The 56926-nt window shown below is 41.1% G+C and carries 59 protein-coding genes (2 of these 59 running past the window's edge); 28 read left to right on the plus strand and 31 right to left on the minus strand.

Annotated elements, in window-relative coordinates; genetic code table 11:
* From DCK90_RS08510 to DCK90_RS08540, 7 genes are all read right to left on the minus strand, one after another.
* A protein-coding gene (locus DCK90_RS08510; protein ID WP_108245750.1) for a BatD family protein crosses the window boundary here: on the minus strand, nucleotides 1-1758 show its 5' portion. It extends 30 nt beyond the left edge of the window; only the first 1758 of its 1788 coding nucleotides appear in the window; its start codon is at nucleotides 1756-1758; the stop codon falls past the left edge of the window.
* On the minus strand, nucleotides 1758-2633 hold the full coding sequence (locus DCK90_RS08515; protein WP_394339700.1) for a tetratricopeptide repeat protein: 876 nt from the start codon (nucleotides 2631-2633) through the stop codon (nucleotides 1758-1760). The genes DCK90_RS08510 and DCK90_RS08515 overlap by 1 nt, the downstream gene beginning before the upstream one ends.
* 4 nt (nucleotides 2634-2637) lie before the next feature.
* On the minus strand, nucleotides 2638-3690 hold the full coding sequence (locus tag DCK90_RS08520; RefSeq protein WP_108245752.1) for a VWA domain-containing protein: 1053 nt from the start codon (nucleotides 3688-3690) through the stop codon (nucleotides 2638-2640).
* A gap of 3 nt (nucleotides 3691-3693) precedes the next feature.
* Complete coding sequence (locus tag DCK90_RS08525; protein ID WP_108245753.1) at nucleotides 3694-4692, minus strand: vWA domain-containing protein; 999 nt, start codon at nucleotides 4690-4692, stop codon at nucleotides 3694-3696.
* Complete coding sequence (locus DCK90_RS08530; protein WP_108245754.1) at nucleotides 4693-6354, minus strand: BatD family protein; 1662 nt, start codon at nucleotides 6352-6354, stop codon at nucleotides 4693-4695.
* Nucleotides 6354-7220 (minus strand): DUF58 domain-containing protein, encoded by an 867-nt coding sequence (locus DCK90_RS08535; protein WP_108245755.1) that lies wholly within the window; start codon nucleotides 7218-7220, stop codon nucleotides 6354-6356. The genes DCK90_RS08530 and DCK90_RS08535 overlap by 1 nt, the downstream gene beginning before the upstream one ends.
* Before the next feature lie 69 nt (nucleotides 7221-7289).
* Nucleotides 7290-8291: an AAA family ATPase gene (locus tag DCK90_RS08540; RefSeq protein ID WP_108245756.1), complete on the minus strand. Its 1002-nt coding sequence runs from the start codon at nucleotides 8289-8291 to the stop codon at nucleotides 7290-7292.
* A gap of 159 nt (nucleotides 8292-8450) precedes the next feature.
* Here DCK90_RS08540 and DCK90_RS08545 point away from each other — a divergent pair, with 159 nt between their 5' ends.
* Genes DCK90_RS08545 through DCK90_RS08560 form a run of 4 tightly spaced genes read left to right on the plus strand, consistent with a single transcriptional unit; the run spans nucleotide 8451 to nucleotide 11688 of the window.
* A complete protein-coding gene (locus DCK90_RS08545; protein WP_108245757.1) occupies nucleotides 8451-9323 on the plus strand; it encodes an aldo/keto reductase in 873 nt (290 codons plus the stop codon).
* 12 nt (nucleotides 9324-9335) lie between these two features.
* The gene (locus DCK90_RS08550; RefSeq protein WP_108245758.1) at nucleotides 9336-10091 is read left to right on the plus strand and encodes an SDR family NAD(P)-dependent oxidoreductase; all 756 of its coding nucleotides are present in this window, start codon (nucleotides 9336-9338) and stop codon (nucleotides 10089-10091) included.
* A gap of 40 nt (nucleotides 10092-10131) precedes the next feature.
* A complete protein-coding gene (locus DCK90_RS08555; RefSeq protein WP_108245759.1) occupies nucleotides 10132-10512 on the plus strand; it encodes a four helix bundle protein in 381 nt (126 codons plus the stop codon).
* A gap of 39 nt (nucleotides 10513-10551) precedes the next feature.
* Complete coding sequence (locus DCK90_RS08560; RefSeq protein ID WP_108245760.1) at nucleotides 10552-11688, plus strand: ATP-binding protein; 1137 nt, start codon at nucleotides 10552-10554, stop codon at nucleotides 11686-11688.
* Here DCK90_RS08560 and DCK90_RS08565 read toward each other — a convergent pair.
* Both DCK90_RS08565 and DCK90_RS08570 read right to left on the minus strand, forming a co-directional pair.
* Nucleotides 11685-13604 (minus strand): amylosucrase, encoded by a 1920-nt coding sequence (locus DCK90_RS08565; RefSeq protein WP_108245761.1) that lies wholly within the window; start codon nucleotides 13602-13604, stop codon nucleotides 11685-11687. The two genes, DCK90_RS08560 and DCK90_RS08565, sit on opposite strands and share 4 nt — an antisense overlap.
* Nucleotides 13605-14549: a carbohydrate kinase family protein gene (locus tag DCK90_RS08570; RefSeq protein ID WP_108245762.1), complete on the minus strand. Its 945-nt coding sequence runs from the start codon at nucleotides 14547-14549 to the stop codon at nucleotides 13605-13607.
* A gap of 152 nt (nucleotides 14550-14701) precedes the next feature.
* Here DCK90_RS08570 and DCK90_RS08575 point away from each other — a divergent pair, with 152 nt between their 5' ends.
* Nucleotides 14702-15433 (plus strand): metallophosphoesterase family protein, encoded by a 732-nt coding sequence (locus DCK90_RS08575; RefSeq protein WP_108245763.1) that lies wholly within the window; start codon nucleotides 14702-14704, stop codon nucleotides 15431-15433.
* A gap of 40 nt (nucleotides 15434-15473) precedes the next feature.
* Entirely contained in the window at nucleotides 15474-16469 is a 996-nt protein-coding gene (locus DCK90_RS08580; protein ID WP_108245764.1) for an acyl-ACP desaturase, read from the plus strand.
* A 21-nt stretch (nucleotides 16470-16490) separates the two neighbouring features.
* On the opposite strand, the gene DCK90_RS08585 is transcribed toward DCK90_RS08580, so the two are convergent.
* The 6 genes from DCK90_RS08585 to DCK90_RS08610 form a co-directional block, all read right to left on the minus strand.
* The gene (locus tag DCK90_RS08585; RefSeq protein ID WP_234414682.1) at nucleotides 16491-17054 is read right to left on the minus strand and encodes a hypothetical protein; all 564 of its coding nucleotides are present in this window, start codon (nucleotides 17052-17054) and stop codon (nucleotides 16491-16493) included.
* A gap of 360 nt (nucleotides 17055-17414) precedes the next feature.
* Nucleotides 17415-18968 carry an L-piperidine-6-carboxylate dehydrogenase gene (gene amaB / locus DCK90_RS08590; protein ID WP_108245766.1) on the minus strand — a complete coding sequence of 518 codons (1554 nt, stop codon included), beginning with the start codon at nucleotides 18966-18968 and terminating at the stop codon, nucleotides 17415-17417.
* A 70-nt stretch (nucleotides 18969-19038) separates the two neighbouring features.
* On the minus strand, nucleotides 19039-19413 hold the full coding sequence (locus DCK90_RS08595; protein WP_108245767.1) for a DUF1304 domain-containing protein: 375 nt from the start codon (nucleotides 19411-19413) through the stop codon (nucleotides 19039-19041).
* Nucleotides 19410-19952, minus strand: a complete 543-nt coding sequence (locus DCK90_RS08600) for a 3-hydroxyanthranilate 3,4-dioxygenase (protein WP_108245946.1) — start codon at nucleotides 19950-19952, stop codon at nucleotides 19410-19412. Before DCK90_RS08600 ends, DCK90_RS08595 begins: the two co-directional genes overlap by 4 nt.
* 107 nt (nucleotides 19953-20059) lie before the next feature.
* Nucleotides 20060-20572 carry a CAP domain-containing protein gene (locus tag DCK90_RS08605; RefSeq protein ID WP_108245768.1) on the minus strand — a complete coding sequence of 171 codons (513 nt, stop codon included), beginning with the start codon at nucleotides 20570-20572 and terminating at the stop codon, nucleotides 20060-20062.
* A gap of 185 nt (nucleotides 20573-20757) precedes the next feature.
* Nucleotides 20758-21288 (minus strand): CvpA family protein, encoded by a 531-nt coding sequence (locus DCK90_RS08610; RefSeq protein WP_108245769.1) that lies wholly within the window; start codon nucleotides 21286-21288, stop codon nucleotides 20758-20760.
* 60 nt (nucleotides 21289-21348) lie between these two features.
* Here DCK90_RS08610 and DCK90_RS08615 point away from each other — a divergent pair, with 60 nt between their 5' ends.
* The 9 genes from DCK90_RS08615 to DCK90_RS08655 all read left to right on the plus strand — a co-directional run bounded on the left by DCK90_RS08615 (nucleotide 21349) and on the right by DCK90_RS08655 (nucleotide 29446).
* Nucleotides 21349-21705, plus strand: a complete 357-nt coding sequence (locus DCK90_RS08615) for a hypothetical protein (RefSeq protein WP_108245770.1) — start codon at nucleotides 21349-21351, stop codon at nucleotides 21703-21705.
* Complete coding sequence (locus DCK90_RS08620) at nucleotides 21706-22014, plus strand: antibiotic biosynthesis monooxygenase family protein (RefSeq protein ID WP_108245771.1); 309 nt, start codon at nucleotides 21706-21708, stop codon at nucleotides 22012-22014.
* Nucleotides 22015-22018: 4 nt separating this feature from the next.
* Nucleotides 22019-23695 carry a glycerol-3-phosphate dehydrogenase/oxidase gene (locus tag DCK90_RS08625; protein ID WP_108245772.1) on the plus strand — a complete coding sequence of 559 codons (1677 nt, stop codon included), beginning with the start codon at nucleotides 22019-22021 and terminating at the stop codon, nucleotides 23693-23695.
* A gap of 77 nt (nucleotides 23696-23772) precedes the next feature.
* Nucleotides 23773-24486, plus strand: a complete 714-nt coding sequence (locus DCK90_RS08630; protein ID WP_108245773.1) for a DNA-binding response regulator — start codon at nucleotides 23773-23775, stop codon at nucleotides 24484-24486.
* A 155-nt stretch (nucleotides 24487-24641) separates the two neighbouring features.
* Complete coding sequence (locus DCK90_RS08635; RefSeq protein ID WP_108245774.1) at nucleotides 24642-24854, plus strand: hypothetical protein; 213 nt, start codon at nucleotides 24642-24644, stop codon at nucleotides 24852-24854.
* A 38-nt stretch (nucleotides 24855-24892) separates the two neighbouring features.
* Nucleotides 24893-25132 carry a hypothetical protein gene (locus tag DCK90_RS08640; protein ID WP_108245775.1) on the plus strand — a complete coding sequence of 80 codons (240 nt, stop codon included), beginning with the start codon at nucleotides 24893-24895 and terminating at the stop codon, nucleotides 25130-25132.
* A gap of 105 nt (nucleotides 25133-25237) precedes the next feature.
* Nucleotides 25238-25975, plus strand: coding sequence for a GLPGLI family protein (locus DCK90_RS08645; protein WP_108245776.1), 738 nt, complete (start codon nucleotides 25238-25240; stop codon nucleotides 25973-25975).
* Nucleotides 25976-26010: 35 nt separating this feature from the next.
* A complete protein-coding gene (locus DCK90_RS08650; RefSeq protein WP_108245777.1) occupies nucleotides 26011-28704 on the plus strand; it encodes a carboxypeptidase-like regulatory domain-containing protein in 2694 nt (897 codons plus the stop codon).
* Nucleotides 28705-28792: 88 nt separating this feature from the next.
* A complete protein-coding gene (locus tag DCK90_RS08655) occupies nucleotides 28793-29446 on the plus strand; it encodes a hypothetical protein (RefSeq protein ID WP_108245778.1) in 654 nt (217 codons plus the stop codon).
* Here the strand turns inward: DCK90_RS08655 and DCK90_RS08660 are convergent.
* Nucleotides 29443-30444, minus strand: coding sequence for an NAD(P)H-dependent glycerol-3-phosphate dehydrogenase (locus DCK90_RS08660; protein WP_108245779.1), 1002 nt, complete (start codon nucleotides 30442-30444; stop codon nucleotides 29443-29445). The two genes, DCK90_RS08655 and DCK90_RS08660, sit on opposite strands and share 4 nt — an antisense overlap.
* Before the next feature lie 124 nt (nucleotides 30445-30568).
* Between DCK90_RS08660 and DCK90_RS08665 the strand changes: the two genes are divergently transcribed.
* Entirely contained in the window at nucleotides 30569-31489 is a 921-nt protein-coding gene (locus tag DCK90_RS08665) for a nicotinic acid mononucleotide adenyltransferase (RefSeq protein ID WP_199912666.1), read from the plus strand.
* Nucleotides 31490-31757: 268 nt separating this feature from the next.
* Nucleotides 31758-33284: a SulP family inorganic anion transporter gene (locus tag DCK90_RS08670; protein WP_108245780.1), complete on the plus strand. Its 1527-nt coding sequence runs from the start codon at nucleotides 31758-31760 to the stop codon at nucleotides 33282-33284.
* 3 nt (nucleotides 33285-33287) lie between these two features.
* Here DCK90_RS08670 and DCK90_RS08675 read toward each other — a convergent pair whose 3' ends face one another.
* The 9 genes from DCK90_RS08675 to DCK90_RS08715 form a co-directional block, all read right to left on the minus strand.
* Nucleotides 33288-33884, minus strand: a complete 597-nt coding sequence (locus DCK90_RS08675) for a DinB family protein (RefSeq protein WP_199912667.1) — start codon at nucleotides 33882-33884, stop codon at nucleotides 33288-33290.
* 9 nt (nucleotides 33885-33893) lie between these two features.
* Complete coding sequence (locus DCK90_RS08680) at nucleotides 33894-34763, minus strand: YciI family protein (RefSeq protein ID WP_199912668.1); 870 nt, start codon at nucleotides 34761-34763, stop codon at nucleotides 33894-33896.
* A gap of 40 nt (nucleotides 34764-34803) precedes the next feature.
* A complete protein-coding gene (locus DCK90_RS08685; RefSeq protein ID WP_108245782.1) occupies nucleotides 34804-35283 on the minus strand; it encodes a hypothetical protein in 480 nt (159 codons plus the stop codon).
* A 2-nt stretch (nucleotides 35284-35285) separates the two neighbouring features.
* Nucleotides 35286-36101 (minus strand): META domain-containing protein, encoded by an 816-nt coding sequence (locus DCK90_RS08690; protein ID WP_108245783.1) that lies wholly within the window; start codon nucleotides 36099-36101, stop codon nucleotides 35286-35288.
* A complete protein-coding gene (locus DCK90_RS08695) occupies nucleotides 36101-36517 on the minus strand; it encodes an META domain-containing protein (RefSeq protein ID WP_108245784.1) in 417 nt (138 codons plus the stop codon). Before DCK90_RS08695 ends, DCK90_RS08690 begins: the two co-directional genes overlap by 1 nt.
* Before the next feature lie 93 nt (nucleotides 36518-36610).
* Nucleotides 36611-37318, minus strand: a complete 708-nt coding sequence (locus DCK90_RS08700; protein ID WP_108245785.1) for a membrane or secreted protein — start codon at nucleotides 37316-37318, stop codon at nucleotides 36611-36613.
* A gap of 83 nt (nucleotides 37319-37401) precedes the next feature.
* On the minus strand, nucleotides 37402-37881 hold the full coding sequence (locus DCK90_RS08705; RefSeq protein WP_108245786.1) for a c-type cytochrome: 480 nt from the start codon (nucleotides 37879-37881) through the stop codon (nucleotides 37402-37404).
* 117 nt (nucleotides 37882-37998) lie between these two features.
* Complete coding sequence (locus DCK90_RS08710) at nucleotides 37999-38958, minus strand: YheT family hydrolase (RefSeq protein WP_108245787.1); 960 nt, start codon at nucleotides 38956-38958, stop codon at nucleotides 37999-38001.
* Between the two features lie 4 nt (nucleotides 38959-38962).
* Nucleotides 38963-39940: an NAD(P)H-dependent flavin oxidoreductase gene (locus DCK90_RS08715; RefSeq protein WP_108245788.1), complete on the minus strand. Its 978-nt coding sequence runs from the start codon at nucleotides 39938-39940 to the stop codon at nucleotides 38963-38965.
* Nucleotides 39941-40058: 118 nt separating this feature from the next.
* Between DCK90_RS08715 and DCK90_RS08720 the strand changes: the two genes are divergently transcribed.
* Nucleotides 40059-40541 (plus strand): acyl-CoA thioesterase, encoded by a 483-nt coding sequence (locus tag DCK90_RS08720; RefSeq protein WP_108245789.1) that lies wholly within the window; start codon nucleotides 40059-40061, stop codon nucleotides 40539-40541.
* A gap of 9 nt (nucleotides 40542-40550) precedes the next feature.
* On the opposite strand, the gene DCK90_RS08725 is transcribed toward DCK90_RS08720, so the two are convergent.
* The 3 genes from DCK90_RS08725 to DCK90_RS08740 form a co-directional block, all read right to left on the minus strand.
* On the minus strand, nucleotides 40551-41228 hold the full coding sequence (locus DCK90_RS08725) for an SMI1/KNR4 family protein (protein WP_159075797.1): 678 nt from the start codon (nucleotides 41226-41228) through the stop codon (nucleotides 40551-40553).
* Between the two features lie 515 nt (nucleotides 41229-41743).
* A complete protein-coding gene (locus DCK90_RS08735) occupies nucleotides 41744-42634 on the minus strand; it encodes a DMT family transporter (protein ID WP_108245792.1) in 891 nt (296 codons plus the stop codon).
* Nucleotides 42634-42984 (minus strand): arsenate reductase family protein, encoded by a 351-nt coding sequence (locus DCK90_RS08740; protein ID WP_108245793.1) that lies wholly within the window; start codon nucleotides 42982-42984, stop codon nucleotides 42634-42636. The genes DCK90_RS08735 and DCK90_RS08740 overlap by 1 nt, the downstream gene beginning before the upstream one ends.
* Nucleotides 42985-43163: 179 nt before the next feature.
* On the opposite strand from DCK90_RS08740, the gene DCK90_RS08745 reads away from it, so the two are divergent.
* Together DCK90_RS08745 and DCK90_RS08750 are read left to right on the plus strand one after the other, a co-directional pair.
* A complete protein-coding gene (locus tag DCK90_RS08745; RefSeq protein WP_108245794.1) occupies nucleotides 43164-43628 on the plus strand; it encodes a DinB family protein in 465 nt (154 codons plus the stop codon).
* A 105-nt stretch (nucleotides 43629-43733) separates the two neighbouring features.
* Complete coding sequence (locus DCK90_RS08750; protein WP_108245795.1) at nucleotides 43734-44285, plus strand: conjugal transfer protein TraO; 552 nt, start codon at nucleotides 43734-43736, stop codon at nucleotides 44283-44285.
* Nucleotides 44286-44292: 7 nt separating this feature from the next.
* Here the strand turns inward: DCK90_RS08750 and DCK90_RS08755 are convergent, their stop codons facing one another.
* On the minus strand, nucleotides 44293-45033 hold the full coding sequence (locus DCK90_RS08755) for a DUF3298 and DUF4163 domain-containing protein (protein ID WP_108245796.1): 741 nt from the start codon (nucleotides 45031-45033) through the stop codon (nucleotides 44293-44295).
* A gap of 74 nt (nucleotides 45034-45107) precedes the next feature.
* On the opposite strand from DCK90_RS08755, the gene DCK90_RS08760 reads away from it, so the two are divergent.
* The 4 genes from DCK90_RS08760 (at nucleotide 45108) to DCK90_RS08775 (ending at nucleotide 50974) form a co-directional block, all read left to right on the plus strand.
* On the plus strand, nucleotides 45108-46262 hold the full coding sequence (locus DCK90_RS08760) for a cystathionine gamma-synthase (protein ID WP_108245797.1): 1155 nt from the start codon (nucleotides 45108-45110) through the stop codon (nucleotides 46260-46262).
* 139 nt (nucleotides 46263-46401) lie between these two features.
* Complete coding sequence (gene gdhA, locus DCK90_RS08765; protein ID WP_108245949.1) at nucleotides 46402-47742, plus strand: NADP-specific glutamate dehydrogenase; 1341 nt, start codon at nucleotides 46402-46404, stop codon at nucleotides 47740-47742.
* A gap of 90 nt (nucleotides 47743-47832) precedes the next feature.
* Entirely contained in the window at nucleotides 47833-48552 is a 720-nt protein-coding gene (gene recO, locus DCK90_RS08770) for a DNA repair protein RecO (RefSeq protein WP_108245798.1), read from the plus strand.
* Between the two features lies 1 nt (nucleotide 48553).
* Nucleotides 48554-50974, plus strand: coding sequence for a TonB-dependent receptor (locus DCK90_RS08775; protein WP_108245799.1), 2421 nt, complete (start codon nucleotides 48554-48556; stop codon nucleotides 50972-50974).
* Between the two features lie 50 nt (nucleotides 50975-51024).
* Here the strand turns inward: DCK90_RS08775 and DCK90_RS08780 are convergent, their stop codons facing one another.
* The gene (locus DCK90_RS08780; RefSeq protein WP_108245800.1) at nucleotides 51025-51306 is read right to left on the minus strand and encodes an ATP synthase subunit B family protein; all 282 of its coding nucleotides are present in this window, start codon (nucleotides 51304-51306) and stop codon (nucleotides 51025-51027) included.
* 179 nt (nucleotides 51307-51485) lie between these two features.
* On the opposite strand from DCK90_RS08780, the gene ileS reads away from it, so the two are divergent.
* From ileS to DCK90_RS08800, 4 genes are read left to right on the plus strand one after another with little or no spacing between them, the layout of a single operon-like run.
* Nucleotides 51486-54887 (plus strand): isoleucine--tRNA ligase, encoded by a 3402-nt coding sequence (ileS, locus tag DCK90_RS08785; RefSeq protein WP_108245801.1) that lies wholly within the window; start codon nucleotides 51486-51488, stop codon nucleotides 54885-54887.
* A gap of 4 nt (nucleotides 54888-54891) precedes the next feature.
* The gene (locus DCK90_RS08790; RefSeq protein WP_108245802.1) at nucleotides 54892-55275 is read left to right on the plus strand and encodes a TraR/DksA family transcriptional regulator; all 384 of its coding nucleotides are present in this window, start codon (nucleotides 54892-54894) and stop codon (nucleotides 55273-55275) included.
* A 30-nt stretch (nucleotides 55276-55305) separates the two neighbouring features.
* A complete protein-coding gene (locus DCK90_RS08795) occupies nucleotides 55306-55926 on the plus strand; it encodes a DUF4097 family beta strand repeat-containing protein (RefSeq protein ID WP_108245803.1) in 621 nt (206 codons plus the stop codon).
* A gap of 33 nt (nucleotides 55927-55959) precedes the next feature.
* The gene (locus tag DCK90_RS08800) at nucleotides 55960-56610 is read left to right on the plus strand and encodes a lipoprotein signal peptidase (RefSeq protein WP_108245804.1); all 651 of its coding nucleotides are present in this window, start codon (nucleotides 55960-55962) and stop codon (nucleotides 56608-56610) included.
* On the opposite strand, the gene DCK90_RS08805 is transcribed toward DCK90_RS08800, so the two are convergent.
* Nucleotides 56598-56926 carry the 3' portion of a 5-formyltetrahydrofolate cyclo-ligase gene (locus DCK90_RS08805; protein WP_108245805.1) on the minus strand. It continues 235 nt past the right edge of the window, so the window shows 329 of its 564 coding nt (coding positions 236-564); the start codon falls outside the window, past its right edge; the stop codon is at nucleotides 56598-56600. The two genes, DCK90_RS08800 and DCK90_RS08805, sit on opposite strands and share 13 nt — an antisense overlap.

The following is a 56926-nucleotide window of genomic DNA, read 5'->3' on the forward strand; positions in this document are numbered from 1 at the left end:
CTCACTCGCCTTTTCATAATCCTGTTGCATCTGTACATTGGAGAAAGGACTGTAACGTGCCATTTCACAACTGGTCAATAAACTTATAAAGCCTTGGATGTCCGAATTGTTTACATTTTTTTCAGAAAGGATGCTCGTAATTTTATCCTTGCTGAACTCAGAGGTCTCAATATGCAATTTGGCTTTCAAATAATTATGAAGCCCCTTTTCCAAGGCCACATAAAAGGCTTCTTTGTTACCGAGTTCTTTTTTGGCCGTTGAAAGATATTTTCTGGCCAATCTGTTTGCTCTTTTGATTTTATTGCCCACAACATCGCTAGCTATTGCTTCTCGTTTTTTAAACGTAAAAATGGCAATGGGAATCAATACTAATGGTGCAAACAATAAAATGAAGAACAGGTTGGAGCCAAAGAATCGTTCCGACGTTATGGCACTTAGATTTGGATTTATATTGATAAAGTGGAATTGATCTCCCGTAGGAACAACCACTTGTTTGTTGGATGATGGACCGGCCAAAGTTCCTGAACTGGCTGTTGGTCCCTCTACCACCTCGATATTTATTTCTTCCGAACTTATAGTCTCGTATTTGCCTGTACCCGGATTAAAAAAGCTGAAAGATATGCTGGGTATAGGGTATTTTCCCCTAAATGATGGTACAATAGTATAATTGTTGGACACTTTGCCTTCCATACCAGAGCTGTACGTATTTATGGATTCCTCATACTCTGGATCGTAGACCTCCAATGAACTGGGAAGTTCGGGTTCCGGGAGTTGGAATAATTTTAGGTTGCCCTTTCCAGAAACCTCCACCTTTGCCTGTAGCGATTCCGAGGCGTTCAACTGTGTTTTGCTAGTGGTTACCGAAAAGTCGAAATCACCAACAGCACCACTAAAACCTGCTGGTTTTCCTGCTTCAGGCAATGGTTTGACATTGATGGTTCTGCTTCCTGCGGATACCGTCTTGCTGGTTGAGGTATAAATCCTTCCGCCGAAAAAGTCACGACGGTTCGTTGGAACGTCCACAAATATTTCCAAGGAAAGCGGTTCAATGTTCAATTGACCGGATTTTTGAGGATATAGCACAACACGCTTTAAGACCACGTAGCGGTATGGTTTGCCTTGATAGGTGCCATTTTGTGCAGTATGCTTGGTCACAGGAATGTCCTGGCTCCAAAAATTGTTATACGTAGGGTTGTCCAATGGTCGATAGTTGGTGACGCTTACGTTAGGACTCACATACAGTTTATATATGACCGTAACGGCTTCGTTCATGTACGGGTTGCCTTTGGATACTTCTGCCACCAGATGAAGGTTTTCGTCGGCAACATCGTCTACGGTTTTCTGAGAATTGGGTTTGTCCACCGCTGCGGTCACCTCAACTTTTTGTGGTGTGGTCTTGTAGGTCTGCCCTTCGATTTCTATGGTCGCTTGATTGATCGTAAAGCTGCCTCTTGCAGTGGGGACCAAAATATAGGTATAGGTCTTGGAAAAGCTTCTTTTGCCATTTATCCAAGATGAGCTGATAGATTGTGATGGCCCCATAACCACATTGAATCCTTCAAATTGTGGTGGCTTAAAGTTGTCTCCATCCTTGTTCATGGTAAAATCTACCCTCAGACGCTCATTGACTCCCAATTCCTGTTTGCTCAAGTTCATTGTGAACTCTACCCCTTCGGTTTCATCTTGGGCATGCGAATGAACCCCCACAAGGAGGAACATTCCCAAAAAAAGCAATATGTTGCTCTTCAACAGTTTCATTACCAGTCCTTCTCGTTTTTGACCTTTTTTCCTCGTACTTTACGGGCCTCCATTTTTTCCTGAACTTTTTTCTCTTCGTTCTGCATGGCCTCTAGTAAATTCTGGATTTGCTGTTCAGAAAGTTGGTTGGGCCTTGGCTGTTGTTGTTTGTCATTGGGTTGGTCACCTTCATTAGGTTTCTTCTCTTGCTCTTTTTTCTTATCGCCTTCGCCCTCTTTATTTTCTTCGGGCTTGTTTTCACCATTATCACCTTGGTCACCTTTATCCTTGTTTTCGTCTTCTTTTTGTTCGCCCTCGTCCTTTTTCTCGTTATCTCCCCCTTCGTTGTTCTGATCCTTGTTTTTGTCCTTGTCCTCGTTTTCTTCGTCTTTTTTGTCTTCGTTGTCCTGATTTTGGTCGTTCTTTTGCTCGTCCTGTTGTTTTTCCAGCATTTTTTTGGCCAAAGCAAGATTATAACGGGTCTCGTCGTCGTTGGGATTTTTTCGCAATGCCTGTTTGTATGCCTCAACAGCTTGTTTATAGTCTTTTTGTTTCATGAACACATTGCCCATGTTGTGGAATGCCTTGTGCTTTTCTCCTTTTTCTTCGGCAGTATCACTGGCTTCCTTGTAACGTCCAAAGGCTTCGCCAAAACTTTCCCTGTTATAATAAGCATTACCTAGGTTAAATCTTGCCACGGCATTTTTATTGCTTTTGGATATGGCTTTCCTGTAGTCGGCCTCTGCCGTTACAAAATCATTTGAGGTAAGCTCTTCATTGGCCTCAAAGGTGAGGTTTTTAGAAGCTTGCAATGCTTTTTCTGCTTCTCTGTTGGCTTTTTCGGTAATGTCATCTTGGGCTTGGACCGCGCCAAAACATAGCAATAGTCCAAACATCAACTTAATCTTGTTCATCATCATGCTCATTAAAAAGATTCAGTTTTTTCAACCATTGTGTTTTTCTATCCAAAACGAAGATGTCCAAAAATAGAAATAAAAAACCGGCGGCAAGAAACCATTGAAACTGGTCTTTGTACTCGGCAAACTGTTTGGCTTCAAATTCCGTTTTGTCCATTCGGTTTAGTTCTTCTTTGATGTATTCCACGGCATTTTCCGTATTGGAACCATCAATATATTCGCCATTGCCCTGACTGGCAATCTCTGTCAATACGTTTTCGTTCAGTTTGGTGATGACCACTTCTCCATTGTTGTCCTTTTTCAAGCTTTCCACGATTCCGTTTCGCTTGATGGGAATCGGAGCTCCCTTGGTGCTACCTACCCCAATGGTATAGACGCGGATTCCATTTTGTGTAGCTTTTTCAACAGCATTTATGGTAGAACTTTCGGAATGGTCCTCTCCGTCAGAAACAATAAAAAGTACTCTGTTCGTTTGCTGGGAATCGTCATAGTAGGTGCTGGCCAAATCTATAGCTGCGTTGATGGCGGTTCCTTGTGATGACAACATATCGGTGTTCATGCTCTGTAAGAACATTTTTGCCGCTCCGTAGTCCGTAGTGATGGGGAGTTGGGGATAGGCCTGACCGGCATAGGCAATGATACCGATTCGGTCGCTGGCCAATTGGTTGATGATTTCCGAGACAATGCGTTTGGATTTTTCCAATCGGTTGGGCGCAATGTCCTCTGCCAGCATACTTTTGGAAACGTCTAGTGCGAATACAATATCTACTCCTTCACGTTTTACGGTTTCCAATTTTGTGCCGATTTTTGGATTCACCAGTCCCAAAACCAAAAACGAAATACCCATCAATAAGAGCACCAATTTAAGTGTGGATTTAAAGTTTGACTTATTTGGCGCCAAGCGTCTCAATAGCTTTAAATCAGCAAAACGCTTCTGTGTTTTTTTCTTCCAAATTTGAAGAAAAAAGAACGCCAGGGCCATAACCGGGATTATGGCCAAGAGGTAGAAATATATTTTTTCGTCAAACTGAATCATCTTCTAAATAAAACTTTTAAAGATCGAGTTTCGCAATCCCCATTCCAACAACAGTAAAATTCCGGCCAAGAAAATCAATGGCCTGAATTTTTCCTCGTATTTGTAATACTTGAACTCTTCTATTTCTGTTTTTTCCAATTTGTTGATCTCGTCGTAAATAGCTTCCAAAGACTCATTGTCGGTAGCACGGAAATATTTTCCACCGGTTACATCGGCAATCTCTTCAAGCAACTCCTCATCGATTTCTACTTGTCGCATTCCGTACCTGTAAGACCCGTCTCTGTTATATGCGATTGGGGATAAAGCATTTCCGTTGGTGCCAATACCAATAGTGTATGTCTTAATCCCAAATTCGATTGCAAGATCGGCTGCGGTTCTAGGCTCAATAAAGCCAGAATTATTGACACCGTCCGTTAAAAGAATGATAACTTTACTGATGGCCTTGCTTTCTTTTAGGCGGTTAACCGATGTGGCCAGTCCCATTCCTATGGCCGTACCGTCTTCCAATACCCCATAAGTGATTTCTTCCAAAGAATTCAGAACAATGGCTTTGTCACTGGTGATAGGTGTTTTGGTATAACTTTCAGCGGCATAACTTACCAAACCGATTCGGTCGTTTGGGCGCCCTTCGATAAAATCGGCCGCTACTTCTTTTAAGGCGGTCAATCGGTCCGGTTTAAGGTCACGTGCCAACATACTGGACGAGACATCAATGGCCATCACAATATCGATACCCTTCGTGGTTTTTGTCCTCGTTGAAATATCCTCCGTTTGAGGTCTTGCCAATGCCGTTATTATGGCAGCCAAGGCCAAAAGGCGGATTACTAACAGGATGGGTTTCAATTTTGAGGCCCAGCTCGTTACCGTAAACCCTTTGATACTGGAAATGCGGAGGGATGCCATTTCATTTTTCCGTTTGAAAAAATACCATAGCAAAGCCAATGGCAGCAGTAATAGCAGCCAGAAAAATTCAGGGTTTGCAAATTCTATATTCTCAAACATTTATACTTGTGTTTTTACGTCAAGACTTCCTAAAATCCGGTCAACGATCTGTTCTGCATATTCATCTTCTTCTTCCCAAGTGATTACCACCTGTTGGACAAAACCTTTACCGCCAAAGGTGAGAATGTTGTATTTGGCCCTTTTGGAGTCTCCATTGGGTCGTTCCAGAGTTCCGGTGCCATAAGTTTTCAATCCTTTTACACCGGATTGCGTAACAAATTCCTCTTGTTTGGTAATAATGTTTTTAAGCCCTAGTTGTTCAAAATTGGCTAAGGTGGAACCGATAACCGCATCAAATTGAGGTTCTTCTTTTTCTTCTTTAAAGGTGATAGAGCTTGTGCTTACGGAAAAAATCCCGACATAACTTCCATAGGAAAAGGCCTGAAGTTCTTTGATGAGTTCCCCGGTTTCTTTAGGTAGTTGTGGCTCTTGGCGCACCAAAACCTCCGGAGTTTCTATTTGAATGGGAGGAAAACCATACGAGCTGGCCACCCACTCACTCTCCAATAAATCTTTGGTGGGGTAACCAAAGACGGTGTCACGCACTTTTTTGGTTCCAAAATAAATGGTAGACCCAATACCGCCCAGAACAATGATCCCTGCAAAAATGGCCGCGGCCCAATAGATTCTTTTTCGTTGTTTTTTTCTTGCAAGTTCTTCCAGATATTCCTCGTCCAACAACAAGTCTTCTTCGGTTGGCTCGGGTAGTCCCGCATGCGTTTTGGTCACGATTTCCTCGACCAATTTTCTATCCTGTTCTGCAACGGATGATGCAGGTTTGTTCTTGGCAAACTTTACCAAATCCGCTGTTTGCAATATTTTTTGAAATTGTTGGATGGTATCATCCTCTAACTTAAGTTCACCGGCATCGCGCAACATTTCCAATTTGGTGATGAGCTCCGAGGTGGTACTTTCCATGGCCGTTACGTGTACATCTTCTTCCAAATAGGAACGAACAATATCGGTAAGCTCCGAATAGTACTGTTTGTACTCATCCTGAATGAGATACCTCGAATTCTCCAGCTTTTTTAATTCAATCAAAGCCCGGTCGTAGGGAGGGAGCAAGGCGACTTTCTCTTCCTCGGTCAATGGCTTTTTGCGCAAAAAGAACCAATAGACCAATCCACCTACCACAATCAGTCCTAAAAGAATCCAAAGTGCGGTAAGCCACATATCGGCCGTGCTTCGCTCTACCTCAATCAAGGGTTTTATGTCGTACATCTTTTGTTTGGTAGTGTCCACGACCACATCGGCGACCTTCACTTGGAAGGAATCCGTGAAAAAGGGTTGCTCGTTGATGGCGATTCGCTGTGGTGGAATAGTGTACGCACCGCTATCAAACTGTGTGAGCGAATATATTTTTTGAAGAATGACCTTGTTATCATTTTTGAGGGTGTCGGCCATTATGGCCTCTACGGTTTCAAGAGGGGAAAAGGTTTGTCCTTCGGGGAAAAAGACAACATCGGTGGAGTCTGCTTCAACCGTGATTTTGTATTCGATTTGTTCCCCTATTTTGATGGCCAAGGTGTCTACTTCGGCATTTACCTTGGGTACTGTTTGCGAAAAACCGAGCATGGGCCAAAGCAATAGTAACAAAAAAGCACCCAAAATGTGTTGGGTTCCTTTTATGTTTCCAATTTTATGTAGGTTGTCCATTCGCATTATCCTCTTCGTTTAAAATAGCCCAACAGCTTTTTTACATAACTTTCATCGGCCCGACAATTGATTACACCACATCCAGATTTATTAAAGGAATTGGAAAAATAGGCCACTTTGTCCTTGTAATGTTGTTCGTAAGCTGAACGTACTTGTTTGGATTGGGTGTTCACCAATTGAATCTCTCCTGTTTCGGCATCTTGCATTTGCACCATGCCCAAGTTTGGGATGGTTTCTTCGCGCTCATCATACACCCGTATTCCTGTAACATCATGCTTGTTGCCCACAATGCGAAGCGTATTGTCATAGTCGTCCGCGATAAAATCTGAAAGCACAAAAACAATGGCTTTTTTCTTCATCACATTGGTGAGGAACTTTAATGCCTCCGCTAGATTGGTTTCACTGCTTTTTGGCTGGAATTCCAGCAATTCTCTAATGATTCTGAGTACGTGGCTTTTTCCCTTTTTAGGAGGGATAAAAAGCTCTACTTCATCGGAAAACAAAATCACACCTACTTTATCATTGTTTTGAAGTGCGGAAAAGGCAAGCGTAGCGGAAATTTCTGTGACAATTTCTTTTTTGAATTGGTTGGAAGTTCCAAAAAGTTCCGAGCCACTAACATCTACCATCAACATCATGGTAAGTTCGCGCTCCTCTTCAAAGACCTTTACGTAAGGTTCATTGTAGCGTGCCGTCACGTTCCAGTCAATGCTTCGAACATCGTCCCCGAACTGATACTGGCGTACCTCGCTGAACGTCATCCCCCGACCTTTGAACGTAGAGTGGTATTCCCCACCAAAAATATGGTCGGAAAGACGTCGGGTCTTGATTTCAATTTTGCGTACTTTCTTTAGTAGTTCCTTTGTATCCATTTGGTTCAAGAAAAATAGGTTTTCGGGTTGGTTAAAGTATTGCTACTTAGTCCGATAAACATTGAACCGCTAAGGCACTTCTACCTCGTTTACAATCTTGTTGATGATTTCTTCTGAAGTAATATTTTCTGCCTCGGCCTCATAAGTGATTCCGATTCTGTGACGAAGTACATCGTGCACTACGGCCCTTACATCTTCGGGAACCACGTAACCTCTTCTTTTGATGAACGCATAGCACTTGGACGCGTTGGCCAAGTTGATACTACCCCTTGGGGAGGCACCAAAACTGATGAGAGGTTTCAAGCTCTCCAAGTTGTATTTTTCCGGGTATCGCGTAGCGAAAATGAGGTCGAGTATGTATTTTTCGATTTTTTCGTCCATGTAAACCTCACGAACGGTTTCTTGGGCCCTAAGGATTTGCTCCAAGGAAACTACAGGCTTAATGGGTTCGGTTGCACCTTTTAGGTTTTGACGAATGATAAGCTGCTCCTCGTTGAGTTTCGGATAATCGATTACCGTTTTCAGCATAAATCGGTCCACCTGAGCTTCAGGAAGTGGATAAGTTCCTTCTTGTTCCACAGGGTTTTGTGTGGCCATTACCAAAAACGGCTTGTCCAAAACAAAGGTTTCGTCGCCGATGGTCACCTGCTTTTCCTGCATGGCTTCCAACAGCGCGGATTGCACTTTGGCAGGGGCCCTGTTGATTTCATCCGCTAGGACAAAGTTGGCAAAAATGGGTCCTTTTTTAATGGAGAAATCGTTCTCTTTGATATTGTAGATCAGCGTACCGACAACGTCTGCCGGTAACAAATCGGGCGTAAACTGTATTCTACTGAAACTTCCCTTTACGGCTTTTGCCAATGTGTTGATGGCTAAAGTCTTTGCCAATCCGGGAACACCTTCAAGGAGAATGTGGCCTTTTCCTAAAAGACCTATCAATAGGCGTTCTACCATATGGTTTTGCCCTACTATCGCTTTGTTCATTTCAACCCTTAAGAGGTCAATAAAAGCGCTTTCCTGGGCAATTTTCTCATTAACAGCACTAATATCAATAGTAGTGTTTTCTTCCATTATATACTTTTATTGTTTGGTGTTAAGGTCGGGGTTTTTACTAAGGTGTGCAAAATGAAAATTTATTTAAAACCTGCCTGTTAATTAATGGTTAAAAAAAACGCTAAACCCCTAGTTTTATGAAGGATTTAAGGGTTTAATTTTATACTTTCAGCGCATATGGAACAGACAACGAAATTTTCCCGCATTATATCGGGAGCAATGACCTGGGGAAGTTGGGGCAAAAAACTTTCCGACAAGGAGATGATTGATTTAATGCACCATAGCATCGATTGTGGCCTTACCACTTTTGATCATGCGGACATCTATGGGAGCTACTCCACCGAGTTGGATTTTGGTGCAGCATATGCCAATAGCGGTATCAACAGGGAAGATATCCAGTTGATTACCAAATGTGGGATTCAACTCACCCGTGGTAGGGATAACAAGGTCAATCATTACCGGTACGATAAGGATTATATTATTTGGTCAGCGGAAGAATCCCTGAAAAAGTTGAAGACAGATTATCTAGATCTCTTTTTAATGCACCGACCAAGTCCATTAATGCATCCTGGCGATATAGCAGAAGCTGCACAGCATTTGCTGGATAGTGGAAAAATCAAACAATTTGGGGTATCCAATTTTACGACCTCACAAGTGGCCATGTTGGACAATGTGATTCCTGTTGAAGGGAACCAAGTAGAGTTCTCCTTAACGCACCACGACCCCATGTACGATGGTACTTTTGATGATTGCATCGCCAACAAAAGAATGGCAATGGCATGGAGTCCATTGGGGAGCTTTTTTCGGGAAACCGACGAAAAAGTTGAACGGATAAAGGAAGCCATGGGCCCACTTTTGGATAAGTACGACGCCAATGAAAGCCAATTGCTTTTGGCTTGGATATTAAAACATCCCGCCCATGTTCACCCTGTGATTGGAACAACGAATAAGAAAAGAATTGAACAATCGGCCGCGGCCGCAAAGATAGACTTGGAACTTCAGGATTGGTTCACACTTTTGGTGGCCGCCCAAGGACATGATGTTCCTTAGAAAATATATACCATGTCAAAAACAGCACTAATAACCGGAGCAACCAGTGGAATAGGAAAAGCAACTGCCGAACTTTTTGCAAAGCAGGGCTTTAATTTGATACTCTGTGGGCGACGGGAGGAAAGACTAAACGAGCTAAAAAATGAGCTGGGAAGGGACACCGCAATTTTTACGCTCAATTTTGATGTAAGAAATCGCGAAGATGTATTCTCGGCCATAGAAAGTTTGCCGCAAGAATTTTCGGAGATAGATGTCTTAATCAACAATGCGGGGAATGCCCATGGTCTGGACCCGATTGATAAAGGCAGCCCGGATGATTGGGATGCCATGTTGGACATCAACGTAAAAGGATTGCTTTACATCTCAAAGGCCATCATCCCAAAAATGACGGAACGGAAATCGGGCCATATCATCAATATTGGTTCCACAGCGGGCAAGGAAGTTTACCCCAATGGAAACGTATATTGCGCCAGCAAGCATGCTGTGGATGCAATCAATCAAGGTATGCGTATAGATCTCAATGCATACGGAATTCGCGTGGGTGCCGTAAACCCGGGCTTGGTAGAAACGGAATTCAGCGATGTTAGGTTTAAGGGGGACTCCGAAAGGGCGGCGAACGTCTACAAAGGATTTCAACCTTTAAAACCAGAGAACATTGCGGACATTATTCTGTTTGTGGTTACCCGGCCCTATCATGTGAACATTGCCGACCTTGTAGTAATGCCCACCGCACAGGCCAGCAGCACAATTGTGAATAAAAACAATTAGGTGTTGCGGGTTTTGGGTTGAAAGTTTAAAATAGCAATTTATGAATGGATTTGAGGAACTGGATGTTTGGAAACTGGCAAGAGAAATTTGTAATGAGGTCTGGATACTAATTGAAAATACTTCTCTGGGTAATGATTACAGTCTCAAAAACCAAATGAATGCTTCTTCTGGGTCGATTATGGATAATATTGCAGAAGGATTTGAGCGAAACGGAAATCGCGAACTCATTCAGTTTTTAAGTATTGCAAAAGCTTCTTGTGGAGAATTGAGGTCTCAATTGTACCGATGTTTAGATAGGGAACATATAACAAAAGCACAATTTGATAGTATTTGTTCGAAAACAATCACCGAAGGAAAAAAGATAGGTGCATTTATGTCGTATCTCAAAAAATCGGAGAGAAAAGGAGCAAAGTATGATTAAATCCCACAACGCGTATCTCAAATCTCGAAACTCTAAAATATGATCAATAAACGCCTACTGGTAAAAAACTTATTGGCCCACAACGACGAGAATAGTTTTTACGACAAAAAGCGTTTTATATCCATTGGAGAAAAGGAAGGTAAGGCCAAATTTTTAAAGCATGTCTGTGCCTTGGCCAACAGCAACCCCAAAAACAATTCCTTTATCGTGATCGGGGTTGAGGACGAGGACAACAAAATTGTTGGTGTCGATTTTTTTGATGATAGCAAAATCCAGAATCTTGTCAACGCCTATCTGGACAATCCACCTCTGATTTCATACGAAAACATTCCCTTTCCCCATTTGCCCGAAGGCAAGGTGGTCGGGTTGGTTACCATTAGGTCGAACGGAAAGGTCTGTGCCCTGAGAAAGAACATTTGGAAATATTACGGAGGCGCTGTTTTTTTTAGGGAAGGGAGCATTAGCCTTCCCAAGGCTTTTGGGATAGAATTAAAGGACATCAATTCAGAAAAAGTCGCCACCATTGAGCAGCATGCCCGTAACAATATTGAATATACGCTGGATGCCGTCTTGAACTTTTTCAATACAAGACATCCAGATTTAACGAGCGATTATAAAGTATTCAAGGAACAGTTTGTCGTCTGCTGGGCGGGCAACAAGAAAAAGGTAAAGGGGAAAATCTATTATTCCCGGGTAGATATAGAACTCATCAACGAACAAGTGAAACTGTTCTATTCTGCGTTGGATGAAATCACTATTGATTACGATGACGATTCCTTCAAAACATTGGAGTACGTGCAATTGGGTTTGGGTTCTCACCAAAAATATTACCCTTTGGAAGAAATGACGATCACATTTTCGGACAATGGTAAGTACACCATCAGCAGCAAACTCATATTTGAACCCCCACAGTTTGATAAAAAAACGCTCTATCACGTCTACAATACCAACAATGCCTTGCTCAAAAAACTGGAAAACCATATTCCATTGAACGATTCGGAGCACACGGACATTACCCACTTGCCCGCTACCTATTTGATTTGCTACCTAAACGGTTTTGAAGAAGCGAAGGACAAAATGGAAGGTTCCAGGACATTGCTGAAGGCGTACGACACCCATGTGTACCAAAGCTTAAAGGAGTCGCAAAGAATATTGAGAAAAGTAAGGTACTCTTAAAATTTCATGAGCCAGAGCATCTGGTAGGGCATAATTTCCAAAAGTGCGCTATTAAGACTTACTTTTTCTTCCGATACCAAATCCAATGGTTCCCCCTTACTGAAATAACCGAGCTTTTTAATCCAACTGCTGTCGATGACCTGAGGGTTTTCATCAAAATTACAGATCACCAACAGTCCTTTTTTGTCCTCTGTTCTTTCAAACGAAAAGATATGGTCGTTCCCTGTATGATAGAGTTCAAGGTTGTTTTTGTCGGCAAAAATGCTGTTCTCCTTCCTTATTTTGATAAGCTTCTGAAGGGCATGGAATATCTTGGACTGAGCTGAATCCTTCTCTTTGAGCCTTGAAATGACCTTCCAATCCTGCATAGGGCGGTTCACCCATCGGCTGTCACCTCTTTTGGATGCATCATTTTGGAAGGAATAATCGTTGAGGGTACCTATTTCGTCGCCCGCGTAGATCAATGGGATACCTCCAAATGCCAGTGTGATGCCATGCATCATCACAATTTTACGTACCGATGCCTTCATCAGGTCGTCATTGTTGGTTTTGATGGCCTTTTCCAATCCCAATAAAGAGGCCGCACTACCTGTTATCCTTCCATCACCTGTTTTGGGATTGTACATAAAAAGCATTCCGGTGGCCGGGGACCAATCCAACCGCTGGCAATAGTAGTCCAACAAGAATTTTCGGTGCATTTCAGGATTCCATCCTAATTCTTCGATGAGGTGGTTCTCGTACCCCAATCCAATATCATCATGACAACGGATGTAATTGATCCACGTACAATCTTGTGGTTTGGGTGGAACGTGCATCAAACTTTTATAAAGCAATTGTGTTTTTTTTGTGGCAATGGAGTTCCATAAGAGGGCCATCAAAGAAGCATTATAGGCAATCTCACATTCGTTGCCCCTTTTCTCTTCTTCTCCAAAATATTTTACAATATCGGTTGGCGCCACAATGGCCTCTGCCAACAAGATGGAACCTGGAGCCACTACCTGTAGGCACATCCGGAATAGAGAGATAAGATTGTGGGCTTCGGGCAAGTTTTGTGAAATGGTCCCGATTTTTTTCCAAAGAAAGGCAAGGGCATCAAAACGTACGACATCTACGCCCATATCCGTGAGCTTTACCAAGTTGGTGAGCATCTCCAGAAATACTTCGGGATTGGTGTAATTGAGGTCCCATTGATAACCGTTGAAGACCGTCATTACCCACTTCTCCATTTCAGGGATATAGGTAAAATTGCCGGGTGATGTTTCCGGGAATACCTCTGGCAGAGTCTTTTCAAATTCGGCCGGAATGGTAAAATCCTCGTAGATGTAATAATAACCCTGATATTTCTTATCCCCTTTCTTGGCTTTTTTTGCCCATGAAAATTCGTTGGAGGTGTGGTTGACCACAAAATCGAGCATCAAATACATACCGTTTTCACGAAATGCCTTGGTGAGCTCCAACAAATCTTCTTTGGAGCCGTATTTTTTATCCACTTCCAAATAGCTGTTCACGGCATAGCCGCCATCACTTTCTCCCTCGGGTCTTGTTGTTATGGGCATCAGGTGTAAAAAGTTGACTCCAAGTTTTTTAAAATAGGGTATCTTCTTTCGTAGCCCATTCAAATCTTTGTTGAAATGCTCCACGTAAAGCTGCATGCCCATCAACTTTTCAGATTGATGCCAGTTGCCCGATTGCAACCGTTCCAAATCCTGCTTTCTTAATGCTTGGGGTCGCTCCGTAAATAACTTGGGAAGCAACTTCAATAGTTTTTGAAAATGTTTTTCATGCTGCTCTTCGGGGTAGAGGGAGAAGAACTGTTTTTGAATCAAGGTAAGGTTAGTAGCCAATCGTTGATTAAAGAGTTCTTGGGAGTCTTTCCCTTTTTGGGATAGGAGCCTATGTAATTTCGCTTGGTTCATCTACTTTTCGAGCTGTTCTTTCGTGGGCAAGGCAACAATAGCGCCGTAATTGGTCGTGGTAATAGCCCCTGCCTTGTTGGCTTTGGCAACCATCCCCTCAACCAAGGAAAAATCTTCGAAAACTGGCTCAAAATTGCCTAAATCCGAAATTTGATACAACAAACAACCTATAAAAGCATCTCCTGCGCCTGTGGTATCAACAGGTGTTACTTTCACGCTCGGAATGATTTTTTTGGTACCGTTCATGCTCAATAAGGTACCTTCCTTGCCCATGGTTACGGTAATTATTTTGGTCCCGATTTTGTGCAATGCATCGCAAGCTTCGTGCAAATCTTCCTTTCCTGAAATAAGTTGGGCCTCTTCGGAACTAAACTTGCACAGATGCGATTTTTCCACAAATGGCATGCACTTTTTAATAAAGGTCTCCTCATCATTTTTCCAAAGGTCGATTCTAAAATTGGGGTCAAAACAAATAAACATTTCCTTTGTGAGTCCATCAAAAAGATATCTGCCATATGTTTTTTCCAAAGGCCCACCCAAAAGTGCGGTCGCTGCTCCAAGGTGAAGAATGTTTCCGGGAAGATTTTTCCGCAGATCTGGATTGTATTTTAGTTCTTTATCGGCCCCCCTGCTAAAAACAAAATCGCGTTCGCCATCCTCCGAGAGAGAAACAAAGGCAAGGGTCGTAAACGTATCGGATAATTGGGTGAGCGAAATATCAACCCCTTCATTTTTTAACGTTTCCAAAAGAAATTTACCAAAAGGATCATCCCCAACACTACCAATAAAAATTCCATTCCCTCCCAATTTTGAAATGGCGCAAGCAACGTTGGCCGGTGCTCCCCCAGCTTTTTTTGTAAAATGGTTTGCTTTGGAAAGGTCGCTTCCTTGTTGTTCGGCAACAAAATCTATCAACACTTCGCCGATGCAGTAAACTTTCTTCATATTGATTTCGGAATATTCTAAGGTACATAGAAAATAATACCATGTCCAAAAAACAGTTAGGTTTATTTGAATTCTAGGTTAAATGCGTGATAAAGCCCCAATGATTTTTCATAGGCCAAGGTTTTGTGTGTAATATTGTCAAAAACTTTTCTATGCGAACACTGGTAGTGGGCGATATACATTCTGGAGTAAGAGCTTTGGAGCAATTGTTGGACAAGGCAAAGGTTACCCCAGAGGATCATATTATTTTCTTGGGCGATTATGTAGATGGATGGAGTACGGCGGTGGAGACCATCGATTTTTTGATTCAGCTGCAAAGCCAATACACATGTACCTTTATCCGAGGTAACCATGATGAGCTCTGCAAGGCTTGGTTAATAGATCAAAAGGAAAACCCGCAATGGTTGGCGCATGGCGGCACGGCAACTAGAGATTCCTATTTGAATGCTGATAAGGAAAAGTGGAGAATGCACCTTGATTTTTATGAAAATTTGCAAAACTACTACCTAGCAGAGGATAACCGATTGTACCTGCATGCAGGCTATACCAACCTGAAAGGGATAGATTACGAGTATTTTCAGCAATCATTTTATTGGGATCGCACCTTGTGGGAGCTGGCTACTGCGCTAGACCCCAGTTTAAAGCCCGCCGATTCCAAGTTTCCGAAGAGATTGACGCATTACAAAGAAGTATTTATTGGACATACCCCAATATCCAAAAGGGAGTTCGTAGAGCCCCAGAACAGGGCCAATATTTGGAACGTGGATACCGGAGCGGCTTTTATGGGAGGTTTGACGATGTTGGATGTAGAAACCAAAGAATTTTGGCAAAGTGACCCCGTCCATAAATTTTATCCAGGAGAAAGAGGAAGAAATTTGAGTTAAATTCATTAAATTATAAAGACCTTTGTAAAAACCCCGTATTATGTCGATAAAGAATGTAAGGTTGGAAGTGATGCAGGCCATTGAGCCCAAGGTTGACGGATTTATGAACGAGTTTCTGATTCCGACCGAAAAAATATGGCAGCCCACAGATTTTTTGCCAGATTCCCAAAGTGATAAATTTTTTGATGAGGTAGAAAAGCTTCGTGGCGAAGCCAAAGAACTTGGATATGATTTTTGGGTGACGCTTGTCGCCGATACTATTACCGAAGAGGCGCTGCCTACTTACGAATCATGGTTGATGGATGTGGAAGGCATTGATCAGCATAGCGGCAAAGAAAACGGGTGGAGCAAATGGGTACGTGCCTGGACGGCAGAAGAAAATCGACATGGCGATGTTTTGAACAAATATTTGTACCTATCAGGTCGCGTGAACATGCGTGAAATCGAGATAACCACCCAGCATTTGATTTCTGATGGATTTGATATAGGAACGGATAGAGATCCATATAAGAACTTTGTGTACACTACGTTCCAGGAGTTGGCCACCAATATTTCGCACAAGCGGGTCGGTAAAATGGCCAAACAAAAAGGCAATGGTCTCTTGGCGAAAATGTGCACTATCATTGCGGGTGATGAAATGAGGCACCATTTGGCATATCGCGAATTTGTGAAGACCATTATGGGGCAAGATCCCGATGGGATGGTTTTGGCTTTTGCAGATATGATGAAGAAAAAAATCGTGATGCCAGCCCATTTTTTACGTGAATCTGGAGGTAGCATAGGTGAAGCCTTTGAGCAGTTTTCCAATTGTGCACAACGTTTGGGAGTGTATACGGCGCAGGATTATATTGATATCCTGAAAAAGTTGAACGATTATTGGGATATTGGAAATCTTCGTGGTCTCTCCGACCAGGCGGAAAAGGCAAGGGTATATTTGATGAAATTGCCAGAGCGCTTGCAAAGGATTTCGGAGCGCATGCAATTTTCGCAGGACCAATACACTTTTAAATGGGTAGAGGCCAATGGGATGATGTAGAAAGACTGGTCGGTCTTTTTGTTAATATTTTCCAGCCTTATGCTTTTCCTGCCAAATGTATAGTTGTTCCCAATGGCCTTCGTAGGCCATTTTTGCCTGCATGGGCCAAGACGCCGGGTCGTGGATGCGATAGCGTCTTCCGCCGGAGTTGAGCACCTCATGGCATTTATCAACAGATGTTTCCGACAGGTCTTTCCACGTTTTGATGTTAAAATTATGGAACAGCTCTTCTATTTTAGGCCCAATGCCCTCGATAAGTTTTAGATCATTTTCATTGATGGTCTTTCCGAAAATAGCTTTGGCTTCGTTTACTTGAAAAATGAAATCTTCACTTTTTGAAAACTTTACTTCGGAATCAAGATTAAGGACCTTGGTTTTGATATGATCGGAATCCAAATGTTTTTGGCAAGTTTCAAGGTCTGATTTCAATTTTGCATTTTCTATTTCAAGTGAGTTCAATTCAAAGAAATTATCCGAAGAGGAAGGAGCATCGGATTTACCAAAAAAATATCCCAAAACCCCGGAGATTATTCCAGTAATGGCCAAACAGAGCCAATACCACATAGAAGAGCTTAACCAATCCATAGTCTTTATATAAACAATGAAAACTGTTTATATAAAGTATTAAAAAAACCTTAAAAATCTAAATAAAATAGAAAGAAACTGAGTAATATTTATAAATCACAGGGATTTGTAAGAAAATTCGAAAACAGAAAATAAAATAAAATATACCAACTATACACTTTTCGGAACCAACTGTAACATACCCTTTAATTTCTCCAAGAAATATATTGAAATTTGGAATTCAACATTAAGTGAAGAACCCTGTTTCTCCCGACAATGATCCGGCACTGAAATAGGGTTTTAAAGTTAAGTTTGAGTTAGTTAAGTTGGTTTTAAAGACTGCCCATTTGGCATTACGTCCAAATGGGCGGCTTTTCTTTGTTATAGGTCAAACCTAATGCCCTGTGCGAGGGGTAGTTCGGTAGTATAATTGATAGTGTTGGTCTGCCTTCGCATATACACTTTCCAAGCGTCGGAACCACTTTCTCTACCACCCCCGGTTTCCTTTTCGCCACCAAAGGCTCCTCCAATTTCAGCCCCGGAAGTACCGATATTTACATTGGCAATTCCACAATCCGAGCCTTCAACGGATAGGAATCGTTCTGCCTCCCTTAAGTTGTTCGTCATTATGGCCGATGACAGACCTTGTCTTACCCCATTTTGCATATCCAACGCATTTTCCAAATCACCACTGTATTTCAAAATATATAGAACAGGCCCAAAGGTTTCATGCTGGACAATCTCGAAGTGATTTTCAGCTTCAGCGATGGCTGGTTTTACATAACAACCACTTTCATAACCTTCACCTTCCAGAACTCCTCCTTCAACCAAGATGTTACCTCCTTCTACCTTCACTTTTTCTAGTGCGTTCAAATAATTTTTTACGGCATCTTTATCGATAAGCGGACCAACATGGTTGTTTTCATCCAATGGATTGCCAATACGGATTTGTTTGTACGCATCAACAATGGCGTTCTTGACCTTGTCGTATACATCTTCGTGAACAATCAGTCTGCGTGTGGATGTACAACGTTGTCCGCAAGTACCCACAGCTCCGAAAACGGCGCCGATCACTGTATTTTTTATGTTGGCATCGGGAGTTACTATGATAGCATTGTTACCTCCAAGCTCCAATAAAGATTTACCTAGTCGTTCACCAACGGTTTTGGCCACTATTTTTCCCATTCTGGTAGAACCTGTAGCCGAGATCAAGGGGATTCTTTCATCTTTGGTCATGAACTCCCCTACGATATAGTCTCCTGTTATTAAACAGGATATTCCTTCGGGCACATCATTTTCAGTGAATACCCTTGCGGCTATATTTTGACAGGCAACCGAGGTCATTGGTGTTTTTTCGGAACCTTTCCAGATGCAGGCATCTCCACAGACCCAGGCCAGAGCGGTGTTCCAAGACCAAACGGCCACCGGGAAGTTAAACGCGGAAATAATACCGACCACTCCTAGCGGATGGTACTGCTCGTACATCCTGTGGCCGGGGCGTTCGCTGTGCATGGTCAATCCATGTAATTGACGGGATAAACCAACTGCAAAGTCGCAGATGTCAATCATTTCTTGTACTTCGCCCAAGCCTTCTTGATAACTTTTGCCCATTTCATAAGACACCAATTTGCCAAGTGGCTCCTTTAACCTACGAAGTTCATCATTAAATTTTCTAACCACTTCACCTCTTTGCGGAGCTGGCATGGTACGCCATTTTTTAAAACCTGTTTGGGCAGAGGTAATCACCTTTTCGTAATCTTCCCGTGTTGTCGACTTCACCTTTCCAATTAGGGCTCCATCAACAGGGGAATATGATTCGATGATATCCCCATTGGAAAACCAATCTTTTCCTGTGGAAGTACCATTATTTGTTTCGTTCAGTCCCAATTCTTTTAGGGCCTCTTCTATTCCAAAAGCAGTTGCTGTTTTTGACATTTATAACTTTTTAAGAGTGTATTGTTGTATTTTTACAATTATACAAATAATCTCTTAGAGAATGAACGGTTTACAGGAATAGATGAGCCAACAAAAGAACTATGCCGACAAGTGCCGGAAGTGCCTGTACCGTGAAAATTTTCTTTGATGCGGTAATTGCTCCATACATACCGGCAACGGCAACACAGCCCAAAAAGAACAACCCCACATAAATTTGCCAATGGATATCTTGAATCAGTAAGGACCAAATGAGTCCGGCCGCGAGAAACCCGTTGTAAAGTCCTTGGTTGGCCGCTAAGGTTTTGGTGGGTTCGAACAAGTGCTCCGGCAAAGAGCGGAACACTTTTTTTGCTCTTGTGGTCCAAGCAAACATCTCTAGCCACAAAAAGTAAATATGCAGCAATGCGACAATTCCTATGATGATCTTTGCGAAAACGAGTATCATTCTTCCTTGGCAACAAACCGTTCGTCTACTGGCATTACCGTCCCGCAATTATCACAGGTTCGCAGTTCTTCCGAACCGTAAAAGTGCTTAAAATGACCCAAGAAGTCTTTTTCTATATCATTCAGTGTAAAGTAGACCTCGTACAATTTATGGTTGCAATTATCGCAGAACCATAACAGGCCATCTTCAGCATCCAGATCAGCTCTTTTTCGTTCGATCACCAATCCTATAGAACCTTCTTGTCGAGCAGGAGAATGTGGCACCTTGGCTGGATGAAGGTACATATCACCCGGACCCAGTTTCATGGTCTTTTTTTGGCCATCTTCTTGTATATGGACTTCAATATTGCCTTCCAATTGATAAAAAAGTTCCTCTGTTTCATTGTAGTGATAATCCTTTCTGGCATTGGGGCCAGCTACAATCATTACAATGTAATCACCAGATTCTTTATAAAGATTTTTATTGCCTACCGGTGGTTTTAAGATATCTCGGTTTTCCTCAATCCACTTAGTTAGGTTAAAAGGTTCCTGTATTGCCATGTTCAAAGATTTTACGAAAGGTAAAAAAAACCTTGCTGTCAACATAGCGATTAACAAAAAAGACCTGCTTGTTGGCAGGTCTTAAAATAGATGGTATAATGGGTTGATTATTCCACTTTAATAAATATCTGAGTGTAGTAAGGTCTACCTTGCTTATCCAATTGAACGCTCAAGGTGGTATGGGAAAAGTCGCCTTCCATGGCTTCTTTATGTGAAGAGCTATTAAGCCAGCCTTCCAAAGTTTTTTCTGCTGAAACGTAGTATCTGGCAACGTTTTCAGATACACTTGTTGCATTGGTCTCCTCGGCAATCTTTTCAGCCCGGGATTGAAAATTATCGTGGCTCAGCGTGTTTTTGGAAATCATGTAGTCATTATGTTCTTCGGCATATTTATAGGCGGGGTCGCTTTTGTCCAAAATGGTCAGCCCAATAGATTCACGGTGAAGATTGACCAGGTTTAATAGGTCTTCCTCCATTTTAACGGGGTCTACCGTAATTTTTTCGTTGCCAAGAGTTGCTTCGGTGTAATTTTGCTCTTCTTGCTGTACAGATGATGTACTACAGTAACTTAGGACAATAGCGAGTACTATGACCAGCAAGATGCCATATAATCTTTTCATTTTCGGGGTGTTTTTCGGGAGTGTTCAATTCCCTAATGTTCTCTATTGCTAAACTAAGGGAGAGACTATCCTTTTCCATGAAATTTCCATGTTAGGATAGATTATCACGTTGAAATACAACAAGCTGTGTATAATAGACTTATTTGGGAGTATAGGGTGTCCCTTTATCGAGAAAAACAAGCCGTTTATATGATTCCATGTGTGGTCTCAACCTCTGGAGAGGGAGTATTTTCCACATCATCCAATACGTAGGAAAAGACCAAATCACCCAATTCTTTGATGGGTTCGTAAAAAATGGATTGTTCTTTGGTTTCCTCCTTGATGAATCCCAATGGAGAGGCCAACTTTTCGAAGAAAATTAAAAAAGCCCCCAAGATAACGGCCACCTTAAGAACCCCAAAAATACCACCGGCTATTTTGTTCAATAGTCCGAGCATGGCAAAATCAGCAATCTTCGTCAAGAATTTTCCGGCCAGGTTCACTACAATGATGATAGCAAAAAAGGTAATCAGAAATGCAGCGATTTTGAGGTATTGGTCGCTCCAATCAAAACGCTCGGACAAATAATCGCCAGTGATGTATGAAAAATGGATGGCACCGTATATTCCCGCAATCAGGGCAATCAGGGAGGCAAGCTCAACAAACAGGCCGTTCCTTAAGCCCTTGTAAAGGCCCCAGACCAGAAGAATTCCAATGATTATATCCAAAAAGCTCATACACGGGTTTTAACAAATATAGAATATTGATTTGTACCTTTGTCACTCATATCAAAACACATGTCAAGAGACGAACAATTAAAAGAGCGGTGGGAGTTTTTGGTGAAGAAACTATCCGCGCAATTTTCGGATGGCGACCCGTTGGAATTGGACGGAATCGTTTATTTGGTGGGGGTTCAGGAATTGGGCGATTTTCATCGTAAATTTAAAAAGGATGAAAAGGTCAACCTGATGCATATTGCCATCTGCCGATTATTGGAGCCGTACGGTTATTACGATTTTGATTTTTTTGATGATGACGGATGGCCGCACTATACCATGAAGGAACAATTACCGCCATTGAAAGCAGGAGAGCAAACGGTATTGATGAAGGAGGCCTTGGTAAATTATTTCATGGAAAAGGAATACATCACGTAAATGGAACTGAAAAAGCCATACTATGCCGTAATTTTTACTAGTCTCCGAACAGACGGAGATCAAGGATATGCTAAAATGGCCGAAGAAATGGAAACATTGGCCAAAAAACAACCTGGCTTTTTGGATATAGAAAGTGCCCGTGATGGCTTGGGCATTACCGTTAGTTATTGGGAAAGTCTGGAGGCCATTGCCGACTGGAAAGCCAACATGGACCACCGACAGGCACAGAAAAATGGCATAAAAACATGGTATTCCTGGTACAAGGTCCGGATTTGCAAGGTGGAACGCGAATACGAATTCAACAAATAGAAACATGGGCGAGAACATTGCTTTTTCCAACGTAGAGAGAAAGAGCAAACTGCAAAAGGCGGCCAAGACCACCTACGACCTTGTTGTAATCGGCGGCGGTATTACGGGAGCAGGTATCGCTTTGGATGCATCTTCTCGCGGCATGAAGGTATTGTTACTCGAGAAAGGCGATTTTGCCTCGGGTACCAGTAGCAAATCCACCAAATTGATACACGGAGGGCTACGTTACCTAAAACAATTCGATTTTTGGCTGGTGAAAGAAGTAGGTTCTGAGCGGGCGATTGTACATAAATTGGCTCCACATTTGGTGCTACCCGAGAAAATGTTGCTCCCGCTTATCGAGGGTGGTTCCTATGGAAAATGGTTGACATCCATCGGACTGAAGGTCTACGATATTTTGGCGCAGGTTTCCGGGGATGATAAACGACAGATGCTGGAGAAAAAGGAGGCCATGAAGTTGGAGCCCCTTTTGCCCAAAAAAATATTGAACGGAGCAGGCTATTATGCCGAATACCGAACCGATGATGCCCGATTGACGCTTGAAAACTTAAAAACAAGTCTTCAGTTTGGTGCAGAGATATTCAATTATTCCAAGGTGACTGATTTTATTTATGAGGATGAAAATGTAGCAGGTGTCAAGTTTACGGATGAGGTGTTTGGTGATGAGTACCATGTTTCATCAAAATATGTGATCAATGCTGCAGGACCGTGGGTAGATGAGCTCAGAAGTGTGAACCAATCCAAAAAAGGCAAGCGATTGCACTTGACCAAGGGCGTACACTTGGTGTTTCCAAAGGAAAAACTCCCGGTAAAACAATCCGTTTATTTTGATATTCCCGACGGGCGGATGATGTTCGCCATACCACGTGGCAAAGTAACCTACATTGGCACGACTGATACCAATTACAATTCCGACAAGGACCATGTGACCACGGAACTTGCCGATGCCATCTATCTGATTTCAGCCGTCAATAATATGTTTCCCGATATAGAATTGGAACTGGATGATATTGTTTCATCATGGGCCGGACTGCGCCCACTGATTCACGAAGAAGGGAAATCGGCATCTGAACTATCACGAAAAGATGAAATCTTTACCTCCGATACGGGATTGGTCAGCATTGCGGGAGGAAAGCTCACAGGATACCGTAAAATGGCAGAACGTACAGTGAACCGTATCGCCAAGAAAATGGAGGAGGACCATGATATAGAGTTGAAGCATTGTACCACGGACAAGATTCCACTTTGTGGGAACGATTTTAAAAAGTTCAAACACGTTAAAAAATACATCGCCACCGTTCAAGACCAACTTCAATCGGATGGTTTTGCCAAATATGATGCGTGGTATTTGGTGACCACTTATGGGAAGCAGACCGAATCCATTTTGGAACTTTATACCAACATAAAAGGCGACAAACCCAAAGAACGATTGATAAGGGCCGAAGCGCAATTTACCATAGCCCACGAAATGGCACTGAATCCCTTGGACTTTTTTATACGAAGAACGGGCCGATTGTATTTTGATATAGAGAGTGTGCGAAAATACAAAGCCTCGGTTTTCGAAGAATTTCAGAAAGCCTACAATTACTCCACGGAAGAAATGGAGGTCTTTTCTGCCGAACTGGATGCGCAGTTAAAGGAGCATTCCGATTTTTCTTTGGAGCGGGACCAAAACTTATAATTTCATATATTTAAAATATAGTTTTGTAAACGAAAACGCCTTTACTAACCTCATAAAGGCCATTGTACTAATTGTAGATGGACTACAGAGGAAGAAGAAAAGGTAAAGATTGCCTCACCGAGAGGACCCTTCAAAGCATATTGATTGTTGAAGACCACCAACTCAGTTGCCAAGGTTATGAGTTGATTGTGGAACAAGCAGAATGTAAGGGTACAATTCCAAAAGTTACAGTTCAGCAGGCACATTCCCTTAAAAAAGCAAATCAGCTACTAATTGAAGAAGCTATTCATTTTGATATGGTCTTCTTGGATATTTGTATGCCTGCCTATCCAGAAAAAGACCTCTATTCAGGAGAAGATTTGGGAAGATTGATTGTTGAAAAGCAACTCAATACTAGAATATTGGTGATGACCAGTTTGACAGATAAACTTCGTCTAGAAGAAATTCTACAAACTGTAAAACCACACGGGTTTTTAATTAAAGGTGAAGTGGATGAGTATCATCTAATAAGTGCAATTCAGCATATCCTAAAAAATCAACCGTACTATTCTCCAACCATTGGAAAAATATTAAGAGACGAATCCAATGCAGAAGTTTACTTAAGCACAGATGAAAAAAAGCTTTTGTACCTCCTGTCTAAAGGAATCCGAAACAAAGAAATTGGGGAACATTTGTGCTGGTCGTTGTCCAAAGTGGAAAAAAGAAAGCGAGTCATGCATGAAAAACTGGGAATTGAAAAAGGAAATACGATGGCTTTGGTGAACAGGGCCAAAGAGTTAGGCATCATTTAACAGGCAAATGGAAATATGCGGAAAACCGTAAAAAGTATGTGGTTTTCCTGTCCCTTGGTTTTGTTTTTAAAATATAGTTTTAGCCCAAGCTTACATTTTTCAGCGCTGAAATTGTTCGAGTATTAAAACTATTTATTCACGAAAAATTTAAAACCATGAAAAACATTTTTCTTGCAAGCTGTATGCTTCTCTTTAGTTTAAATGTCAGTTCGGCAAAAAATGAAACTTTAACTCCATCAGAGGAAAATTTAGCCATAGATGGGTTATTCTGCCCGGCGGGTTGGGCTGATGTGGAAGAATATTGGGATGCTGGTGGCAGTGATGGATTTTATGCAGGTTACTTGTTTTGTTATCACTGCGGCTGTTAGAACTGTTCTAAGTATTTTTTAAAGTGTAAAATTTGAAAATGATAGCTTTAAATTTAAAGGTTAGAAGAAGACTCTTAACCTTATTGTCATTGCTTTTTTTTGCAGCACAGACAGGAATTGCATCTGATCCCAAAAAAGCCAATAATTCTCATGAAACAATAGAGGAAGAAATGTTTTGTGATTTAGGGTTTAATATGGTCGAACTATATTTTGACTCTGGTGGAAATGATGGCTTTTATGCTGCTCAAATATTTTGTATGGCATGTAATGGTTGTTAAAATATAGATAGGCCGAATAAAATAATCTTCATACGGCCTATCTTTTTTAACTGACTAAAATTTTAATTAACTGATTGTTTTTGTCAATTTTAAAATCTGTTTTCAATGAAAAGGTTACTCTCGACTTTCATACTCATAGCTGTAAATCTATTTCAGGCACCTGCTATTTCTCAAGTATCTAGTGGAACAATTAGATATAGTGTCAATGTTGATGCATTTGTGGCGAGGGTAAAGAAGAATAATGAAGCTAAAAAGATTTCTCGAAAAAGCAATTTTGAAACTATTGCCGAGGAAATGCATAGAATCAAATTAAACTTATTATTCAAAGATTCAAAATCAGTATTTCTTAGAGAGTCTAGTTTAGCTTTAGATAACTCTGAAAGAGCTTTTCAAATGGCCGTTGCCTTTGCGGATAGGGGGACATACTATACCGATATAAAGACAAGAAAACTTTTAATTTACAGGGAATATAAAGGAGAGGTGATACTCGTAGATTCGAATATCAGAGATGTTGATTGGGATCTCACCGCTGAGCAGAAAAAAATAGCTAATTTTAATTGTTACAAGGCTGTTTCGCAAGTTGAAACTTCAATAGGTAAACTACCAATAATAGCATGGTATACGCCCGAAATTCCAGTATCATTCGGACCAACGGATTATAGTGGTACCTTGCCAGGTTTAATTTTGGAATTACATACCAATGAAATTAGTTTTATTTGTGAGGAAATCAATCTGAATCAAAATAACATTATTATTGAATGGCCTAATACAGATTCTGCAATAACATTGGAAGAATATGAGAAGATGAATGAGAATCTCGCTAAATCTTTTCAAAGAAATTAGACAAATTCCTCTAAAAATAAATCTGGAGTTAGGTTATGATTTTATCCAAATCTACTCACACCTTTAGGTTCTCTTTTTTTTTCATATTATTTTATTTTCCTGGATTTGGTCAAATGGTTCAGTTATCTGGGGTAGTGCAGGACAGTACGGGATCAGTATTGCCCAATGCTAACATAATTGCATTCCCTGAAGACACAGATAGTAAAACAAGTTTTGCAATTAGTGGTGAAGACGGAGAATATATTTTGTTCCTACGGAGAAACTCAACTTACACTATTGATGTAAGTTATATTGGATATAAAGAGGAATCTTTAAAATTGAAGTTATCTGGGAATCAAAAAAAAAACTTTTTACTAATTCCTAAAGTTAACCAACTTGAAGAGGTTGAGCTTACTTATAGAATTCCAGTGGTTGTAAAAAGAGATACCACAATTTATAACGTTGAAGCCTTTGCAACTGGTGAAGAAAGAAAGATTCGAGAATTGTTAAAAAAACTTCCAGGTATTGAAGTAGATATTGATGGAAATGTGACCGCTCAAGGTGAAAGAATAACCAAAGTACTTGTAGATGGAGATGTTTTTTTTACAGGTGATAGTAAAATGGCAGTCAACAATATTCCAGCCAGTGTTGTAGATCAGATAGAAATCTTAGATAATTATAATCAAATTGCTTTTCTAAAAGGTTTACAGGATACTGATGACAAAGCTTTGAATATAAAACTTAAAGATGACAATAAAAGGTTTGCATTTGGCGATTTGGAGGCTGGGGTGGGTTTAGAGGATAGGTACGTAATACATCCAGCCCTATTTTATTATAGTCCTAAAACAAATATTAACCTTATAGGCGACTTTAACAATATTAGTCAGAGCTCTTTTACATATGATGATTATGTCAATTTTGAAGGGGGTTATTCAAACCTGATTTTTGATTCCTCCAATAAATTCGATAGCCAAATTAATTCCGACATATCTAACTTTCTAGATAATACTAATTTCAATTCGAAGAGGAATCGATTTGGAGCACTTCATGTTAAACAGTACATAAGTCGTAGTACAGATATAAGCTCTTATGTAATTGCCAGTAGCAATAACTCCACGCAACTCAGAAAGACGGTCAACCAGTATTTAGATAGCGAATCTCCGTTTGTTGAGAACCGAACTGAAAATGAAAACTTGGACAATCTCTTTAGTTTGGGTAAGCTTACCATAGACTATAAGGCTAGTCAGAGAGAATCATTACAGTTTAATACTTACTTCAAAATTTCGGATAACTTAAGAATAGGTGAGCTGAATTCAATCACCGCATCCGACATCGATTTATTTAACACCACCAATCAGTTAAAGACTTTCTTAATTGAACCTAATTTAAACTTCAACAAAAAGTTTTCTTTGGCGCAAACACTTAGTTTCAATTTGGATTGGACATATGAAAAGTTCGATGGCATCAATACTTGGAGCAATGATGACTTTTTTTTAGAAAACATCCTTCCATTACAAGAAAGCGACAATATACTAGTTAATCAATTGAAGGAAGGATCAAAAAGTAATTTAGAGATTAGCTTAAAAGATTTTTGGGGGTTAAATTCTAACAATCACATATACACTACTCTGGGCTATAATAAAAGAGATGAAATTTTTGAAAGTAGTGAAAGACAGATTTTAGATGATGAAACTTCTGTCGATTTTTCTTCCGATGGTTTTGGAAACAGCATCAATTATCAATATAAAGACTTGCTACTAGGCTTAGAATATAAATTTTTGTGGGAAAAATTCACGACTAAAATCGGTCTATTTTTTCATAAATACAATTGGAGCAATACACAAGATAACATATACGTATTCAATGAATTAAATCGTTTCTTGCCCGAGTTTAGAAGTGAATATAGGATTAACAGTGGGGAATCTCTATCATTTCAATACAAACAAGAATTGGGTTTTCCCACCGCAAATCAATTGGTTGGTAATTTTATCATAAATGATTTCAACAGGGTCTTTTTAGGAAATCCAAATCTTCGCAACCAGTTAGCACAGACCTATGTGCTAACCTATAGAAAATTCAATCTGATTAAGGGCTTATCTATAAATGCAATTATTAACTACAGCAACCAAAACCAAAGTATTAAGAACTCTACAACACTTAGTGGAATAGAGCAAAAAAGTAGTCCATTCATATTTGATCAACCAGAAAACTCAATAACGGCTTTGTTTAGTTTTAGTAAAAGAAAGAATGATTTAAAATATACCTTAAGAACCAATGCTAGCTATAATGAATTTTTTCAGGTAGTCAACTCCAATACCAATTTGAATATATCTAAATCTGTTTCAAGTTTATTTAAAGTAGAAAGTTATTTTAGAAGAATTCCAAATTTTGAACTAAGCTATAACTATAGCCCTACATTTTACAGGACAAGTGCCTCTACTTTTGAATTTACTCAAAATACCTTTCTTGCAAATTTGAATTATCGGATAGAAGGTGTGAAATCCAAATTTGAGTATTCTAAGATTTTCTTTTCAAATCAGGCTAATAATACTCAATCAGACTTCGATGTAGCAAAAGTATCAATTAGTTATCAAGCGGAAGACAGTCCATGGTTCTTTGAGACTGAAGCTTCAAACTTTTTCAATACGCAATTTAGAAGACAGTCATCAATTACTGATTTTTTAATTAGTGATGAAAGGAATTTTATAATACCTAGAGTATTATTGTTTAAAGTAGCTTATAAATTATAGACTGACCTCCTCCCAAATTGGGTTTCAGGCATAACTAGAGAGTATCATAGAATGCCATTTCCTTCTTATTAGATAAATCATATTTAAAATGAAAACACGTTTAGTTCTATTACTAATTTTGCTGCCAACATATCTTATCTCTCAAGAAACTTTAAGAGACAAAAGCTTCTTACTCAATTTTGGCACTGAATTTAGAATAACTCCCATCTATAGAAATGGGGACCAATCAATTGCCACGAATTTTATTAATCCTGATTTACAAAATTCTGGCCCTGCACTTAATTTTGGGGTTGATTATTATGTTACTCAAAATTTTAGTGCAGGATTCAAAACCTCCTTTCGTTATGACCTTATAACAACTCGTATTGAAAATACAGCTTCAGAAACAGAGCGCGGGTTGATGTTCGGCTATCATTTTAACTTGAACTATCACTTTCAAGTATTCCAAAAAGGCGAATTATTCGTCGGTGCCGGCCTTAGCTTGCTCAACCGAAATAGTGAGTATGTAAGAACAGAATCTATTTTAAATGAAGAAGGAGAGGTTGTAGGTTCAAATTCCTCTTTGGACAATTATAATTTCAGCGCAAACAAAATTTTCGTTGGTTATGGAAAAGGCAGGTCTAAGATAATGTTGGGTATATACATATCTCGAAACACAAAGTATTTTGATAAGAAGACAACTTTTATCCTGCCATTTATAAGCTACAGTTTCAATCTTGTCAAACTCTCAACGGGCAATTAATCCAACTTCTCCGTCAACTTCTCAAATACCTTTTTCGGGCTCTTGTTTTTATAAAGTACTTGGTATACTGCGTTGATAATGGGCGTTTTGGACTTCTTTTGTAGTTTTTCCATAAGATCATGGGCACTTTGGGTCGCATAATAGCCTTCGGCCACCATGTTCATTTCCATCATCGCGCTTTTTACGGTGTAGCCCTTACCGATCATGTTCCCGAACATTCGGTTTCTACTAAAAACCGAATAGCCCGTTACCAATAAATCACCCAAATATGCCGAGGCGTTTATGTTGCGCTTCATTTTGTACACACGGTCAATAAAACGCTTCATCTCCCGTATGGCGTTGCTCATCAAAACACTCTGGAAATTGTCCCCGTAGCCCAATCCATGCGCAATGCCCGCGGCAATGGCATAAATATTCTTCAGCATGGCCGCGTATTCCGTACCTATGATATCATCAGAAATTTTGGTACGGATATAGTCGCTCTTTAAATGCCTGGCCACCATTTTGGCCTTATCGGCATCGGCGCAGGCAATGGTAAGATAGGATAAGCGTTCCAAGGCGACCTCTTCTGCATGGCATGGCCCTGTAATCACACCAATATTCTCAAAAGGGATCTCATATTTTTCATTGAAGTGTTCCCCAACTATGCGTCCACTTTCGGGAACAATCCCCTTAATGGCCGAAAAAATGATTTTATCTTTCAAGGGAACCGTCAAATTCTGCAGTTCCCTCTCCAAAAAAGCAGAAGGAATGGCAAAAATGAGCACGTCGGATGCTTCGGCAACCTCATTGATGTCAAAGCTCATCTTGAGTTGGTCCACATCAAACTCTACGGAACTTAAATAGTTGGGATTGTGCCATTCTTTTTTAATATGACGAATTGCCGAATCGCTCCGCATATACCAATTGACCTGTTCCAAATTTTCGGTCAACATCTTCACAATGGCGGTTCCCCAGCTACCACCTCCAAAAACTCCAAACGTAAGTTGGTCTTTCATGCAGTCAAATTAGGATGTAAAGCTAAAAAATAAATTCATCAGCTTGTTATTTATTGATTATCAATACTTTAAAAAATTTGGCATAGTGCTTGGTTTACGTAAAGGGAACTTTAAAACCTCGATTATGAAAAATAGAAAACTACTCTTTGGAATTTTGTTCATTGGTCTTTTGGCCAGTTCTTGCTACACCGAGGTTATTGTGGAAGATGATTTGATTTCGGAACCACCAATACATACCGCCTTGGTTTTGGAATCTCACGACCTTTGGTATGTGGATATTAACGAAACCCGTGGAAATGGAGAGGTTCCATTTTTGCAACGTGCCTTTACCATATCTTTTGACAGGGGGATTATTTATGCAAACAACAATCTTTCAGGTTTGGGTAAAACAGGTAACGGACTAGGAATTGATGTAGGTGCTTATGCCACGTATAGCGGTCAGGTGGAAATAGACCACGATGTAGACGGTCTATGGTTATTGGAAGTGTTCGCTTTGGATTATAATACTTTGGAACTCTATGATTCCCTCTCGGATACCTCCTATATATTGGAGGGATATCAACGGAACACGTTTGATTATGATATGGTGTTTTATGACAACATCCATCTGTTTTTACAAGAATATCAAGTTTGGGAAAAAACATATACCAGCGAAGTTGGGGCATTGAACGAGTTTGATGAAGAAAATTATTTACAGTTCTTTAATGATGGAGGTGGATATTTCAGGTCGTCGGTAGATGCTCAGGGCATACCATTGTCCAACTTACAATGGGATTATGAAGGCGATTATCAAGTATATGATGTCGCCAATGATGCATCTCTTAAAACTTTAACACTGGATTATGACTTCTTGGGCAATGATTATTTTGAGTTGTACGTTATCAATGATAGTACCATAGAGTTGTACCATGTATCCAGCGGAACGGTGTACGAATTTAAGGGAAGAGGATACATTCAATATTTGAAATCAGGAGACGGAACAGGTAAAAAACGTTCAAAGACCAATAACCCTGTAATGGACGTAACCCGTCAACGAAATATGTAAGGAAGAACAAAATTGTTCGACTATACAAACAGTTTTTTTGGTTGGTTATTTAGTTAAGAATCGCCTTGGGCAAACATGCACAGGGCGATTTTTTTATGCAAGAAGGTCAAAAAGAGACAAATCTGATACAATTCCTCCAAATTAAGTCTGTTCGGAGAAAAGTTATTGGGGCTTACTAACTGGTAGATTATCAAATCCTTAAAAATTTTTGGTCGATTAGGGTCTTGCATTTAATAGTGTTACTTTTGCCCGCTTCAAGAACGAAGCCATGAAAAAGTATCTCAACCTTTTCGATTTTTCACAAAAAGTAAACTACCGAACGGAAATTTTATCGGGTCTTACCGTAGCGCTCGCTTTGGTGCCCGAAGCTATTGCCTTTGCCTTTATTGCCGGCCTATCGCCATTAACAGGTCTTTACGCGGCATTTGTAATGGGGCTGGTCACATCCATTTTGGGAGGTCGTCCTGGAATGATATCGGGAGCTACAGGGGCCGTTGCTGTTGTAATCGTAAGTTTGGCACAACAATATGGAGTTGAATACGTATTTGCAACCGTGGTATTGGCCGGAATATTACAAATGACCGCAGGTTTTCTACGTCTTGGAAAATTGATGCGTTTAGTGCCCCATCCCGTAATTTTTGGATTTGTGAACGGTTTGGCCGTTATCATATTTATGTCGCAGATGAGCCAGTTCCAAACAGCGGATGGTGATTGGTTGAGCGGAAGCACACTTTATATTTTCTTGGGATTGGTGCTGTTGACCATGGTGGTGATTTGGGGACTTCCTAAGTTGACCAAAGTAATTCCGGCATCATTGGCCGCAATTCTTCTGGTATTCGGAATTGTATTTTTCTTTGGATTGGATACACGCACCATTGGGGATATCGCTTCCATTGAAGGAACATTTCCCCCATTTCATATTCCTGATCTACCATTTACATTGGAAACTTTGCAAATTATTTTTCCATACGCAGCAATCGTGGCAGGTGTTGGCTTGATCGAGAGTTTGTTGACCCTGAACATTGTGGACGAGATCACAGAAACCCGAGGTAGGGGAAATAAGGAAGCTGTTGCACAGGGAACGGCCAACATTCTTTCCGGTCTCTTTTCAGGGATGGGAGGATGTGCTATGATCGGTCAAAGTTTGATCAATACCTCGAATGGTGCAAGGGCTCGGCTCTCTGGTATTTTTGCTGCCTTGATGTTGTTAGTGTTTATCATGTTTGGTTCCAGCTTAATTGAAAAAGTACCGATGGCAGCGCTTACCGGTTTGATGATTATGGTAGCACTAGGAACCTTTGAATGGGCTAGTTTGAAGACCTTCCGTAGAATGCCAAAATCCGATGTGTTGGTGATGGTACTGGTGACTTTGGTGACCGTCTTCCTTCATAATTTGGCCTTGGCCGTGTTGGTGGGAGTTATTATTTCCGCCTTGGTATTTGCTTGGGACAACGCAAAGCGCATCCGTGCCAGAAAAAACATTGACGATGACGGAGTAAAACATTATGAGATCTACGGTCCTTTATTCTTTGGGAGTACCACATTGTTTGCCGAAAAGTTTGATGTACTGAACGACCCCGAAGAAGTGGTGATTGACTTTGCAGAAAGTAGATTGGTGGATATGTCCGCCATTGAGGCCGTGAACAAAATCACAGAGCGCTACCGAAAAGTAGGCAAAAAAGTACACTTGAAACATTTGAGCCGTGACTGTAGACGCTTGCTGGCCAATGCCGATGACATTATCGAAGTGAACGTATTGGAAGACCCTACCTATAAGGTTGTGGTTGACAATTAATGGCTATTCACGAGTTTTCCCAAGGAAGACGTTTACATTTGGATTTTGTGGATTACCACTGACACGCCGCATCAAAACTACTTGACCGGTATGATGGATGCAATCCGTAATCATACCATTGATCATGTTCCAATACGGAAATTCGGATGTTTTGCCACCTTGCTTAAAAATCACCTTGTAGTTTTCTATATCCTTTTCCGTTGCGCCCAAAACTTTTTTGCTAGCTGCTTTGAGGTTTTTGAGTGTCAATGTGCGCAATTCTTCAAAAGATAATTGGGGTGGGTTTTTGGGTTTTTCAAAAGGTTTTGCATCCGGGGCCAATAGAATATTATTGGACATTACATTGATGTGTTCCACCGTTTCAAAAATGGATCGTCCATTTTCTGATGCCCTGTAGGTAAGGTCGTCATCCGTCAAACCTTCGGTTGCCCAGTAAAATCGATAGCCCAATCCATCTATCATTCTTGAGATTAGGTTTCCTGGGCTAAAATCAGATGGGTATTCAGGTATTTCTCTATATGGCAGCATGGATTCTTGCGCTTCAATATTATGATTGATCATGAAAATAAATAGGATTAAAAAATAGAGCAGTTTTTTCATTTTGGACCTTTAATCGGTGATTGATTTCTTTTGTAAGGTCATTCCAATTTTAGCCACCTCCATCAGTGCTGCAGACCCATACCATTCTTTGAGTTCCATAACCAGACTTCCCGCTTTAATGGCTGGGTCGGTCTCGGTAAGGGATTTGGCCTCTTCCAACGTTTCCACATCAAAAATATAAATGCCACGTAGGTCATCATTCCCGAAAAAGGGCCCGGCGAGAATCAATTTTTCTTCTTCTGCCAGTCGCATAATGTTTTGCAGGTGGGCGTTTTGCAATTGAGCTGCTTCTTCTTTTGGAAGGCTACGGTTGGGTCCTCGTTTTAAAAAAGCGAAAATGTATTTTTTCATGCCATAATCATCCGCTCCATATTTAGATGCTTTGTCGGCATCGTAAACATAGCCTTCTCCACTTTTCGGGAAGGTGTTTACGGAGTTCACGATACGAAATACTTGGCCTCCAGGTGCATGAAAATAGTAGTACTTGGAATGGTCTTGATATTTTTCGACATTGGGCAACAGAGGTGCGGCTCCGTAATCTTTGATGGTTCCTACAATGCTCTGGTATTCAAAAGCAGGCACCAAGAGAGCCAATTGCATGGATTTATGGAATTGGGTGGAATCAAGCACTTCTGCTTTGGGGTGGTATGCAAACTTCACAAAACCACCATCATCAAAATGTACAAGATCCGCATTTTCCTCGGATTCGATTTTTCGTCCAAGGGTATTCCCGAAAAATGATTTTATAGCGTTTCTATCGCTTTTAAGCGCATTTACCTTGGCCTGTCCTTTAAACACAATGGTTAAATCGGATGCGGTTTGGGCCTTGCTGCCAAGGAAGAATAGAAAAACCAGTGCAAATGCTGCTCTTGCTTTCATAGCTTAAATGTTAGTATCCAAAATATGATGTTTTTCCGATTTACTTCTGATCGCATTCAGTTTTGGTCAAAGGCATTGAAGAACTAAAGCTTATGTTGTCCTTGTCTTTGAAGCCTGTGCCCGTTTCATCCAGTTCGCCGAATCCTTCGATAAGTTGATTTTCTTTGACTAAAAAAGCGACTTCACGGGAACTTTCCAGTCCCTCTGACATAAAGTAGTAGCTTCCGATAAGCACGCTGTCCTTTAAGACACCCGAAAAAGTCCCTGTGTTTGCATCCTTTTCTTTGAAAGCATAATTGAGATTGCCCATGATCGAGTCATTGATTTCGGTGATTTCCAAAACAACCTTACTGCCGTTTTCATTGTAAGCATAGCAACCAACTTGCAAGCTGGGTGCGGGGGATTTTTCAACCGTTTCTTCTTTGGTTTCCAAAATGGTTTCCTCTTCTTCTTTTTTTTCGTTGTTCTTACAGCTTACAAAAACTGTGGTCAATAGTAAAGCAACAATTATTTTTCTCATGATCAATCTATTTTTTTAAATACCAATAAATTCTCCTTGGAGCCATTGGACAAATACAATCTGTTATTTTCAATTTTATAGGAAGTGGCCGATTGCAAGGCCATAAGGAATTCGGATTCTTTTTCCATGCCGGGACATGCCATTCGGGTTGATGCCACCTGCGTAAAGCGTAGCACGTCATTTTCATAAAACAGGCTGCCCGTCATTCTATTACAGCCTGAAAAACCAGAGAACCTATTGTCATTGATGTTGACTTCCATATTGGGAACATCACGGCCACTAAAGTCATCTTTGGAGACCGAAGTCCCTTTCATTTCTTCCAATACCCAAATATCGTGTAGCCTGTAGTCGGTAATATATGAACCGCAGCCTTCCAAAACACGGATTTCTCCACCACCAGTACTTTTGTATGAAACGGTTACGGTATAGGGCGATACTGCTCCCGACATGGCATTGGTGCATTCCTTATGTGAGATGATTACATCCATTTCGGTGGCTTCGGTCTTGAATCGGAACATCTTAATATTGGCATCTTGGGCTTTGATGGCTTCCGAAGGAGGGGTGGTTATGGTATCCTCCATGGTCTGCAGTTGAACCTTATCGCCGTAGATTTTTAGGCCCCAGAATGGCTCGGTACCAGTGGCCTTAAAGTAACTGCCGTCCGGTTGCACGGCCAAGGGTTCCATGGTTCGTTTTTCTTCGATTTGAACGGTATCCGCCGAAATTTCTTCGGATGCTTCGGTCGGATCTTGTTTCTTTTTCTCGGCACAATTCAAAAAAATGAGGAAAATACCAGCTAGGAATAGAGCTCTTTTCATTACTCAACTTTTTTAAATCGCATCATCGGAACTTCACCAACCAACAGATTAAGTTTGCCGTCCTCAAAGGAATAACCATCTATTTTTTTCATCATTTCAAGAAATTGTCGTTCGCTACCTCCGCAGAACATCATCGTGGTCGGGCCAGGGTCGCCGAAAACTATGGTGTTTTCTGCAAGTTCGTAATCAGCAGAGTAACCGTTGCAACTATCGGTGCCCGATACTTTGCCCGATTCTTTATCAAAAGTAATCTGTGGTTTTTTCTCCGGAAAAAGTCCTTCAAAAGCGATACGTGGCCCAGAAATATATTCAAGTTCCCAAGTAGTTCCATACAGTGCTTCCGCGTTAGACTTCGCTTCACCGCAAGATTCTGCCAGCAAAATGGCAGAAAAAAATAGGATTATGACAGTTTTCATTTTGACAGAAATTAATGGTTAATGTTTCAGAAAAATACTAAAAAAATCCCCATTGTTTGATTTTACAGTGGTTATGGTTGGATTAAATCTCCATTATAACTTTCGTTTGCTCCACACTTCATAAATGGGGTCTCCTTTGCTGCTTAGACCAGAATGATGCCAATCTCCCTCTTTTAACTCATAATTGAATTCCAAACTGGCCCCGACCCTAGAATCGTCCCTAGAAAAGAAACCGATGTTTTCAATGTATTTTCCGTCAATGGTGGTATATGTACCTCCTCCGGTTCCCATAAACTCTTTGGTTTCGGTATTGTATGCTATCCATTGAAACCGGGTACCTGATAGAATCTTCATGGTTTTACGTGGTCCTGAGGTGTCGCGTTTTACGATTTCGCCATCACGCTTTCGGCCCGATATCAACCATGCACCAAAAAGGTCTCCAGGGGTTCCATCATCAACATGGGTCCAAGTAGTTCCATCCAATTGAAGGTTGACATCCCCCAATTTATAGACTTTAGACTCCATTTCTCCCACCGTTTCGGGGTGTTGCGTGGAAAACTCATAAGTGAATTCAATGTTTTCATCTGTTGCAGCATAGCTGCCGCCTTTGGTTCCCAAGAATTTTCCATCGGCTTTCTCAAAAAAGGCCTCTGAAAAAAAATCACCGGTTAAAATAAGAATGTGTTCCACTTTTTGTCCATCATCGGACGATTCTGTATAAGTCCACGCACCAAGCAAATCTTGGGCTGCCAGGATAGATCCAGTTAAGGAACATAACACTAATAACATCACTTTTTTCATTACCTAAAGTTTGTATTAAGGTAATAAAAAAAAGCTGCTGTTTTTCTAAAACAGCAGCCCTTACATATAATAGAGTTGGTTTGTTACAGTGTTCTCAAGTACTCGGCAACGTCCCTTGCTTCGTCTTCTGTAAGATTTTGATTGAGCATAATGGCGTTGTTGTATTCTTTTAACAAGGCTTTTGCAATAGGGTCTTCTTTCAGCATTCCATCAGGGTTAAGAATCATGTTCATCACCCATTCTGGACTTCTTCTATCATAAACGCCCTTTAAAGCTGGGCCGATCATGCGTTGGTCTATCATGTGACAAGCCACACAAATGGCATCAAATTTTGCTTTGCCGCGAGCGGCCATCTCATCATTGATTTCTTCAGGGAACTCAAGGTCGGTTATAGGGCCCACACCTTTGTTGTCCAAATCAACGGGCACACCTTCTTTAGATTGTGCTTTGGTATCTTCAGTTTTGGTGCGGCTTACTTCAAAACCATCTTTTTTCTCTTCTTTTTTACCTCCGCAACTCACTATCATGGCTCCTAAGGCCAAGAACATTACAATTTTTTTCATTCTGATTCTATTGAAGTTTGTTTGTGTAATCTAAGGCACTAAGATAGGTAATTAGCCATTAATAATCCGGGTGTTTTTGTGTAGATCATCACAATACCGCTTATGAAAACGTTTGAATTATAGGGAATCGAAAAAATCCAACGCTCTTTTTTCTGTGTAGGTGACGTTATTTTTGCCCCAAAAACCTACATGACCACCAAATGTTGGGGTTTCTAAATAAAGTGAAGGATTTTCCTCTGTTTCTTTAAATGGAAAACATTCCTTGCCCAAGAACGAGTCGTTTTTTGCATTGATGGTCAAACTTGGAACTTGAATGGCAGGTAAAAATTGAAGAGAGCTGGATTTTTGGTAGTAATCGAGAGCATCTTTAAAACCATGGGCACGGCTGGTGTAGATGTCGTCAAAATCCTTTAGGGTCTTAATTTTTTTGATGTCAGAATCGGTGATCTTTTCAGGAAACAGCTGCTGTTTTTGACGAAGTTTGGTCAATAGGTTTCCTTTGAACCTGATGGCGTACAATATATTTTTTGGACTTAGCAATTGCTTGCAGGAATCATAAAGATTGCAAGGAACCGAGACAGCCACGGCACCCTTCAATTGCTTTGGAACATCGTTGCCCTCGCCTAAATATTTGAGCAATAGGTTACCTCCTAAACTGAAGCCCTTCAAATAAATTTCCGAGTAATTTTTAGTGTTCAGGATGTGATCGATCACTTCCCTTAAGTCTTCCGTTGCCCCGGAATGATATGAACGATAGGTTGTATTGGTTTCTCCGCTACAGCTGCGATAATTCACGGCACAGGTATCATACCCATTTTGATTCAGTATTTTGGCGCTCCCTGTAATGTAGGGACGCTGGGCATCTCCTTCCAGTCCATGGAGCAAGATCACTAATTTTTGGGTGGGAGCGGATGAATCGCTCCAATCGAGATCTAAAAAATCGCCATCTGAAAGAATGATACGCTCCCTTTTTTGAACAACACCATTCACCGAACGTATAATGCCGGAATAAATGGTAGCAAAATGTCCACTTCTAAAAAGAAATGGGGGCAAATAATTGGAAGTAAGTTGGGGCATTCGATTATTTCTTTGGATATATATTTAAGAGCTCTGCCTGAGCTTGAATCGCCATTTTGAAATCTTCTTTCAAATTATCGACAAGTTCGGATACCGGTAATATATTGTCAATGGTAGTTACACCTTGTCCGGCCGACCAAATGGTTTTCCATGCTTTGGCCTCGGTATCGAGTTCTTTCCCGAAATCTATTTTTGTGTCTTTCTTCAAATCTTCTTCGGTAATGCCCGCCGCCTGTAAACTTGCGGCCAAAAAATTCGCATGAACTCCCGATATGGCCGCGGTGTAAACCACATCGCTGGCACCTGCGTTTATAATCATTTCACGATATTCTTCCGTGGCCTTGCTTTCTACCGTGTTGATAAAACGGGTGCCCATATAGGCAAGGTCGGCTCCCATTTGTAAAGCAGAAGCAATGTCCCTTCCCGTACTGATACATCCCGAAAGGATGATGGTCTTGTCAAAGAATTTCTTGACTTCGGCAATCAAACTCATTGGGTTTATCGTACCCCCGTGTCCGCCCGCACCGGCAGAGACTAAAATGAGACCGTCCACACCGGCTTCGGCAGCTTTTTCCGCATGTCGCTTTTTTATGATGTCATGAAAGACCAAACCACCATAACTGTGAATGGCATCTACCACCTGACTTACGGCGCCGAGGGAGGTAATAACCAATGGAACCTGATGTTTGATGCATAGTTTCACATCGGCCTCTAGCCTTGGGTTGGTGGGGTGTACCACTAAATTGACACCAAACGGGGCCGCTTTTTTACCGGTTTCCTCTTCAAAGGCCTTCAACTCCGATTTTATTTGGACGAGCCATTCCTCAAAACCTTCGCTTGTCCGTTGATTTAGGGCGGGGAAAGTACCCACAATCCCATTTTTGCAACATTCCACCACCAATTTTGGTCCCGAAATCAGGAACATTGGGGCAGCAATAACAGGAAGCGATAGATTTTTGATGAATTCAGCTTTTTGGCTCATGGTTCTTGTGTTTTAGCTATGATTAAAAATAGGAACAATTCTTCTTTCAATTTGGAATCAGTTTCCAAAACTATGGTATTTTTACAATTATTATGCATGCATAACAAAACAACCCACTATGTTTTTTAAAGAATTTGAGATCAGATGGAGCGATACGGACGCTAACAGACACTTGGCGAATTCGGCCTATATCAATTTTATGAGCCACACCCGAATGGCCTATTTGGGATTGCTTGGCTTTAATCAAAAAAGTATGGGCGCCCATAATATTGGACCGGTGGTCTTTTATGAACACGTGTACTATTTTAAAGAAGCTTTTCCAGGGATGCCAGTAAAGGTTTCTTTAGAGTTTGTTGGTATGAGCAAGGATGGGAGGTTCTTTGAGTTTAGGCACAACTTTTATGATCATAACGGCAAAAACTTTGCCCGTTGTGAGATGATGGGTGCCTGGATCGATTTAAAGAGCAGAAAACTTACAGGTTTGCCCGATGAATTCTTGAATTCTTTTGAATCGATGGAAAAGGCGGAGGATTTTAAAATTTTGACCAAAGAAGATACCCGAAAGCATGTTCAAGTGCCAAAGGATATCGAAATTTTATAAGGGAGTGTTTCAATTTTTGGGGTAGCCGAACCAGCTCGGAGTGATTGTGATCAATTTTCCTGAGATAATTTCATCGAGCCAGCCTTCATACCAATCCAAAAAGTTAGTGTATTCAGAAAATCGCGGAGGTATCTGTTCCCCTCTATCCATGTTTACTACTCTGCCTTTGTAAGGTCCGTTCAAAACTAGCGCGTGTATGTAAGAACAACCTTGCGAACCAATAGGCAATAGGCCGCCATAAAGATTACCGTTTAATTCTTCGTAATCTTCATCTGTAATATCATCATCATAAAGTAAATCGGTCATTTTATCCCATTGTATTGTTGACATGTTTGGGTATATGGAACAACTTTTTTTTAAATGCTGCTCAACCTTACCGTGTATCAGGTCATCCAAATTCTCTCCGACAGGGTAAATACCAAAAAAAGGACCTGCACCAGAATATAGATAGGACCTTCCGCCGTTACCAATATTAAGCACGAACGATTTATAGCACTCTGGCAATTGTATTTCGTAATGTTGTTCAATGGCATCAATAATGGAACAGGATGCAGGGGCATTTAATTCGTACCGATGACTGCCAGCCCCGAATACCTTGTAAAGATGATCTCTTTCTTTTGCGCGTTGTAATTTTTTTTTGAGACGAGCAATTTGTTCGTGGCACATGGTGTAATCGATTGTTTCCAAGGGGTACAATTTTAGTGGGGAAAGTTGTTTCGCGTTTGATTTGATTTCTCTTGAAGATTCTTCTTTTTGATGTATTGTTTTATCCCTACGTTATATATAAAAAAGAGGAAAAAACAGGTAATCAAAACTGTCATGGCGATATCATAAACGGACATTTTGGGCTGGTTCAAACGAAAAATAAATCCGATGGGTCCATCAAGTTGAAAAGGGGCCTCAATTTGTTTGGTTTTATAGCTTTCGGGGATGGCTTTAAGAATTGCTTTATCAAGAACCTCAACCATTATATAAAAGCCACCAAGGTGCAATAATGGATTAATTTTATATGCCTTATTAAGGATAGCGTAAAGGGCCATGTACAATGCAAAAATGAACATGCCAATAAGAATACCGATTAAAATCATAACGTACTTCAGGGTAAATAATCGGATAAAGATAATCGGTCATTATCCTACATGAACCCCTAAATTGACGGATGCGCCGGTTGAGTTGACGAATGCCCTATTACAATTGGCAGCCTATTTCCTTTTCGGTTTTTTGCTGGCCAAATATACCCCAACGAGAACAAAGCACATGGCTGTAACCTTGACCAAGGTAAGGTGGTCTTTTCCCGAAAAAAGAGCAAAAAGTATCCCCACCAAGGGCTGCATATAAATAAATGCACCTACCGATGAGGCCTTGAGTTGGGTAAGCGCAAAAATGTTGAAGAGATAGGTCAAAAACGTAGTGCCGATTACGACAAAAGCTATGGAACCATATGCCCAAAGAGGCATAGAGGACCATTGCACTTCTAAAACTTGGGGAAGGGTTATGGGAAGATTGATGACAAAGGCTACTGTAAAGAGCCATTTCATGATGGAGAAGGGATGGTATTTCTCAATCAATTTTTTCACCAATATTAAGTAAGAGCCGTAAGCGGTTGCATTAATAATGAACAGGAAATTGCCCAAAGGTATGTTTGGAGCATCTTGGCGAACTTCTGCCCCGAAAAGAACCAAGCCAACTGCACCAACAAAGCCCAAGAAAATACCAAGTCCTTTGTTCAGAGTGATTTTTTCGCTTAAAAAAAGCGCAGAAAGAGCCACTACTATAATGGGCGATATGGTAACTAGTACAGCACTGTTTATTGGGGTAGAAAGTTCCAGTCCCTTAAAAAATGACAGCATGTTTATGGACATGCCCAACAAGGCACACGCGAGCATACGGCCCCAGTCCCGTTTTTCAATTTTTTCCTTGGGACCAAAAATAGAAATCAACCAGAAAAGAATGGCAGCTCCGCCGACCCTTAAAAAAATGAACCCAAAGGGCCGTACATGAGTGGGCATGACCCCTTTGGCCACAGTATGGTTTATACCGTAAATAACGGTTGCTCCAATAGCGGCAAAAATGGCCAGCGTTCTTTTGTTCATCAATGTATAGCTTCCTTGCCGGCTTCGACCGTTTTTTTCGAGTTTCCAATAAAAATCTGGTCACCCACTATAATCACAGGTCGTTTTAAGAAAGTGTAATGATCTAGGATCAACTCTTTATAATCTTTTTCCGAAAGCTCTTTTTCATGCAGTCCCCTTTGCCTAAACAACATGGCTCTTCTGCTAAAAAGTGATTCGTAGCTTCCGCTCAATGCTTTCATTTGTTCCAATTGTTCAGGTGTAATGGGTTCGGATTTGATTTCTTGGAGCTCCACTCCATCCAAAGGTTCCAATTCTTTCAAAATACGTTTACAGGTAGAGCAACTGCCCAGATGGTATATCTTTTTCATTGTTGTAGTGTTGGATTTACAAAGGACGTTAAAAATCCATCAAAAGCCATTACGAAGATGTAAATTCAACAGCTTTTGAAGGTGTTGTTTGTTTTTAGGCATGGGACAAGGAAATTCATTCAAGATTTTAGGGCTAATTTTGCAATGCGATAGGATAGCCAATTAAATTGAATAGGATTATGGAAAAAACATTTGATATTATATTGAAGAACAGAAAAATATTGCATGATTTTCTACAGAACACCCCCAAAGAAGATTTGTTCAAGGTCCCGGAGGGATTCAACAATAATATTTGGTGGAACATCGCCCACGTGGTGGTTACTCCCCAATTGCTGATGTATAAATTGAGCGGTCTGGACTTTACCATTGAGGAAGAATTGGTCAATAAGTACAGAAAAGGGACTTTCCCAGAAGGTGAACCCTCCGATGAAGAGAAAGAGAAAATAAGCGCTTATTTATTTAGTACCATAAAGCATATCCAATTGGATTATGAGCATGGTAAGTTTAAGAATTTTCAAGAATACATGACCACTCCCAAAATCGGTTTGAGTAGTCCAGAAGATGCGCTTTCCTTTAATGTTTTTCATGAGGGGCTTCATCTCGGGGCCATCCTTGCTTTAAAAAAGGCATTGGCCAGGAACTAGTTTTTCTTTTAGTGTTTTTCTAAAAATTGACTGGGTAACTCTAACACAAAGGAAATCAGTTATATTTGGTGGCAAATTATATTAAGAACCCAAATCTTAATCACAATGAAACACTACCATTTATGCTTTTGGCTGCTACTGGCTGCCACGATTTTTCCTGTACAACAAAGTTTTTCCCAAAGGAGTTATTTATCCATCGGAGCGGTGCCGACCTACAAAACGGATGGCTACGGTATTCAGCTCAATGCAAACCATTACCATAGTGCCATAGATTATCTACAAGTATCCCTAGTGGCTACTTTTTCCAAGGAAAAACCAAACTCTGGTGTGGAATTCCCGTATGATGATTACTGGTTGAACCTCGGATATTTTACCACTATCTTGACTTCAAAAAAACGTGGCATTTTCTTTTATTTTGGTGGCGGGCCATCGGTCGGTTATAAATACATAAATAATGGCGAAACTGATTTTGACTTTGATGCCATAGAAGCTGAGAGCAGTTTTATATATGGCGCCTATGCATCTTTTGAGATGGATTTTTTTGTTTCCGATGCCTTTTCTTTGATAGTTCCCATTAACGGATACTATCATTTTAATAGCGACCTAAATGATTCCACGCTACTTTTAGGAGCCGGGCTGCGCTATTATTTTAAGTAGAAAGATTTTAAAGCTTGACCTTTCGTTCTAAGAACGGATTGACTTCATTGTACGGCAATACCAGAACAATAGGGCCATCGGCATAGGAGGCGACTTCGTATTGATTATAAATGAGTTGAAGTCCTTCCGTGGTGTACCCCACATTGTTGGATAGATGAAAGGAGTCCCCTTCGAACATAAACCCCGTGGCATTGATATTTTTACCTGCTGGGATCTCCTCCTGCTTGCGGAACTTCTCTTCTGCAAAATCTTCAAAGCCCTCGTAGTCGGCAAAAAGTTCTGCATTTTCTAACTCTTTGCCAGTGGGTTTATCAAAATTTAAGTAAGATGTGGAGGCGTATCCATGGGCACCGCCGGTAAAGGAGTACGAGTTTAACATCAGTGTTACGATATTTTCATCTTCATATACAACTTCACCATCAATGGTAGCTTCCCACTGTATCTCATCGGGGAATTTGGTCTTTAATTCCTTATAGCTATCCGTAAAAGATTGTAGTGCCTTGTCCATCGTGTCAATCGTCCTGTCTTCGGAAAAGGACATAATACTGATGATTTCCTCCCTCAACGAACGATTTATGGCTTCAGAAACAGGGGAGTCGTCCAAAGCATTGGGAATGTTGATGGCTATTTTTGGACAATCCGCACAGGTTTCGCCCAGCAGTTGCGTAGGTTCAAAAGTGAGCTTGCTCTCCGTTTGGCAACTCATCAAGGCGCCTAGGAAAAGTATAGTGGCTATATATTTTTTCATGATTTGAGGTTTTGGGTCATCAAAAATAATACTTCGGAAAGATAACGATACATTTGTATGAAGATAGTTTCAACATGGGCAAAAAAGAGTTAAAATTCAATAGCAAAGCAATTCACGGAGGACAGCAGCCCGATGCGGCCTATGGAGCGGTTATGCCGCCTATTTATCAAACCTCCACCTATGCACAGCTCACTCCAGGTGGACATAAAGGGTATGAATATTCTAGAGGTGCTAATCCTACGCGGACCGCCTTGGAAAATGCAGTGGCAAGTTTGGAGAACGGCAAATTTGGTATGGCCTTCGGCAGTGGAATGGCGGCAATAGATGCAGTTTTGAAGTTATTGGCTCCCGGTGATGAGGTCATCTGTACCAGCGACCTGTATGGGGGCAGTTACCGACTTTTTAAGGGCGTATATGAGAAATTTGGAATCAAGTTCAGTTTTTCAGACATGGTGGATATGGAAGAACTTGCCTCCCATATTACCGATAGCACCAAACTGATTTGGGTGGAGACGCCTACTAACCCCATGATGAATATTATTGATATTGAAGCCGTTTCCAAGGTTTCCAAACAGTACGGTTTATTGTTGACGGTGGATAATACCTTTGCTACCCCTTACCTGCAACGTCCTTTGGATTTAGGTGCCGATATTGTTATGCATTCCGCGACCAAATATTTGGCGGGTCATAGCGATGTGGTTGTTGGAGCCTTAACTGTAAAGGATGAAAAACTAGCGGACCAATTGTACTTTATTCAAAAATCGAGCGGAGGCATCTGTGGGCCCATGGATAGTTTTTTGACCCTTCGTGGGATAAAAACGCTCCACGTGCGTATGCAGCGCCATTGTGAAAATGCGGAGCAAGTGGCCAAATATTTGGAGGGCCACCCTAATATGGATAAGGTATACTGGCCCGGCTTCGAGCACCATCCAAATCATAAAGTTGCCAAAAAGCAAATGGAAGGTTTTGGCGGAATGATTTCCTTTGTGCCCAAAGGCGGAGGTTATGAGAATGCCATTAAAATTGTAGAGAACCTTCAACTATTTACCCTTGCGGAATCGTTAGGAGGTGTCGAGAGTTTGGTGGGACATCCAGCAAGTATGTCGCATGGAAGTATCCCTAAAGAAGAACGAGAGAAAAATGGGGTGGTAGATGCATTGATCAGGTTGAGCATAGGGATAGAAGATGTGGAAGATTTAATAAACGATTTGGAACAGGCCCTTAACTAAAATATTTTGAAAAATTTATAAAAAATAAATATTCAAATTATTGAAATAATATAATTTTGCCCTCATAATAACAATTCAATAAAAAATCGCTTTTTGTAAGCGGAAAGACAAATAATTTTATCCGTATATGGAAGAAAGAATAGAAGATAAGATAAAAGGGTTTATGGATGAGGTGATTTCCAGGAATGGTCACGAGCCCGAATTCATCCAAGCAGTACAAGAGGTTGCCGAAACGGTTATACCTTATATTGTTCAGCACGACATTTATCACGGGAAGAACATTCTATTAAGAATGGTAGAGCCAGAGCGATTGATATCGTTCCGTGTGGCATGGGTAGATGATGATGGGGAAATTCACGTTAACCGTGGATATCGTATTCAAATGAACTCGGCCATTGGCCCTTACAAAGGTGGACTTCGTTTTCACCCAACAGTAAATGCCAGCGTTCTTAAATTCTTGGCATTCGAGCAAGTATTCAAGAACAGCTTAACTACCCTGCCCATGGGTGGCGGAAAAGGTGGTTCAGATTTTAACCCAAAAGGGAAATCCGACGATGAGATCATGCGTTTTTGCCATGCCTTTATGACAGAACTGTGCCGACACATTGGACCAAACACCGATATTCCGGCTGGAGACATCGGTGTAGGTGCCCGTGAAATCGGTTTCTTGTTCGGTATGTATAAGAAAATCCGTAACGAGTTTACCGGGGTATTGACAGGAAAAGGACTTTCTTGGGGAGGATCTTTGATTCGCCCCGAAGCTACCGGTTATGGTACGGTTTACTTTGCCGACAGCATGTTAAAGACCAAAAACGAAACTTTTGAAGGTAAAAAAGTTGTGATTTCAGGTTCCGGTAACGTGGCCCAATACGCAGCTGAAAAGGTGCTTCATCTTGGAGGTAAGGTATTGACACTATCTGATTCTGCAGGATACATCTACGACAAAGAGGGTATTGATGAGGAAAAACTAGCGTTTGTAATGGACTTAAAGAACAACAAACGTGGAAGAATTTCTGAATATGCAGATAAATATGCCTCTGCCGAATACCACTCGGGAGAGACTCCATGGAAAGTTGAGTGTGATATTGCATTGCCTTGCGCCACTCAAAACGAATTGAACGGAGAGGATGCAAAAGCGTTGATTAAAAATGGTTGTATTGCGGTAGCTGAAGGCGCTAACATGCCATCAACACCAGAAGCGATACATGCATTCCACGACGCCAAGATTCTGTTTGCTCCAGGTAAAGCATCCAATGCAGGAGGTGTTGCCACTTCAGGATTGGAAATGTCGCAGAACTCATTGCGAATCAGCTGGACCAGGGAAGAAGTTGATAAACGACTCAAAGGAATCATGTCCGATATCCATGATGCTTGTATGCAGTACGGGGACGAAGACGGATATTGCAATTATGTAAAAGGAGCCAATATTGCTGGCTTTGTTAAGGTTGCAGATGCCATGTTGGCCCAAGGAGTGATATAAAATAAAGCCATCTAGAATGGTTTTTGGTTGGCAGTTACCGGAAGGAGTGGTTACATTTACACTTCTGGTAACTGCTTTTTTTATTCGCACATGCAAGTCACAACAAAGGCCATAGTTCTTTCCTCCCTAAAATATGGGGATACCAGTCTTATAGTTAGAGCTTTCACACAATCAGATGGCGTAAAATCCTATTTGCTCAAAGGCGTACTTGCTTCCAAAAAGGCGAAAATCCGCCCGGCCTATTTTCTTCCTTTGATGCAACTGGAAATAGTGGCGACCCATAAGAACAAAGGAACTCTGGAAAGTATGCGAGATGTTAAGGTAGCAGTGCCTTATCAAACAATGCATACCGATGTGGTCAAAAATAGTGTAGTTCTTTTTTTGGCCGAAATGTTGGGCAACAGTATACAGGAACAAGAGCAGGACGAGAGTCTTTTTAACTATTTGGAATATGCGTTTCAATGGATGGATTTGCATCCGCTATCATCCAATTTTCATATTCTGTTTTTATTGAATTTGACCAAGTATTTGGGGTTCTATCCTGATACTTCATATCAAAACTCGCCTTTTTTTGATTTGTTGGAAGGGAGCTTTAGCAAAACACCATCGCTTAATCCATTGATTCAGAGTGAGAACCTGAAAAGTTTTAAGAAATTTTTAGGCACGGATTTTGTGGCATTACAAACGATCCAACTAACTAAGTCTAACAGGCGAGAACTCTTAAAAATAATGATCCAGTATTATGGTCTTCATGTGCACGGATTTCGTGAACCAAAGTCACTCGCCGTTTTAAATGCAGTTTTTACGTAAAATGCAAAACCTAAAACCAACCTTAACCCTAATTCTTTTCTTATTAACCTTACACTTGTATGCTCAAGAAGTAACCGTACTGGATGCCGATTCGGGAATACCGGTGGACAATATCGCCATTTTTAACAAGGACCAGACCAAAACCACTGTCACCGATGCCAATGGTAAGGGGGATTTGGATATTTTCGGCCCCAATGAAAAAATAACGTTCAAGCACATCAGCTACGAACCTTATTCCACCACAAAAAGCCAAATTGATAGAAGGGGCAACCGGGTCTATCTTTTTTTAAAGACCGAGGAACTTCAGGAAGTGGTCATGTCCGTTTCTAAATGGGAACAGCAAAAAAAGCACATTCCTCAAAAGATAGAGACCTTTGATGCCCGTAATATTGCCTTCACTGCACCACAAACATCGGCAGACCTATTGCAGAATAGTGGAAAGATTTTTGTGCAAAAAAGTCAATTGGGTGGAGGTAGCCCCATGATCAGGGGATTTGCCACCAATAGAATTTTATTGTCCGTGGATGGCGTACGTATGAACAACGCCATTTTCAGGGGCGGAAACCTTCAGAATGTAATATCCGTTGACCCGTTTACCATTAAAAAAACTGAGGTAACCTTCGGTCCGGGTTCCGTAATCTATGGTAGCGATGCTATAGGTGGTGTCATGAACTTTTATACCCAGCAACCGCGTTTTTCCTACGCGGATAGTTTGGCATTTTCAGGAAATGTCAATTACCGATATTCCTCGGCCAACAATGAGAACACTGCCCATGTGGATTTTAATTTTGGCAAGCAAAAATGGGCATCGTACACCAGTTTTACCTATAACAATTTTGATGATTTGAAAATGGGGGAGCATGGTCCGGATTCCTATTTGCGACCCAATTATGTAATCAGTGAGAATGGTATCGATGTACTGGTAGATAACAACGACCCTAAAAAACAGGTCACCTCAGGATATGATCAGGTCAACTTTCTCCAAAAGTTTACCTACAAACCCAATAGCACATGGAACTACGATTTGGGGCTGTATTATTCGGAAACTTCTGATTATTCAAGATATGATAGATTGATTCGGCCGAACAGGGATGGGGACGGACTTCGTTCCGCAGAATGGTATTATGGCCCACAGAAATGGTTTATGGGGAACTTTCAAATCACCCAAAAAGGAAAGAATAAATTTTATGATGGGGTAAAATTGACCACCGCCTATCAATTTTTTGAGGAAAGCCGGCATGATCGTGGGTTTCAGGATGCCGAACTATATTCCACCCGCGAAAAAGTTGATGCCTTATCCGTAAACTTGGATTTTGAAAACAAGAAAATCGGGGCGCTCAACCTATATTATGGAGCCGAGTACGTTTTTAACAAAGTCCATTCCATGGGCAGTATGCGCAATACAGAAACCGATGAAGTTGAGGAGACCGCATCAAGGTATCCTGATGGGTCCACATGGCAAACCTTGGCAGGATACATCAATGGGGAGTACCAATTAAAGCCTAATCTTTCACTCTTATCAGGAATTCGTTACAGTCAAGTTTGGGTGGATGCGACCTTTGATACCACCTATTACCCATTTCCTTTTGATGAAGCGGATATTGTAACGGGAGCACTTACCGGTAGTTTGGGGCTAAGTTGGTTTCCTAGGTCCGATCTTCAAGTAACATTGAACGGTTCAACAGGGTTTAGGGCCCCGAACATTGATGATATCGGTAAAATATTCGATTCCGAACCCGGTTCGGTCGTGGTTCCAAATCCAGATTTAGAACCGGAGTATGCTTACAACGGCGAACTGGGTCTCAGAAAAAACTTTAATGATATTTTAGTTCTCAAAGGAGCGGCCTACTATACATATCTTGTAGATGCGCTGGTCCGAAGGGATTTTTCTTTTGGAGGCCAGACCGAAATTGAATACAATGGCGAACCAAGTAATGTTCAGGCCATCCAAAACGCGGCCAGGGCTTATGTTTATGGATTTGAATTTGGTATGGAGGCCTATTTTAATGAGCATCTGTCGCTAAATTCAAATCTAACGTTGACGGAAGGTGTGGAAGAAGATGACGATGGAACCGATAGCCCATCAAGACACGCTGCACCTACCTTTGGTGATGTCCATCTTATATGGCAAGACCAAAAGTTGAAAGCAGATATTTTTGTCAATTATAATGGGGAGGTGAGCAATGATGATTTGGCTCTTTCAGAACAAAGTAAGACCTACATGTATGCAAGCGATGCCAATGGCGACCCTTTTTCACCATCTTGGTATACGCTCAACTTTAGATCGCAATATCAAATAACCACAGCATTAAAGGCTTCCGTTAGTCTGGAGAACATGACCAATCAAAGGTATCGAATGTATTCCTCGGGAATCGCCGCCCCGGGCACGAATCTTATTTTGGGATTGGGTTATGTTTTTTAAAAAATAAAGGCTCGGATTTTCCGAGCCTTTTTCTTTTTTTTCGCGCTTGTCTACATACTATCGATGGCTTTTTTTGCAGCATCCTTCATTTCCTCTCCTGCCTTTTTAATGCTATCCAATGCCTTTTGGCCCTCTTCTTTTACATCTTTGCTCGCCTTTTCTATCGCATTGGCAGCATCTTCCGTGGCTTCTTTGAGGCCCTCTCCAGCTTCTTCGAGCGCTTTGGCTGCATTCTCGGATGCCTGTTTTGCCTTATCCTCGGAGTCTTTGCAAGAGGTGAGCACGGATAAGGATAAAGTCAATGCCATGGCGGCAAATAGTGCTTTTTTCATGATTTTGATGGTTATGTGTTAATTAAAAGAAATTTAAACAAATTAACGTAAATAAGTGATGAGGTGGTTATCATATTTAGGTTAAGGGATTTATGTGAATTCTAATCCCAAAAGGCAGGGCTTAATTCCATCTAAATTTATAATTTTGCAAACTTGAATTCTAGTAGAAGAAGCAGTATATGAAGTTTGCGGAATATAAGGGATTGGATTTGCCAAAGGTATCAGAAGAGATTCTAGACTTTTGGAAGGATAAAAAGATTTTTGAAAAGAGCGTTTCCACAAGGGAAGGCAAGGAGAGCTATGTGTTCTATGAAGGTCCTCCCTCTGCAAACGGAATGCCCGGAATTCACCACGTAATGGCGCGTACCATAAAGGATATATTTCCAAGGTACAAGACAATGAAAGGTTTCCAAGTAAAGCGAAAGGCCGGTTGGGATACCCATGGCCTGCCCGTTGAGATCGGTGTGGAAAAAGAATTGGGCATCACCAAAGAAGATATCGGCAAAAAAATATCGGTAGAGGATTACAATGCCGCCTGTAAAAAAGCGGTAATGCGCTATACGGATGTTTGGAACGAGATGACTGAGAAAATCGGTTATTGGGTGGATATGGAAGATCCGTACATCACCTACAAGTCCAAGTATATGGAATCTGTTTGGTGGTTGTTAAAGCAGATCTATGACAAAGGACTGATCTATAAAGGCTATACCATTCAGCCCTATTCGCCAAAGGCGGGTACAGGTTTAAGTTCGCACGAGCTTAATCAGCCGGGAACATATCAAGATGTAACGGACACTACGGTAACGGCACAGTTCAAGGCCAAAATGGATTCACTACCAGGTTTCTTGAAAAATATTGACGGTGATATTCACTTTTTGGCATGGACGACCACACCTTGGACGCTTCCATCAAACACGGCATTGACCGTAGGCCCGAAGATTGAATATGTGCTTGTAAAAACATTTAACCAATATACGTTTGAACCTATCAATGTAGTGTTGGCCAAGAACTTGGTGAACTATAATTTCTCAGGAAAATATACCAAGGTAGAAACAGAAGAGGAGTTGAATGCATTCCAGCAAGGAGACAAAAAAATTCCTTATTTGGTGGGAGAATCTTTTGTAGGGAAAGATTTGGTCGGCATTCAGTACGAACAGTTGATTGATTATGTACAGCCATATCAAAACCCGGAAAATGCCTTCCGTATCATTTCCGGAGATTTTGTGACCACCGAAGATGGTACCGGAATCGTGCATACCGCCCCTACTTTTGGTGCGGACGATGCTTTGGTGGCAAAACAGGCCACTCCCGAGATTCCGCCCATGTTGGTTTTGGACGAGAACGACAACCCCGTTCCATTGGTGGACCTTCAAGGGAAGTTTAGACCGGAGCTCAAGGAATTTGGCGGCAAGTATGTAAAGAACGAGTATTACGATGATGGCGAAGCTCCGGAAAAGTCCATCGACGTGGAGATTGCCATCAAACTAAAAGAAGAGAACAAGGCCTTTAAGGTCGAGAAATATGTGCACAGCTATCCCAACTGCTGGCGTACGGATAAACCTATTTTGTACTACCCATTGAATTCTTGGTTTATAAAGGTCACTGATGTAAAGGACCGTATGTTCGAGCTGAACCAGACCATTAACTGGAAACCAAAATCTACAGGTGAAGGACGTTTTGGAAATTGGTTGGCAAACGCCAACGATTGGAACTTATCACGTTCCAGATATTGGGGTATTCCATTACCAATTTGGCGAACCGATGATGGAAAGGAAGAGTTGATCATTGGTTCTGTTGAAGAATTGAAATCTGAAATGGCCAAAGCTGTTGAAGCCGGGGTTATGGACAAGGATGTTTTTGAGGATTTTGTTGTGGGCGATATGAGCGAGGGGAACTACGATAAGGTCGACCTACATAAAAATATTGTGGACGGTATCACTTTGGTGTCCCCATCGGGACAGCCCATGAAGCGTGAGGCCGACTTAATCGATGTTTGGTTCGATAGTGGCTCCATGCCCTATGCCCAATGGCACTATCCATTCGAAAATAAGGATTTGATTGATGAGGGCACGGCATTTCCTGCCAATTTCATCGCCGAAGGGGTAGACCAGACCAGAGGATGGTTCTATACCCTGCATGCCATCGGAACCATGGTTTTTGATAGCATAGCCTATAAAAATGTGGTTTCTAATGGACTTGTTCTGGACAAGGAAGGAAAGAAAATGTCCAAACGATTGGGTAACGCAGTAAATCCTTTTGAGGTATTGCCAGAGCATGGCCCCGATGCCACCCGTTGGTATATGATATCCAATGCCAATCCTTGGGACAACTTAAAGTTTGATATAGAAGGGGTTGTTGAGGTAAAACGTAAGTTCTTCGGAACGCTGTACAATACCTATTCATTTATGGCGCTTTATGCCAATATTGATGAGTTCGATTATTCCGAAGCAGATATTCCTTTGGAAGAAAGACCGGAAATAGACCAATGGATATTGTCCGAGTTGCACACATTGATCAAGAATGTGGATGAAGCTTACGGTGATTATGAGGCAACTCGTGCGGCCCGAATGATATCGGAGTATGTTCAGGAAAACTTGAGCAACTGGTATGTGAGGTTGTGTAGAAGACGTTTTTGGAAAGGTGACTATGAAAAGGACAAAATCTCCGCTTACCAAACGCTTTACACGTGTTTGACCACGGTTGCCAAATTATCGGCACCGATCGCGCCGTTCTTTATGGATCAATTGTACAGGGATTTGGATGCTTCCTCCAAAAAAGAAGGTTTTGAAAGTGTGCACTTGGCCGAGTTCCCGGCTTATGATGCCAATATGGTGAACAAGGATTTGGAGCGCAAAATGCAATTGGCACAGAAAATTTCCTCTTTGGTGTTGTCCATCCGTCAAAAGGAAAAGATAAAAGTACGCCAGCCTTTACAAAAAATCATGATTCCGGTATTGGACGATGAGCAAAGAAAGGATATTGCATCCGTATCCAATTTGGTAAAATCTGAAGTCAACGTGAAGGAGATTGAAATGTTGGATGATGCTTCGGGAGTGCTTGTAAAGCAAATAAAACCGAATTTTAAGGTGTTGGGCCCGAAATTTGGTAAGGATATGAAGGCAATTGCCGGCAAAGTATCCAGCTTGAGTCAAGAGGATATCCAAAAAATTGAACGAGAGGGAGAATTATTGCTACAATTGGAAAATAAAACCGTTAATTTACAGTTAACCGATGTAGAAATAAGTTCCCAGGATATAGAGGGTTGGTTGGTAGCCAGTTCAGGTTCGTTGACCGTGGCACTGGATGTTACCATAGATGAAAACTTGAAAAGGGAAGGTATTGCCCGGGAATTGGTAAATCGAATCCAGAATCTAAGGAAAGAATCAGGTTTTGAGGTAACTGATAAAATCGACATAAAAATATTGAAGGATGGCCTAGTGGAAAATGCGGTTTCCAGTAATGAGGACTATATCAAAACGGAAACGTTGACCGCTGAGCTCAACTTTGAGGAAGAGCTTGAAGAGGGAACGGAAATAGCCTTTGATGAGGTGAACACAAAATTGTTTATTCAAAAACATTAAGAAAATGGCAGAAGATTCAAAAGTAAGATACTCCGACAAGGACCTTGCGGAATTCAGAACATTGATCGAGGAGAAAATGGAAAAGGCCAAAAACCATTTGGAGCTTTTAAAGAGCTCTTATATGAATGATGGCAACAATGGTACGGACGATACTTCTCCAACGTTCAAGGCGTTCGAGGAAGGTTCCGAGACCATGAGCAAAGAGGCGAATACCCAGTTGGCCATTCGCCAGGAGAAATTCATTCGCGATCTTAAAAATGCTTTGTTGCGAATTGAAAACAAGACCTACGGTATCTGCAGGGTTACAGGAAAGCTTATCAATAAGGAGCGTTTAAAGCTCGTGCCCCACGCTACGTTGAGCATAGAGGCGAAGAATATGCAGAAATAATTAAAAACGCCCTTGGGCGTTTTTTTCTTTATGAGGGCACAGATCTTTTTGATATTCGTTTTTGCACTGGTCCATGTCCATGGGCAGAAATTGGTAAAAAAAGCATTTATTGGCCCTCGTACGGAAACTATTCAAGTTGATGCACAATACTGCTATCGAATCGACCTGAAGACAGAGCCTACTGATGAGGTGCATGTTTCGGCAACCATGGAAGGGGAATATGCCATGGATTTATTGGTCTCTATCGAGCAAAGTGGTACAACTGCCACAATCAGTACAGATTTTCAGCCCAATTTTGTTAACCCGAATGACAAGCTCAGTGCCCATAAGGTAATTTCCATAGCTTTGGAAATACGTGTACCCGAGTACAAAAATGTGGGTGTTTTTGGAACAAAAACAAATCTATACGCTACAGGAAAATACAAAGATTTGGAAATTACCCTATCAGATGGACGTTGCACGCTGCTGAATGTTTCAGAATCCGTAACCGTGACTACGCAGAAAGGCGATATTCTGCTCTCGGCTCCTAGTGGTGATATTGTTTCGGAAAGTACTTATGGAAGGGTGCAAAAGGAAACTATTCCTTTCGGGGACGATCGATTTTTTCTGAAGACTGTGGAAGGAGACATCCTAGTGACGAAAACAAAATAATATGCATATTTTTGCAATCCTTTTAATAACAGCATGAGTTTAAAGAAGTCCCTTATTATCATCGTACTCATCCTAGTGGTGGACCAGATCAGCAAGATCTATATCAAGACCAGTTTTATATTGGGTGAGGCCCACGAAGTGTTCAGTTGGTTCAAAATTTTGTTTATAGAGAACGAGGGGGCTGCTTGGGGAACCAAATTGAGTGACCTTTTACCCATATCCGAACCTGTGGGTAAACTAATATTGACCATTTTCAGGATTTTTGCTGTTTTTGGGATAGGTTATTGGTTGTGGGATATTATTCGGAAACAGTCCCCAAGAACTTTGATTTTGGCGGTTTCTCTGATTTTTGCAGGGGCGGTCGGAAACATTATCGATTCGGTTTTTTACGGAATTATTTTTGATCATAGCAATGGGCAGGTGGCCACCCTTTTTGCCGATCAGCCATATGGAAGTTTGTTCCATGGCAAAGTGGTAGATATGCTGTACTTTCCATTAGTGGATACCACTTGGCCCGATTGGGTACCGTCCGTCGGAGGCAAACGCTTCCGCTTTTTTGAGCCTGTTTTTAATATTGCAGATACGGCGATAAGTACTGGTGTTGGTATTTTGATCGTATTCAATAAAAAGGCTTTTCCAAAGCAGGCGGATAAAAAAGAAGAGGTCGCCGATCAGAATGTATAAACCTTTACTGGGGTGATGCAATAGTCCAGTTTTACGTCGTTTTCATTTACATCGGATATAAGCTCAGGTTCCGCTGCAAAGAACGATAGGCCTATTTTAAGTGTTTCTTTTCGGCATTTGTTCAGAAAACCATCATAAAATCCTTTTCCGTATCCTACACGGTTTCCCTTTTCATCAAAAGCCAACAAGGGTACAAACACCACGTCGATTTTATTTTCCGGTATCTCAATGCCGTCAACAGGTTCAGGAACCCCCCACGCACTTTCTTTAAAAGCAGTATTATCCGTGAGCAAATAGTTTTCCAAGCTGTTGGGGC

This window comes from Muricauda brasiliensis, from assembly GCF_003057865.1.
Lineage (GTDB): Bacteria > Bacteroidota > Bacteroidia > Flavobacteriales > Flavobacteriaceae > Flagellimonas > Flagellimonas chongwuensis.

What these genes read in the sequence shown, in the direction of transcription:
- DCK90_RS08775 (WP_108245799.1), top strand. Translation starts at nt 48,554, where the DNA reads ATGCAAAACCTAAAACCAACCTTAACCCTAATTCTTTTCTTATTAACC.
- DCK90_RS08665 (WP_199912666.1), top strand. Translation starts at nt 30,569, where the DNA reads ATGAAAAATAGAAAACTACTCTTTGGAATTTTGTTCATTGGTCTTTTG.
- DCK90_RS08720 (WP_108245789.1), top strand. Translation starts at nt 40,059, where the DNA reads ATGTTTTTTAAAGAATTTGAGATCAGATGGAGCGATACGGACGCTAAC.
- DCK90_RS08790 (WP_108245802.1), top strand. Translation starts at nt 54,892, where the DNA reads ATGGCAGAAGATTCAAAAGTAAGATACTCCGACAAGGACCTTGCGGAA.
- DCK90_RS08670 (WP_108245780.1), top strand. Translation starts at nt 31,758, where the DNA reads ATGAAAAAGTATCTCAACCTTTTCGATTTTTCACAAAAAGTAAACTAC.
- DCK90_RS08555 (WP_108245759.1), top strand. Translation starts at nt 10,132, where the DNA reads ATGAATGGATTTGAGGAACTGGATGTTTGGAAACTGGCAAGAGAAATT.
- DCK90_RS08735 (WP_108245792.1), bottom strand. Translation starts at nt 42,634, where the DNA reads ATGAACAAAAGAACGCTGGCCATTTTTGCCGCTATTGGAGCAACCGTT.
- DCK90_RS08620 (WP_108245771.1), top strand. Translation starts at nt 21,706, where the DNA reads ATGGAACTGAAAAAGCCATACTATGCCGTAATTTTTACTAGTCTCCGA.
- DCK90_RS08585 (WP_234414682.1), bottom strand. Translation starts at nt 17,054, where the DNA reads ATGGATTGGTTAAGCTCTTCTATGTGGTATTGGCTCTGTTTGGCCATT.
- DCK90_RS08645 (WP_108245776.1), top strand. Translation starts at nt 25,238, where the DNA reads ATGAAAAGGTTACTCTCGACTTTCATACTCATAGCTGTAAATCTATTT.
- DCK90_RS08740 (WP_108245793.1), bottom strand. Translation starts at nt 42,984, where the DNA reads ATGAAAAAGATATACCATCTGGGCAGTTGCTCTACCTGTAAACGTATT.
- DCK90_RS08570 (WP_108245762.1), bottom strand. Translation starts at nt 14,549, where the DNA reads ATGAAGAAAGTTTACTGCATCGGCGAAGTGTTGATAGATTTTGTTGCC.
- DCK90_RS08715 (WP_108245788.1), bottom strand. Translation starts at nt 39,940, where the DNA reads ATGAGCCAAAAAGCTGAATTCATCAAAAATCTATCGCTTCCTGTTATT.
- amaB (WP_108245766.1), bottom strand. Translation starts at nt 18,968, where the DNA reads ATGTCAAAAACAGCAACTGCTTTTGGAATAGAAGAGGCCCTAAAAGAA.
- DCK90_RS08695 (WP_108245784.1), bottom strand. Translation starts at nt 36,517, where the DNA reads ATGAAAACTGTCATAATCCTATTTTTTTCTGCCATTTTGCTGGCAGAA.
- DCK90_RS08580 (WP_108245764.1), top strand. Translation starts at nt 15,474, where the DNA reads ATGTCGATAAAGAATGTAAGGTTGGAAGTGATGCAGGCCATTGAGCCC.
- DCK90_RS08780 (WP_108245800.1), bottom strand. Translation starts at nt 51,306, where the DNA reads ATGAAAAAAGCACTATTTGCCGCCATGGCATTGACTTTATCCTTATCC.
- DCK90_RS08625 (WP_108245772.1), top strand. Translation starts at nt 22,019, where the DNA reads ATGGGCGAGAACATTGCTTTTTCCAACGTAGAGAGAAAGAGCAAACTG.
- ileS (WP_108245801.1), top strand. Translation starts at nt 51,486, where the DNA reads ATGAAGTTTGCGGAATATAAGGGATTGGATTTGCCAAAGGTATCAGAA.
- DCK90_RS08660 (WP_108245779.1), bottom strand. Translation starts at nt 30,444, where the DNA reads ATGAAAGACCAACTTACGTTTGGAGTTTTTGGAGGTGGTAGCTGGGGA.
- DCK90_RS08545 (WP_108245757.1), top strand. Translation starts at nt 8,451, where the DNA reads ATGGAACAGACAACGAAATTTTCCCGCATTATATCGGGAGCAATGACC.
- DCK90_RS08675 (WP_199912667.1), bottom strand. Translation starts at nt 33,884, where the DNA reads ATGAAAAAACTGCTCTATTTTTTAATCCTATTTATTTTCATGATCAAT.
- DCK90_RS08760 (WP_108245797.1), top strand. Translation starts at nt 45,108, where the DNA reads ATGGGCAAAAAAGAGTTAAAATTCAATAGCAAAGCAATTCACGGAGGA.
- DCK90_RS08630 (WP_108245773.1), top strand. Translation starts at nt 23,773, where the DNA reads ATGGACTACAGAGGAAGAAGAAAAGGTAAAGATTGCCTCACCGAGAGG.
- DCK90_RS08595 (WP_108245767.1), bottom strand. Translation starts at nt 19,413, where the DNA reads ATGATACTCGTTTTCGCAAAGATCATCATAGGAATTGTCGCATTGCTG.
- DCK90_RS08600 (WP_108245946.1), bottom strand. Translation starts at nt 19,952, where the DNA reads ATGGCAATACAGGAACCTTTTAACCTAACTAAGTGGATTGAGGAAAAC.
- DCK90_RS08525 (WP_108245753.1), bottom strand. Translation starts at nt 4,692, where the DNA reads ATGTTTGAGAATATAGAATTTGCAAACCCTGAATTTTTCTGGCTGCTA.
- DCK90_RS08705 (WP_108245786.1), bottom strand. Translation starts at nt 37,881, where the DNA reads ATGAAAAAAATTGTAATGTTCTTGGCCTTAGGAGCCATGATAGTGAGT.
- DCK90_RS08565 (WP_108245761.1), bottom strand. Translation starts at nt 13,604, where the DNA reads ATGAACCAAGCGAAATTACATAGGCTCCTATCCCAAAAAGGGAAAGAC.
- DCK90_RS08610 (WP_108245769.1), bottom strand. Translation starts at nt 21,288, where the DNA reads ATGAGCTTTTTGGATATAATCATTGGAATTCTTCTGGTCTGGGGCCTT.
- DCK90_RS08535 (WP_108245755.1), bottom strand. Translation starts at nt 7,220, where the DNA reads ATGGATACAAAGGAACTACTAAAGAAAGTACGCAAAATTGAAATCAAG.
- DCK90_RS08515 (WP_394339700.1), bottom strand. Translation starts at nt 2,633, where the DNA reads ATGTTTGGACTATTGCTATGTTTTGGCGCGGTCCAAGCCCAAGATGAC.
- DCK90_RS08635 (WP_108245774.1), top strand. Translation starts at nt 24,642, where the DNA reads ATGAAAAACATTTTTCTTGCAAGCTGTATGCTTCTCTTTAGTTTAAAT.
- DCK90_RS08615 (WP_108245770.1), top strand. Translation starts at nt 21,349, where the DNA reads ATGTCAAGAGACGAACAATTAAAAGAGCGGTGGGAGTTTTTGGTGAAG.
- DCK90_RS08795 (WP_108245803.1), top strand. Translation starts at nt 55,306, where the DNA reads ATGAGGGCACAGATCTTTTTGATATTCGTTTTTGCACTGGTCCATGTC.
- DCK90_RS08575 (WP_108245763.1), top strand. Translation starts at nt 14,702, where the DNA reads ATGCGAACACTGGTAGTGGGCGATATACATTCTGGAGTAAGAGCTTTG.
- DCK90_RS08655 (WP_108245778.1), top strand. Translation starts at nt 28,793, where the DNA reads ATGAAAACACGTTTAGTTCTATTACTAATTTTGCTGCCAACATATCTT.
- DCK90_RS08745 (WP_108245794.1), top strand. Translation starts at nt 43,164, where the DNA reads ATGGAAAAAACATTTGATATTATATTGAAGAACAGAAAAATATTGCAT.
- DCK90_RS08540 (WP_108245756.1), bottom strand. Translation starts at nt 8,291, where the DNA reads ATGGAAGAAAACACTACTATTGATATTAGTGCTGTTAATGAGAAAATT.
- recO (WP_108245798.1), top strand. Translation starts at nt 47,833, where the DNA reads ATGCAAGTCACAACAAAGGCCATAGTTCTTTCCTCCCTAAAATATGGG.
- DCK90_RS08560 (WP_108245760.1), top strand. Translation starts at nt 10,552, where the DNA reads ATGATCAATAAACGCCTACTGGTAAAAAACTTATTGGCCCACAACGAC.
- DCK90_RS08755 (WP_108245796.1), bottom strand. Translation starts at nt 45,033, where the DNA reads ATGAAAAAATATATAGCCACTATACTTTTCCTAGGCGCCTTGATGAGT.
- DCK90_RS08750 (WP_108245795.1), top strand. Translation starts at nt 43,734, where the DNA reads ATGAAACACTACCATTTATGCTTTTGGCTGCTACTGGCTGCCACGATT.
- DCK90_RS08685 (WP_108245782.1), bottom strand. Translation starts at nt 35,283, where the DNA reads ATGAGAAAAATAATTGTTGCTTTACTATTGACCACAGTTTTTGTAAGC.
- DCK90_RS08700 (WP_108245785.1), bottom strand. Translation starts at nt 37,318, where the DNA reads ATGAAAAAAGTGATGTTATTAGTGTTATGTTCCTTAACTGGATCTATC.
- DCK90_RS08710 (WP_108245787.1), bottom strand. Translation starts at nt 38,958, where the DNA reads ATGCCCCAACTTACTTCCAATTATTTGCCCCCATTTCTTTTTAGAAGT.
- DCK90_RS08530 (WP_108245754.1), bottom strand. Translation starts at nt 6,354, where the DNA reads ATGCGAATGGACAACCTACATAAAATTGGAAACATAAAAGGAACCCAA.
- DCK90_RS08690 (WP_108245783.1), bottom strand. Translation starts at nt 36,101, where the DNA reads ATGAAAAGAGCTCTATTCCTAGCTGGTATTTTCCTCATTTTTTTGAAT.
- DCK90_RS08640 (WP_108245775.1), top strand. Translation starts at nt 24,893, where the DNA reads ATGATAGCTTTAAATTTAAAGGTTAGAAGAAGACTCTTAACCTTATTG.
- DCK90_RS08605 (WP_108245768.1), bottom strand. Translation starts at nt 20,572, where the DNA reads ATGAAAAGATTATATGGCATCTTGCTGGTCATAGTACTCGCTATTGTC.
- DCK90_RS08650 (WP_108245777.1), top strand. Translation starts at nt 26,011, where the DNA reads ATGATTTTATCCAAATCTACTCACACCTTTAGGTTCTCTTTTTTTTTC.
- DCK90_RS08680 (WP_199912668.1), bottom strand. Translation starts at nt 34,763, where the DNA reads ATGAAAGCAAGAGCAGCATTTGCACTGGTTTTTCTATTCTTCCTTGGC.
- DCK90_RS08800 (WP_108245804.1), top strand. Translation starts at nt 55,960, where the DNA reads ATGAGTTTAAAGAAGTCCCTTATTATCATCGTACTCATCCTAGTGGTG.
- DCK90_RS08520 (WP_108245752.1), bottom strand. Translation starts at nt 3,690, where the DNA reads ATGATTCAGTTTGACGAAAAAATATATTTCTACCTCTTGGCCATAATC.
- DCK90_RS08550 (WP_108245758.1), top strand. Translation starts at nt 9,336, where the DNA reads ATGTCAAAAACAGCACTAATAACCGGAGCAACCAGTGGAATAGGAAAA.